General features: G+C 69.3%; 54 protein-coding genes (1 of these 54 only partly in view). 32 read left to right on the top strand and 22 right to left on the bottom strand.

Translation table 11 applies throughout. From position 1 onward, the window contains the following. The 9 genes in view from OO71_RS41285 to OO71_RS41245 are tightly spaced (at most 20 nt apart) and all read left to right on the top strand, a layout consistent with a single transcriptional unit that may run on beyond the window. A protein-coding gene (locus OO71_RS41285; protein WP_033295509.1) for an Lrp/AsnC family transcriptional regulator crosses the window boundary here: on the top strand, positions 1-1005 show its 3' portion. 9 nt of this gene lie to the left of the window's left edge; the window shows 1005 of its 1014 coding nt (coding positions 10-1014); its start codon lies beyond the left edge, outside the window; the stop codon is at positions 1003-1005. Between the two features lie 20 nt (positions 1006-1025). Then, positions 1026-2666 (top strand): ABC transporter substrate-binding protein, encoded by a 1641-nt coding sequence (locus OO71_RS41280; RefSeq protein ID WP_033295508.1) that lies wholly within the window; start codon positions 1026-1028, stop codon positions 2664-2666. Between the two features lie 4 nt (positions 2667-2670). Beyond that, entirely contained in the window at positions 2671-3621 is a 951-nt protein-coding gene (locus OO71_RS41275) for an ABC transporter permease (protein ID WP_033295507.1), read from the top strand. Beyond that, positions 3618-4433 carry an ABC transporter permease gene (locus OO71_RS41270; RefSeq protein WP_033295506.1) on the top strand — a complete coding sequence of 272 codons (816 nt, stop codon included), beginning with the start codon at positions 3618-3620 and terminating at the stop codon, positions 4431-4433. The genes OO71_RS41275 and OO71_RS41270 overlap by 4 nt, the downstream gene beginning before the upstream one ends. Continuing rightward, on the top strand, positions 4430-6238 hold the full coding sequence (locus OO71_RS41265; protein WP_033295505.1) for a dipeptide ABC transporter ATP-binding protein: 1809 nt from the start codon (positions 4430-4432) through the stop codon (positions 6236-6238). The genes OO71_RS41270 and OO71_RS41265 overlap by 4 nt, the downstream gene beginning before the upstream one ends. Next, on the top strand, positions 6235-7893 hold the full coding sequence (locus OO71_RS41260) for a gamma-glutamyltransferase (RefSeq protein ID WP_245633949.1): 1659 nt from the start codon (positions 6235-6237) through the stop codon (positions 7891-7893). The genes OO71_RS41265 and OO71_RS41260 overlap by 4 nt, the downstream gene beginning before the upstream one ends. A 20-nt stretch (positions 7894-7913) precedes the next feature. Beyond that, the gene (locus OO71_RS41255) at positions 7914-9623 is read left to right on the top strand and encodes a M28 family peptidase (protein WP_033295504.1); all 1710 of its coding nucleotides are present in this window, start codon (positions 7914-7916) and stop codon (positions 9621-9623) included. Beyond that, on the top strand, positions 9620-10357 hold the full coding sequence (locus OO71_RS41250; RefSeq protein WP_051792949.1) for an SDR family NAD(P)-dependent oxidoreductase: 738 nt from the start codon (positions 9620-9622) through the stop codon (positions 10355-10357). The genes OO71_RS41255 and OO71_RS41250 overlap by 4 nt, the downstream gene beginning before the upstream one ends. Then, positions 10354-11364 (top strand): ketopantoate reductase family protein, encoded by a 1011-nt coding sequence (locus tag OO71_RS41245; RefSeq protein WP_033295503.1) that lies wholly within the window; start codon positions 10354-10356, stop codon positions 11362-11364. Before OO71_RS41250 ends, OO71_RS41245 begins: the two co-directional genes overlap by 4 nt. Before the next feature lie 9 nt (positions 11365-11373). On the opposite strand, the gene OO71_RS41240 is transcribed toward OO71_RS41245, so the two are convergent. Further along, the gene (locus tag OO71_RS41240) at positions 11374-12258 is read right to left on the bottom strand and encodes a LysR family transcriptional regulator (protein ID WP_051792948.1); all 885 of its coding nucleotides are present in this window, start codon (positions 12256-12258) and stop codon (positions 11374-11376) included. A 100-nt stretch (positions 12259-12358) separates the two neighbouring features. Between OO71_RS41240 and OO71_RS41235 the strand changes: the two genes are divergently transcribed. The 3 genes from OO71_RS41235 (at position 12359) to OO71_RS41225 (ending at position 15608) form a co-directional block, all read left to right on the top strand. After that, positions 12359-13267: an alpha/beta fold hydrolase gene (locus OO71_RS41235; RefSeq protein ID WP_051792946.1), complete on the top strand. Its 909-nt coding sequence runs from the start codon at positions 12359-12361 to the stop codon at positions 13265-13267. A gap of 6 nt (positions 13268-13273) precedes the next feature. Continuing rightward, positions 13274-14395 (top strand): threonine synthase, encoded by a 1122-nt coding sequence (locus OO71_RS41230; protein ID WP_033295502.1) that lies wholly within the window; start codon positions 13274-13276, stop codon positions 14393-14395. A 109-nt stretch (positions 14396-14504) separates the two neighbouring features. Next, positions 14505-15608, top strand: a complete 1104-nt coding sequence (locus tag OO71_RS41225; RefSeq protein ID WP_033295501.1) for a M20/M25/M40 family metallo-hydrolase — start codon at positions 14505-14507, stop codon at positions 15606-15608. Here OO71_RS41225 and OO71_RS41220 read toward each other — a convergent pair. Then, positions 15543-16313 carry a TetR/AcrR family transcriptional regulator gene (locus tag OO71_RS41220; RefSeq protein ID WP_051792944.1) on the bottom strand — a complete coding sequence of 257 codons (771 nt, stop codon included), beginning with the start codon at positions 16311-16313 and terminating at the stop codon, positions 15543-15545. The genes OO71_RS41225 and OO71_RS41220 overlap by 66 nt on opposite strands. A 234-nt stretch (positions 16314-16547) precedes the next feature. On the opposite strand from OO71_RS41220, the gene OO71_RS41215 reads away from it, so the two are divergent. From OO71_RS41215 to OO71_RS41180, 8 genes are all read left to right on the top strand, one after another. Next, positions 16548-18257 (top strand): ABC transporter substrate-binding protein, encoded by a 1710-nt coding sequence (locus OO71_RS41215; protein ID WP_156096815.1) that lies wholly within the window; start codon positions 16548-16550, stop codon positions 18255-18257. A 19-nt stretch (positions 18258-18276) separates the two neighbouring features. Continuing rightward, a complete protein-coding gene (locus OO71_RS41210; RefSeq protein ID WP_033295500.1) occupies positions 18277-19242 on the top strand; it encodes an ABC transporter permease in 966 nt (321 codons plus the stop codon). Beyond that, positions 19239-20108 (top strand): ABC transporter permease, encoded by an 870-nt coding sequence (locus OO71_RS41205; protein WP_033295499.1) that lies wholly within the window; start codon positions 19239-19241, stop codon positions 20106-20108. Before OO71_RS41210 ends, OO71_RS41205 begins: the two co-directional genes overlap by 4 nt. After that, the gene (locus OO71_RS51400) at positions 20105-21091 is read left to right on the top strand and encodes an ABC transporter ATP-binding protein (protein WP_033295498.1); all 987 of its coding nucleotides are present in this window, start codon (positions 20105-20107) and stop codon (positions 21089-21091) included. The genes OO71_RS41205 and OO71_RS51400 overlap by 4 nt, the downstream gene beginning before the upstream one ends. Continuing rightward, positions 21088-22068, top strand: a complete 981-nt coding sequence (locus tag OO71_RS51395; protein WP_033295497.1) for an ABC transporter ATP-binding protein — start codon at positions 21088-21090, stop codon at positions 22066-22068. Before OO71_RS51400 ends, OO71_RS51395 begins: the two co-directional genes overlap by 4 nt. Then, entirely contained in the window at positions 22058-23899 is a 1842-nt protein-coding gene (locus OO71_RS41190; protein ID WP_033295496.1) for a S9 family peptidase, read from the top strand. Before OO71_RS51395 ends, OO71_RS41190 begins: the two co-directional genes overlap by 11 nt. A 50-nt stretch (positions 23900-23949) precedes the next feature. Continuing rightward, the gene (locus OO71_RS41185) at positions 23950-24537 is read left to right on the top strand and encodes a TetR/AcrR family transcriptional regulator (RefSeq protein ID WP_033295495.1); all 588 of its coding nucleotides are present in this window, start codon (positions 23950-23952) and stop codon (positions 24535-24537) included. A gap of 65 nt (positions 24538-24602) precedes the next feature. Beyond that, on the top strand, positions 24603-25289 hold the full coding sequence (locus tag OO71_RS41180) for a type 1 glutamine amidotransferase domain-containing protein (protein WP_033295494.1): 687 nt from the start codon (positions 24603-24605) through the stop codon (positions 25287-25289). A 189-nt stretch (positions 25290-25478) separates the two neighbouring features. Here the strand turns inward: OO71_RS41180 and OO71_RS41175 are convergent, their stop codons facing one another. After that, entirely contained in the window at positions 25479-26126 is a 648-nt protein-coding gene (locus tag OO71_RS41175) for a GNAT family N-acetyltransferase (RefSeq protein WP_033295493.1), read from the bottom strand. 678 nt (positions 26127-26804) lie between these two features. On the opposite strand from OO71_RS41175, the gene OO71_RS41170 reads away from it, so the two are divergent. Next, positions 26805-28871, top strand: a complete 2067-nt coding sequence (locus OO71_RS41170) for a phosphocholine-specific phospholipase C (protein WP_033295492.1) — start codon at positions 26805-26807, stop codon at positions 28869-28871. A gap of 1 nt (position 28872) precedes the next feature. Here the strand turns inward: OO71_RS41170 and OO71_RS46810 are convergent, their stop codons facing one another. From OO71_RS46810 to OO71_RS41115, 12 genes are read right to left on the bottom strand one after another with little or no spacing between them, the layout of a single operon-like run. After that, the gene (locus OO71_RS46810) at positions 28873-30549 is read right to left on the bottom strand and encodes a M20/M25/M40 family metallo-hydrolase (protein WP_034263646.1); all 1677 of its coding nucleotides are present in this window, start codon (positions 30547-30549) and stop codon (positions 28873-28875) included. After that, positions 30546-32171: a DUF885 domain-containing protein gene (locus tag OO71_RS41160; RefSeq protein ID WP_051792942.1), complete on the bottom strand. Its 1626-nt coding sequence runs from the start codon at positions 32169-32171 to the stop codon at positions 30546-30548. The genes OO71_RS46810 and OO71_RS41160 overlap by 4 nt, the downstream gene beginning before the upstream one ends. Then, positions 32168-32968, bottom strand: coding sequence for a creatininase family protein (locus tag OO71_RS41155; RefSeq protein WP_033295491.1), 801 nt, complete (start codon positions 32966-32968; stop codon positions 32168-32170). Before OO71_RS41155 ends, OO71_RS41160 begins: the two co-directional genes overlap by 4 nt. Before the next feature lie 15 nt (positions 32969-32983). Beyond that, positions 32984-34624 (bottom strand): DUF885 domain-containing protein, encoded by a 1641-nt coding sequence (locus OO71_RS46805; protein ID WP_033295490.1) that lies wholly within the window; start codon positions 34622-34624, stop codon positions 32984-32986. A 26-nt stretch (positions 34625-34650) separates the two neighbouring features. Next, positions 34651-34794 (bottom strand): hypothetical protein, encoded by a 144-nt coding sequence (locus OO71_RS50680; RefSeq protein WP_156096814.1) that lies wholly within the window; start codon positions 34792-34794, stop codon positions 34651-34653. After that, positions 34791-35546 (bottom strand): ABC transporter permease, encoded by a 756-nt coding sequence (locus OO71_RS46800; protein WP_051792940.1) that lies wholly within the window; start codon positions 35544-35546, stop codon positions 34791-34793. Before OO71_RS46800 ends, OO71_RS50680 begins: the two co-directional genes overlap by 4 nt. 12 nt (positions 35547-35558) lie before the next feature. Further along, positions 35559-36479 carry an ABC transporter permease gene (locus tag OO71_RS41140; protein ID WP_051792938.1) on the bottom strand — a complete coding sequence of 307 codons (921 nt, stop codon included), beginning with the start codon at positions 36477-36479 and terminating at the stop codon, positions 35559-35561. Next, a complete protein-coding gene (locus OO71_RS41135; protein WP_033295489.1) occupies positions 36476-37456 on the bottom strand; it encodes an ABC transporter ATP-binding protein in 981 nt (326 codons plus the stop codon). Before OO71_RS41135 ends, OO71_RS41140 begins: the two co-directional genes overlap by 4 nt. Then, positions 37453-38469, bottom strand: a complete 1017-nt coding sequence (locus OO71_RS41130) for an ABC transporter ATP-binding protein (RefSeq protein ID WP_211260820.1) — start codon at positions 38467-38469, stop codon at positions 37453-37455. The genes OO71_RS41135 and OO71_RS41130 overlap by 4 nt, the downstream gene beginning before the upstream one ends. Beyond that, a complete protein-coding gene (locus tag OO71_RS41125) occupies positions 38466-39242 on the bottom strand; it encodes an HpcH/HpaI aldolase family protein (protein WP_033295488.1) in 777 nt (258 codons plus the stop codon). Before OO71_RS41125 ends, OO71_RS41130 begins: the two co-directional genes overlap by 4 nt. Positions 39243-39253: 11 nt before the next feature. Next, the gene (locus OO71_RS41120; protein ID WP_051792936.1) at positions 39254-39946 is read right to left on the bottom strand and encodes an RraA family protein; all 693 of its coding nucleotides are present in this window, start codon (positions 39944-39946) and stop codon (positions 39254-39256) included. 29 nt (positions 39947-39975) lie between these two features. Then, on the bottom strand, positions 39976-41517 hold the full coding sequence (locus tag OO71_RS41115) for an ABC transporter substrate-binding protein (RefSeq protein WP_156096812.1): 1542 nt from the start codon (positions 41515-41517) through the stop codon (positions 39976-39978). A gap of 210 nt (positions 41518-41727) precedes the next feature. On the opposite strand from OO71_RS41115, the gene OO71_RS41110 reads away from it, so the two are divergent. Further along, positions 41728-42504 carry an IclR family transcriptional regulator gene (locus tag OO71_RS41110; RefSeq protein WP_033295486.1) on the top strand — a complete coding sequence of 259 codons (777 nt, stop codon included), beginning with the start codon at positions 41728-41730 and terminating at the stop codon, positions 42502-42504. Positions 42505-42547: 43 nt separating this feature from the next. On the opposite strand, the gene OO71_RS41105 is transcribed toward OO71_RS41110, so the two are convergent. The 4 genes from OO71_RS41105 to OO71_RS41090 all read right to left on the bottom strand — a co-directional run bounded on the left by OO71_RS41105 (position 42548) and on the right by OO71_RS41090 (position 45705). Further along, positions 42548-43381, bottom strand: coding sequence for an IclR family transcriptional regulator (locus tag OO71_RS41105; protein WP_245633948.1), 834 nt, complete (start codon positions 43379-43381; stop codon positions 42548-42550). A 61-nt stretch (positions 43382-43442) separates the two neighbouring features. After that, complete coding sequence (locus tag OO71_RS41100; RefSeq protein WP_051792935.1) at positions 43443-44573, bottom strand: MFS transporter; 1131 nt, start codon at positions 44571-44573, stop codon at positions 43443-43445. Then, positions 44573-45100 (bottom strand): Chromate resistance protein ChrB, encoded by a 528-nt coding sequence (locus OO71_RS41095; RefSeq protein ID WP_033295484.1) that lies wholly within the window; start codon positions 45098-45100, stop codon positions 44573-44575. The genes OO71_RS41100 and OO71_RS41095 overlap by 1 nt, the downstream gene beginning before the upstream one ends. Before the next feature lie 20 nt (positions 45101-45120). Further along, a complete protein-coding gene (locus OO71_RS41090; protein ID WP_033295483.1) occupies positions 45121-45705 on the bottom strand; it encodes a TetR/AcrR family transcriptional regulator in 585 nt (194 codons plus the stop codon). 107 nt (positions 45706-45812) lie between these two features. Between OO71_RS41090 and OO71_RS41085 the strand changes: the two genes are divergently transcribed. From OO71_RS41085 to OO71_RS41075, 3 genes are read left to right on the top strand one after another with little or no spacing between them, the layout of a single operon-like run. Further along, positions 45813-46601 carry an alpha/beta fold hydrolase gene (locus OO71_RS41085; RefSeq protein WP_033295524.1) on the top strand — a complete coding sequence of 263 codons (789 nt, stop codon included), beginning with the start codon at positions 45813-45815 and terminating at the stop codon, positions 46599-46601. A 3-nt stretch (positions 46602-46604) separates the two neighbouring features. After that, a complete protein-coding gene (locus OO71_RS41080) occupies positions 46605-47669 on the top strand; it encodes an FAD-dependent monooxygenase (RefSeq protein WP_051792934.1) in 1065 nt (354 codons plus the stop codon). A gap of 13 nt (positions 47670-47682) precedes the next feature. After that, a complete protein-coding gene (locus OO71_RS41075; protein WP_051792933.1) occupies positions 47683-48786 on the top strand; it encodes a DUF3500 domain-containing protein in 1104 nt (367 codons plus the stop codon). Here OO71_RS41075 and OO71_RS41070 read toward each other — a convergent pair whose 3' ends face one another. Then, positions 48787-49398, bottom strand: a complete 612-nt coding sequence (locus OO71_RS41070) for a class I SAM-dependent methyltransferase (protein WP_033295481.1) — start codon at positions 49396-49398, stop codon at positions 48787-48789. It abuts the gene before it with no gap. Positions 49399-49432: 34 nt separating this feature from the next. Here OO71_RS41070 and OO71_RS41065 point away from each other — a divergent pair, with 34 nt between their 5' ends. The 4 genes from OO71_RS41065 (at position 49433) to OO71_RS41050 (ending at position 52436) form a co-directional block, all read left to right on the top strand. Next, positions 49433-50176, top strand: a complete 744-nt coding sequence (locus OO71_RS41065) for a class I SAM-dependent methyltransferase (protein WP_033295480.1) — start codon at positions 49433-49435, stop codon at positions 50174-50176. A 56-nt stretch (positions 50177-50232) separates the two neighbouring features. Further along, positions 50233-51123, top strand: coding sequence for an RNA polymerase sigma-70 factor (locus OO71_RS41060; RefSeq protein WP_033295479.1), 891 nt, complete (start codon positions 50233-50235; stop codon positions 51121-51123). 42 nt (positions 51124-51165) lie between these two features. Then, entirely contained in the window at positions 51166-51732 is a 567-nt protein-coding gene (locus tag OO71_RS41055) for an LppU/SCO3897 family protein (protein WP_033295478.1), read from the top strand. Between the two features lie 437 nt (positions 51733-52169). Further along, the gene (locus OO71_RS41050) at positions 52170-52436 is read left to right on the top strand and encodes a GlsB/YeaQ/YmgE family stress response membrane protein (RefSeq protein ID WP_033295477.1); all 267 of its coding nucleotides are present in this window, start codon (positions 52170-52172) and stop codon (positions 52434-52436) included. 122 nt (positions 52437-52558) lie between these two features. On the opposite strand, the gene OO71_RS41045 is transcribed toward OO71_RS41050, so the two are convergent. After that, entirely contained in the window at positions 52559-53704 is a 1146-nt protein-coding gene (locus tag OO71_RS41045; protein ID WP_033295476.1) for an ROK family transcriptional regulator, read from the bottom strand. Between the two features lie 142 nt (positions 53705-53846). Between OO71_RS41045 and OO71_RS41040 the strand changes: the two genes are divergently transcribed. The 3 genes from OO71_RS41040 to OO71_RS41030 are packed head-to-tail and all read left to right on the top strand — an operon-like array spanning position 53847 to position 56941. Further along, positions 53847-54668 (top strand): glycoside hydrolase family 16 protein, encoded by an 822-nt coding sequence (locus OO71_RS41040; RefSeq protein ID WP_033295475.1) that lies wholly within the window; start codon positions 53847-53849, stop codon positions 54666-54668. 40 nt (positions 54669-54708) lie between these two features. Then, positions 54709-55998, top strand: coding sequence for a histidine-type phosphatase (locus OO71_RS41035; protein WP_033295522.1), 1290 nt, complete (start codon positions 54709-54711; stop codon positions 55996-55998). A 16-nt stretch (positions 55999-56014) separates the two neighbouring features. Next, positions 56015-56941, top strand: a complete 927-nt coding sequence (locus OO71_RS41030; protein WP_033295474.1) for a glycoside hydrolase family 16 protein — start codon at positions 56015-56017, stop codon at positions 56939-56941. Here OO71_RS41030 and OO71_RS41025 read toward each other — a convergent pair. Further along, positions 56922-57105: histidinol dehydrogenase (locus OO71_RS41025; protein ID WP_033295473.1), on the bottom strand; the 184-nt coding region annotated here is incomplete at its 5' end. The two genes, OO71_RS41030 and OO71_RS41025, sit on opposite strands and share 20 nt — an antisense overlap.

Genomic DNA, 57105 nt, shown 5'->3' with positions numbered 1-57105 from the left:
GCAGACGGGCTGATTCCGGCCGGGTGGTGGGAGCACGCCTCCCTCGACGCCCGGCTGGCCGCAGCCCTCCAGGCCAACCCGCGCGTGAGCTGGCGGGATCTGGCCAAAGCCGTGGGGAGCTCCGAGAGCACCGTGGCGCGCCGGGTGCGAGCATTGACTACGTCCGGCGCGCTACGGACCACGGTGGTCGTCGACTCGATCCGCACCGGCCGCGGCTTCCCGGTCACGGTGTACTTCGCGGTCACGAACAAGTCCCTGCGCACGCTCGCCGAGCACCTCGTCGCCCGTGACGACGTGCGCATGGTCGCCGTCCTCACCGGCCGCTACACGCTGCTCGCGGAGTTCATCACCGCGTCCACCGAGGACCTCGCTACGATCCTGCTCGACGCGCTCGCCGGCGTGGACGCCACATTCGAGTCGATGTCCGAACCGGTTCTCCGCGAGTTCAAGTCCACTGTGGACTGGAGTCACTCGCTCGTCGCGGACATCCCGGACGTCCGGCTCCCGCTGGTCGACCTCGTCCCCGAGGAGGAACCGGCCCCGCTCGACCCGGTCGAGGAGGCCATCGCCGAACTGCTGCGGGTGGACGGCCGGATGAGCTTCGCCGACCTCGCGCAGGCCACCGACCTCAGCGAATCCGCCGTCCGACGCCGCACCGACGCGCTCATCGCGGCCGGGCGCGTGCATCCGGTGACACTGGTGGACGCGCGGCTGCTCGGCTTCCACATCCAGTCGTTCGTGTGGGTCGACCTCGATCCGGCGACCCTCGACGACGCGGTCCGCACGCTGGCCGCCCGGCAGGAGGTCCGGTACGTGGCGGCGACAGCGGGCGACAGCGACCTGCTCGTGGAACTGATCGTGCCCACCCAGGGGGACCTGTTCCGCTTCCGCACCGAGGTGCTCGGCACCCTCCCCGGCGTGCGCGGCACCCGGCTGTCCATCAACCTCCGGACGCTCAAGCGCGCCTTCCTCCCCCTCGAAGACCCCGGCCAAGCCGGCGAGTAATGCTGCATCAAGGAGAAACAATGACGATTCTCACCAGCCGCGGACGGAAATGGGCCGTGGCGGCCGCGGCCGCCGGGTTGCTCACCACGACGGCATGCGGGGGCGGTGGTGGTGGCGGTGGCAACGACGCCGGCACCAAGACCGTCGCCGGCGTGGACAAGGACTTCGACAGCTTCGTCTGGGCGCTGCAGCAGCTCCCGGCGTCGCTCGACCTGGCCAAGGACGCGACCGTGAACACCCAGCAGGTGATCAGCCTGGTCACCGAACCGCTGGAGCGGGTGTCGAACAACGGCGCCTTCCACCCGGGCCTGGCCGCGAAGGTCAGCCAGCCCGATCCGCAGTCCATTGTGTACGAACTGAAGCCGGGTACCCAGTTCTCCGACGGCACTCCGCTCACCGCCGACGACGCGGCGTGGAGCCTGCAGCATGTCACCGACGCCAAGGGCGGCGCGCAGACCGCGGGCCGGGTGAAGAGCATCGAGAGCGTCACCGCGACCAACCCGACCACGGTCACCGTCAAGCTCAAGTTCCCGGACCCGACCGCGCGGGACAACCTCGCGGTGATCTCGTACGTGCAGTCGAAGAAGGCCGCCGAAGCCGCGGGCGCCAAGCTCGGCACCCCGGCCGGGCTGCCGGTCGGCAGCGGGCCGTACGTGTTCAAGTCCAGCGGGCCGGACAAGATCCAGCTCGAAGGCAACACGAAGTACACCGGCACGAAGCCGAAGGCCAAGCAGGTGTCGTTCGTCCCGATCAAGGACGACAACACCGGCCAGCTGGCCATGCGGTCCGGGTCGATCGGCGGCGCGCAGGTCACCAACGTCAAGCAGATCGCGCAGTGGAACAACGTCTCCGGCGCGCAGACCGTGCAGCTGCCCGCGAACGTCACGAGCTACCTCACGCTCGACACGTCGAAGGCGCCGTTCAACGACATCCACGCCCGCCGCGCGGTCGCGTATTCCATTGACCGCAAGGGTGTTTCCAAGGCGGTGTACGGCGCGAACGGCGTGGTGCTGCAGGGTCTCGTCCCGCAGACGCTGCTCGAAGGCGTCGCCGGTTCGGCCGAGGCGGCGAAGAGCTTCCTCGGCACGCTGCCGCAGTACGACCTCGACAAGGCCAAGGCGAAGGCGGAGCTCGCGCAGTCCGCGACGCCGGGCGGGTTCAGCGTCACCATCCCGTACACCACCAGCTCGCCGTGGGCGGAGCCGACGATCCTGAACCTGCAGGAGAACATGAAGGAACTCGGTGTCACGATCACACCGAAGCCGGAGTCGCCCGAGGTGTGGGCCAAGCGGATCTTCGCGCACGACACCCCTGGCATCCAGTCGATGCAGCTGATCGCCACCATCCCGGACCCCAACGCGGTGCTGCCGCGCGTGGTCGGGCAGGCGGGCATCGCCGCACCGGGGCTGAACCTGGCCAACTGGACCACGCCGCAGATCGAGAACGACGTGAAGACGCTCACCGGTTCGGTCGACAAGAGCGCCCGGTGGACGGCAACCCAGTCGGTGCTGACGCAGATTTCCCAGGAGCTGCCCTACGTTCCGCTGTACGCGCCGAACTTCGTGGTCGCGCTCGGCAAGGGCTTCACCTTCTCGGAACCGGTGTCCCAGGGCGACATCCTCGACGGTACCTGGATCCTCCGGGTGCGGGCGACGGCGTGACCCGATGATCAAGTTCCTGGCCCGCCGCCTCGCCGCGATGGTCGCGATGCTCCTGCTGGTGTCGTTCCTGGTGTTCAGCCTGCTCGCGCTGGCGCCCGGATCGCTGCTGGCCACGCTCATGGGCACCGCACCGTCCACTCCGGAGCTCATTGCGGCAACCACCGCCAAGTACCACCTGGACGATCCGTTCCTGGTGCAGTACGGCCGGTGGCTGGCCGGCGCGGTCCGGCTCGACTTCGGCACCTCGGTGCGGTCCGGCGAGGACGTGCTGTCCGCGCTGGGCCACGCCCTGCCGATGTCGTTCCAGCTGGCGCTCTTCGCGCTGCTGCTGGTGGTCGTGGTCGGCATCCCGCTCGGCGCCGTCGCCGGGCTGCGGCGGGGTGCCACCACCGACCGCGTGGTGTCCACAGTGGCTGCTTTCGGGATGAGTGCCCCGCCGTTCGCGGTCGGCCTGCTGCTGGTCTACGTGTTCGGCGTGGTACTCGACTGGTTCCCGGTTTTCGGGGCCGGCGAAGGGTTCGCGGACAGCCTCTGGCACCTCGTCCTGCCCGCAGTGTCACTGGCGGTCGCGCTGATGGCGATCGTGCTGCGGCAGACACGGGCCGCGATGCTCGACGTGATGGACCAGGATTACGTCACCTTCGCCCGGGCCCGCGGGGTCGCGTCGCCCCGGGTGCTGGTGACCTACGCAATGCGCAATGCGGCGGTACCGATCGTCACGTCGTCCGGCGTGGTGCTCATTGCCGCGCTGTCCGGTGCGGTGCTGGTGGAGACGGTGTTCTCGCTGCCCGGCGTCGGCTCGCTGCTCGTGGTTTCGGTCAACACCAAGGACATTCCGGTGGTACAAGGCATTGCAATGGTCGCGGCGGCGTTCGTGATCCTGGTGAACCTGGCGGTCGACGTGCTCACCGGCCTCCTCGACCCGCGCATCCGGGCCCGGCAGGTGGCGGCATGAAGCGCCTCGGCTGGCCCGCGATCGTGGCGGCGGTGCCGCTCGCGGTGATCCTGGTCTTCGTGATCGCCGGGGACGCGCTCACGCCGTACCCGCCCAACGCGCAGCAGCTCGAACTCAGCTCCAGCGGCCCCACCGGGCAGCACTGGCTCGGCACCGACGACCTCGGCCGTGACGTGCTGTCCCGGGTGATCTCCGGTGCCCGGGTCGCGGTGATCGGACCGCTGCTCGTGGCCTTGGTCGCGGTGGTGGTCGGCATTTCGCTCGGCCTGGCTGCGGCGTACTACCGCGGCCGGGTGGACAGTGTGATCAGCCGCCTGGTCGACGTCCTCTACGCGCTTCCGGCGCTGCTGGTCGCGATCGTGGTGGTCGGGATTTCCTCCGGCGGCTACGTGGTCACCGTGCTGGTGCTGGCGCTGCTGTCGATGCCGACGGCGATCCGGATGATCCGCAGTGCCGCGACAGTCCAAAGTGGACTGCCCTATGTGGAGGCCGCGCAAAGCCTGCGGCTGCCCGCGCGCACGGTGATGTTCCGGCACCTCCTGCCCAACATCGTGCCCACCGTGGTGGCCACGTTCCTGCTCGACTTCGTCGTCGCGCTGATCGCGTTTTCCGCACTGGCCTTCCTGGGCATCGGCGGACAGCCGGGCAGCGCGGAATGGGGCGTCATGATCGCCGAAGGGCGTGAACAGATCCTGTCCGAACCGTGGCTTTCGCTCGCCCCGGCGGTGATGATCATCCTCACCGCGGTGTGCGCGACGGTGCTCGGAGACAGCTTCTACGACCGGCTCACGGCACAGCGGGAGGCGCGATGAGTCTGCTCACTGTGGACGGGGTGGACATCGCCCACCAGGGCCGTCCGCTCGTGCGGGACGTGCGGTTCGCGGTCGAGGCCGGGACGTCGGTGGGGATCGTCGGCGAATCCGGCAGCGGGAAGTCGCTCACCGTGCGCTCGCTGGTCGGGCTGCTCCCCCGCGGGGTCACCGCGACCGGGTCGGTCACCTTCGACGGCCGCGAGCTGCTCGGACAGTCCGAAAAGGACCTCCGGGAGGTCCGCGGCACCCGGATCAGCCTGCTGATGCAGGACCCGTTCTCGATGCTCAACCCGGTGCAGACGTCCTTCGCGCACATCGCCGAGGTGCTGCCCGCGCCGATCCGGCGTAACAAGGCAAAGCTACGCGCGGAGGTGTACCGGCGGCTGGAGGAGGTCGGCCTCGACCCGGCCCGCGCCGCGCACCGGTACCCGTTCCAGCTGTCCGGCGGAATGCGGCAGCGGGTCGCGATGGCGGCGGCGCTGGCCGGTGACCCGGATCTGCTGATCGCCGACGAGCCCACTACCGCGCTCGACGCGACCACGCAGGCACAGGTGCTGGAAATGCTCGACCAGCTCCGGCGCAGCCGCGGAATGGCGCTGATCCTGGTCACGCACGACCTCGGCGTCGCGTTTTCCGTGTGCGACCGGATCATGGTCATGTACGCGGGCGGGCTCGTCGAGCAGGCCCCGTCGGCCGAGCTGCGCCGGAATCCGCAGCATCCGTACACCGCGGGGTTGCTGGGTTCGCATCTGCCGCTGGACCGCCGGGTCGAGAAGATGCAGTCCATCCCCGGCCGGGTGCCTCCGGCGGATTCCGTGGGCGGGCAATGCGGATTCGCGTCCCGCTGCAATTGGGCCACCGACGCCTGCCGCGCCGAACGGCCGACCTTGCAGGCCACGAGCCCGGACCACACCACCGCCTGCCTCCGGATCGACGAGATCGCCGCGGAACTGCTCGACACCGCACCGGAAACCACCGCGAGTGCCACGTCGGCCGAACCTGAATCGTCCGGCGCCTTGCTGACCGTGCGGGACCTGCAGAAGTCCTTCCGGGACCTCGCGGGCGGCAAAACCCGTACACAGGCGGTAAAAGGGGTGTCGTTCGCCGTCGACGAGTTCGAATCCGTCGGTCTCGTCGGCGAATCCGGTTCCGGCAAGACCACCATCGCCCGCTCGCTGCTCGGGCTCGTGCGGCCGGATTCCGGCAGCATCGGCCTCGGCGGCCTCGACCTGGCCGACTACTCGCGGCTCAGCCGGGCCGAAAACCGCAGCGTCGCCCAGCTGGTGCAGGTGGTCTTCCAGGACCCGTACTCGTCGCTCAACCCGGCCCGTACCATCGGCGCCACCCTGCGGGAGGCCATCACCACCCGCGACCGGAATGCCGACCACCGGGCCGAAACCGCCGAACTGCTCACCCAGGTCGGCCTCACCGAGGAACACGCGCAGCGCCGTCCCGCTCAGCTGTCCGGCGGCGAACGGCAGCGGATCGCCATCGCTCGGGCTGTCGCGCTGCGGCCCCGGCTGCTGATCTGCGACGAACCCGTTGCCGCACTGGACGTTTCGGTGCGCGCGGAAATCCTCACCCTGCTGCGGAAGCTGCACCGGCAGTACCGCATGAGCATGCTTTTCATCACCCACGAGCTGTCCGTCGTCCGGCAGATGACCGATCGCGTTCTCGTGCTCTACCACGGCGAGATCGTCGAAGAAGGCCGCACGGCCGACGTGCTCGACCATCCCGCGCACAGCTACACCGCCCGTCTCGTGGGCTCCGTGCTCGGGCTCGACCAGGAAGGAGTCACCCAGTGACCAACGAGGGGCGGGTCGGACCGAAGACCCCGGTGACCGGCGACAACGCAGTGTGCTCCAGCCAGCACCCGATCGTCACCGACACCATGCGCGACGTGCTGGCCGGCGGCGGCAACGCGGTGGACGCGGTGATCGCGGGTTCGCTCGTGCAGGCCGTGGTGCAGCAGGACCTCACCAACCACGCGGGCATGTTCACGATGCTGTTCTGGGAAGCCGAAACCGGCACCGTGCACGAGCTGAACAGCCACGGCACGATCGCACCGGACCTGCCGCCGTTCCACCGGGTCCCGCCGCCGCGCAGCCAGTACTCGGCCACCGGCGCCGGGCCGTACGCGGTGATCCCGGGCTTCATGCCGGGGATGAAGGCTCTGTACGAACGCTTCGCCACACGGCCGTGGGCCGAACTGTGCGCGCCCGCGGTGCACTGGGCCGAGGTCGGGCACGTCGTGGACTCGTTCGAGCACCTGGTGATGGCGCAGTCGTACGACTTCTTCCTCTACACCCCGTCCGGCCGCGAGCACTTCGCGCCCGGCGGGCATCTCCCCCAGGTCGGCGACCGCTGGCCGAAACCGGCGCTGCACCGCACCATGGTCCGGCTCGCCGAGGAAGGCCCGGACTATTTCCTCACCGGGGACTGGGCGCAGGAGTTCCTCCGCCGCGCGAACGAACTGGGCTGGCCGATCACCAAGGAACACATGGCCGCGTCGCAGGCCGAATGGGGTTCCGGGCTGCGGTACGAACACCGTGGACACGAGATCGTGCAGCTGTCCCCGCCGGAGCGCCAGGCCGTGTTCTGCTCGATGGTGCTGGGCATCCTCGACGAGCTGGACATCACCTCGTACGGGCACTACACCGAATCGGCCGACGCGCTGTACTACCTCACGCATGCCTTGCGCCGCGCCGACAAGGAAGCCAACCTGATCAACGACCCGCGGATCTTCGAGGACCCGGCCGAACTGCTGATGTCACGGGACTTCCACCGGATGGTGGCCGACCTGATCCGGCGAAGCAAGCCCACGATCGACCTCACCAAGCACGTCGAGATCACCGGCGGTGCGGCGCAGCTCGCCGCGATCGGGCACCTGCCCTCGCCGACACCCGCGCAGTCCGCGGGCAGCTGCGAGCTGTCCATTGTGGACAAGTACGGCAACTGGGTGCAGTCGATGAACACGCTGCAGGGCTCGGGCATCCCGGGCGAGGTGATCGGCGGCGTGCCGATGATCGGCAGCAACGGCATCAACCGGATGGACATGTGGATCGGCGGCTGGTTCACCGGCGGCGGCCGGATGCGCTGCGCGATCGGCAACACGCTGGTGTTCAAGGACGGCAAACCGGTGCTGGGCCTCGGTTCGCCGGGGAGCGTGTACTGCACGGTGCCGCAGGTGCTGTCCAACATCCTCGACTACGGCATGGATCCCTACGCCGCCGAAGACGCGCCGCGGCTCTACCCACTGCGCGAGGACTACCAGTTCTCCATGGAAGCGCGGGTGCCCGAAGAGGTCACGCGCGGGCTGATGGCGCGCGGGCTGCTGATGTCGCCGCTGCCCGCCTACGACTGGCACCTCGGCTCGTACCAGATGAGCTGGCGCGGCGACGACGGCAAGCTGCACGGCAGCGCGGGACCCCGCCGCGCCGGCAGCGCCGCCGCCCTGTGATCCGGAAAGGACTGTCCACAGTGAACAACGTTGCCGGCGTCACCGGCGAGGTCTCGGCCGAGCGCCTGATGGCCGTGCTTTCGCCGATGGCGCAATGGACCAAGCACGCGGGCACCCCCGGCGAGCTGGAGAGTCTCGGGTACCTGCGCGGTCTCCTCGACGATCTCGGCTACACCACCCAGCTGCTGAGCCACGACGCCTACATCAGCCTGCCGGTGTCCGCGCGAGTGGAGGCCGACGGCGTCACCCACAACGCGCTCGCCGTGTCGTTCTCCCGCTCCACTCCCCCGGACGGACTCACCGGACGGCTGGTTCCGGTCGGCCGCGGTACCGCCGAGGAGTACGCCGGCCTGGACGTCACCGGCTGCATCGTGCTGATCGACGGCGTACCCGGGCCCGGTCAGACGATCGAGGCCGGTAACCGGGGCGCCATCGCCCAGGTGCACGTCAGCCCGCACGACAAACTGCACGAGATGTGCGTGTCGCCGGTGTGGGGCAGCCCGGGTGACGACGCCGTCGACGACCTGCCCGCCACCGCCGTCTGCTCGGTGAGCGCGACGGACGGCACCCGGCTCCGGGAGCTGGCGGGTCAGGAAATCACCGTGCACACCGAGATCGACACCGGCTGGCGGCCGACCCCGATCCTCCTCGCCGACCTGCCGAGCACCCGCGGCGGCGAGGACGAGCCGTTCGTGTTCTTCACCGGCCACCACGACACGTGGCACTACGGCCTGATGGACAACGGCACCGCGAACGCGACCATGATCGAGGTCGCCCGGATTGCCGCCGAACGGCGCGACCAGTGGCAGCGTGGCCTGCGGCTGGCGTTCTGGTCGGGGCATTCGCAGGGCCGCTACTCCAGTTCCGCCTGGTACGCCGACCACCACTGGGAGGAGCTCGAAGCCCGCGCCGCGGTACACGTCAACATCGATTCGACCGGCGGCAACGGCAACACCGTGGTGGCGGACGCGACATCGGCGGCCGAGCTGGGCGAGCTGGCGCAGGAAGCGCTGAGCACGCAAGCCGGTCAGGACTGGGCCGGACGGCGCATGCACCGCGCGGGCGACCAGTCGTTCTGGGGTATCGGCGTCCCGGCGATCTTCGCGAACATGAGCGAGCAGCCGATCGACCCGGCGCTGCTCAACGCGCAGGCCGCGGTGTTCGGCGGCGGGCCGCGCAAGGGCAACGGCACCGGCTGGTGGTGGCACACGCCCGAGGACACGCTCGACAAGATCGACCCCGAGCTGCTCGTCCGCGACACCCGGATCTACCTGCACGCGGTGTGGCGGCTGCTCACCGACCCGACGCTGCCGATGGACTTCACCCCGGCTTGCGAGGCACTCGTCGAACGGTTGCGGGAACTGCAGATCAGCTCGGCCGGGCGGCTGGACCTGTCCGTCCCGATCGAGCGCGGGCTGCGCGCCCGGGAGCTGGCCGCGGCGCTGTGGGCCAAGCGGGAGTCGGTGGATCCGGACTGGTTCAACGCGACCGTGCACCGGTTGTCTCGCCTGTTCGTGCCGCTCGACTACACCCAGGGCGACCGGTTCACGCACGACCCGGCGCTGTTCGTCGGCGGCGTCCCCGGGCTCGCCGACACACCGCGGCTGTCCGGGCTGGAGCCGGACAGCGACGGCTTCCGGTTCCTGCACTCCCGCCTGGTCCGCGAGCGCAACCGGGTCGCGGTGAGCCTGCGGGAAGCCGTGGCCTTCCTGGAGGGGGCACTGGAATGAGCGAGCTGAGCGGACGCCGGTACCTGGTCACCGGCGCGGGCGGGCGGATCGGCCGGTCGACCGCGTTCCTGCTGGCCGAACAGGGCGCGGACGTGGTCACCCAGGACCGGTCGTCCACTGTGGACATCCAGGCCGACCTGGCCGGCCCCGATCTGTCGTCCATTGTGGACGAAGCGGAGGCGGAAGGACCGCTCGACGGCGTCGTGTTCGCGCACGGCGTGTACCCGAACCTGCCGATCAGCGAGATGACCGCGATGGAGTGGGACACCGTGTTCGCGGTGAACGTCCGGTCGGTCATGCTCGTCACCGGAGAGCTGTTCCGGCGGTGGATTTCCCGTGGTACGCCGGGTTCGATCGTGGTCGTGTCCTCGGGTGCGGCGCGGTCCGCCCGCGCCGGGGGCGGGCATTACTGCTCGTCCAAGGCCGCGGTGGAGATGTTCACCCACGTCAGCGCCATCGAGGGCGGGCCGCACCGCATCCGGGTCAACGCGGTCGCGCCGGGCCTGGTACTCGACAACGTCATCCGCCCGGACACCGAGGGCGTGCCGGACTACTTCGCGCAAACCCTGGCCGCCACCCCGCTGCGCCGCACCGGCGACCCCGCGGACATCGCCGAGGCGTGCGCCTTCCTGTTGTCCGACCGGTCGTCCTGGACCACCGGGGCGATCATCGACGTCAGCGGCGGCTCGCACACCGGCCGTCCGCACCTGCCGTTCACGAGGGAGCTGAAATGACCATCCACATCGTGGGCGCGGGCGCCATCGGCGGCCTGGTCGGCGCCTACCTGCACGAGGCCGGGCACGAGGTCGTGCTCGTCGACGCCAACGCCGAGCACGTCGCCGCGATCAACGCCCGCGGCCTGCAGATCTCCGGCGAGGCCGACTTCACCGCGTACCCACGCGCAGTCCGCCCGGAGCACCTCACCGGACCACTGGACACCGTCCTGCTGGCGGTGAAGTCCCGGCACACCCAGGACGCGCTCAAGACGATCGCGCCGCTGCTCAGCGACGACGGATTCGTGGTGTCGCTGCAGAACGGACTGGAGGAGTACCCGATCGCGGACGCCGTCGGTCCACAACGGACAGTCGGTGCGCTGGTCACGTTCGGCGGCTTCTACGACAAGCCCGGCCACCTGATCTACGGCGGCGCCGGGACCTTCCGGATCGGCGAGGTCGACGGTACCGAGAGCAACCGCGTGCACGAGCTGGCCGCACTGCTCAGCGAGTTCCACCCCACCGAGGTCACGAGCAATATTTTCGGCTACCTGTGGTCGAAAGCGGCCATCGCGGCGGTGTACTTCGCGACCGCGGTGGCGAACGAGGACGTACCCGTGCTGCTCGCGAAAAACCAGCACCGGTCGCTGTTCGGGCGGCTCGTCGGCGAGGTCGAGCGGGTCGCGCAGGCGGCAGGCGTGCGCTGCGAAACCGTCGACGGCTTCGACCCGACACTGTTCACCGTGGACGCCGAGGCGGACCCGGCGCAGGTCGAATCCGCGTGGCAGGCACAGATCGCGTACTGGGTCGCGCACCAGCAGACCCGCACCGGCGTGTGGCGGGACCTCGCGATCCACCGTCGTCCGACCGAGGTGGACCACATCCTCGGGCCGGTGCTGGACCTGGCCGCGAAGCACGGCGTCGAGGTCCCGCACGTCCGCGCTGTGACCGATGCGGTGCACCGGGCCGAGAAGGACCCGGACACGATGGGCGAGCACGTACTGGCCGAACTCGCGGAGGTACGCTGACCGGCCGGCTCAGCCCTGCGCGGCCGGCGGCGTGCCCCATTGGTGCCGCCAGAACGCTTCCCCGGCGCTGGACAGGTAGCGGTCACGCACCGTGAAGAGGGCGATCTTGCGGAACCGCGGCGGCCGCAGGCTCTTGACCGCTACCCGGCCGCCCGCGGCCTCCGCGGCCATCCGCGGCATGAGCGCGACGCCGAGGCCGTGCGCGACGAGTTGTTCCGGGCTGCTGCTTTCGTAGGCGATGTGCGGTTCGTGCCCCTCCGACCGCAGCAGCGCGACGAGCGTTTCCCGCACCCCGGACCCGGGCTGGTAGCTGACGAAGTGCGCACCGGGCAGATCGCCGGGAGCCACGTCACCGTTCCCGGCGAACCGGTGCCCGGGAGGTGCGGCGACGACCAGCTCCTCGGTGAACAGCGGACGCCGGGCCAGCGCCACCGAGCCGTCGCCGAGCCGGTCGTCGCCGATCGCCAGCTCGAGGTCACCCTCGCGCAGCCGGCGCAGCATCTGCCCGGTCGTCTGCTCGCGGATCGCGACATCCACCTGCGGAAACCTGCGGTGAAAAACCGGTAGCTCCGCGGGAAGAAACGTGGTCACCAGCGAACTCAGCGCACCTACGACAGTGGTCCCGCCCGGGTCCTCCGGCACCTCGCGGACCTGCGCACGGGCCCGCTCCACCTCGGTGAGGATGACCTCGGTCTGCGCCAGCAGGCGTTCCCCGGCCGCGGTGAGCAGTACCCGCCGTCCCCGCCGCTCGAACAGCGTGACTTCGAGTTCCCGTTCGAGAGCGCGGATCTGCTGGGAGAGCGCCGGTTGCGCGACGTTGAGCCGCTCGGCGGCCCGGGTGAAGTGCGACAGGCGGGCGGCCTCGGCGAAGTAGCGCAGCTGGCGGAGCTCCATCCGCTGATCGTGTCACCTTATGAGGCAGATCGGAAACCGGTATTTTTCTTATCGATTGCTGCTGGCGCAGGCTTGTCCGGTACCCGAGACAAGGAGCGGCATGAGCGTCGACCCCATCGCGGAAATCCCGGTCAAGCACGAGTACGCCGAGGTCAACGGCATCCGGATGCACTACGTGCACGGCGGGTCCGGGAACGGCCGTCCGCTGGTCCTCGTCCACGGGCTGTTCGAGACGTGGCGGATGTGGCGGAAGGTGCTGCCCCGCCTGCTCGAGTCGTACTACGTCGTCGCGCCCGACGTGCGCGGGTACGGCGAGACCGGCAAGCCCGGCGTCGAGCACATGGACAAGCGCACGCAAGCACAGGACCTCCGCGAGCTGGCCGACCGGCTCGGCCTGGACGAGTTCGTGCTCATCGGCCACGACCGCGGGGCCCGCGTGTGCCGCCGGTTCGCGCTCGATCATGCCGAGCGGCTGCGGGGGCTCGTGCTGATGGACATCCTGCCGACCGAGTACATCTACACCGGGCTCACCGCCCGGACCGCCGCGTCGCACCACTGGGACCAGCTGTTCCACCTCGCCAAGCGCGGGCTCGCCGAGACGTTGCTGCGCGGGCACGAGGAGGAATACGTGCGCTACTTCTACGAGCGCACCCCCGGTTTCAGCGACGTCCTGCGCAGCGACGGCACCTACGACCACTACGTCGAAACGATCAAGAGCCCGGGAGCGGTTTCCGGTTTTCTCAACGACTACCGCGCGGCGTTCGACGTCGACGTCCCCCGCTACCTCGAAGAGCTGCGGGCCGGGACGAAGATCGAAGTTCCGACGCAAATCCTCTGGGGGGAGCTCGGAAACCTGCACGGCCAGCCCGCGATGGACATCTGGGCGGCTCGCTGCGAGCAGCTGGTCGGCGCCGAGATCACCGGCAGCGGCCACTATCTCCCCGAAGAGCGCCCCGCGGAGGTGCTGGCCGAACTCGAGCCGTTCGTCGACCGGTGTTTCGGGGACTGACCGGCGATGGCAGCCGGCCCCTTCCTGCGCTGCACCCGTTGCGGCAGCGAGCATTCCGACCGCGAACCGATCTGGCACTGCCTCCGCTGCGGCGGCCCGCTGGAGGTCTCCGGGCTCCTGCCCGGTCCCGCCGACGACCGGCGCAGCGGCGTCTGGCAATACCCTTCGATGACCGGTCTGCACGACGCGCGCACCATCGTGTCCTTGGGCGAACAGTCCGCGCCGATCGTGCCCGACCCGGTGCTGGAGGGGGTCTCCTATCACCTGCAGCAGCTGTCCCCGACCGGTTCGTACAAGGATCGTGGCGTCTCGGTGCTGGTGTCGAAGGCCAAGGAATGGGGCGTCCGCAGCCTGGTCGAGGACAGCTCGGGAAACGCGGGTGCGTCGGTCGCGGCGTACTGCGCGGCGGCGGGAATCAAGGCCACCATCGTCGTACCTGCCGCCACCTCGGCGGGCAAACGCGCGCAGATCTCGGCTTTCGGCGCCGAAATCGTCCTGAGCCGCGACCGGGGCACGGCGGCGACCGTCGCCGCGGAACTCGATGCCACCTACCTCGGCCACAACTGGAGTCCGTACTTTCTGGCCGGGCTCACGACCACGGCGCCGGAGATCGTCGCGCGGTCCGGCGGACGGGCTCCCCAGTGGATCGTCCTGCCGGTCGGCGCCGGCACGCTGCTGCTCGGCGTGCATCGCGGGATGAAGATGCTGGCGGAGGCCGGGCATCTGGCCGAACTGCCCCGATTGCTGGCCGTGCAAGCGGAAAGCTGCGCCCCGATCGCCGACGCGTGGCGGACGGGTGCACCGGACGTGCCGGCAGTACCGGTGAGCCGGCCGGTCTCCGTCGCGGAGGGAATCGCCGTGCCCGCACCGGTCCGCGGCGCCGAAGTGCTCGCGGCGATCCGCGAGAGCAACGGCGCGTGCGTGACGGTCGGCGACGCCGGGATCACCGCGGCCACCCGCCGCCTTGCCCTTCAGGGAATCTTTGCGGAGCCGACCTCCGGCGCCGCGCTGGCGGGCCTGCAGAAGGCCCGTACCCGAGGTACCGCAACGGGATCGGCGCTGGTCGTGATCACCGGCACCGGCTTGAAGACCCTCGGCGGGGCCACCCCGGCCGGGTGCGGACGATGATCGCTTCGCCGCACCGGCCGAACTCTAGTCAACGAGATGGCCCTTGCCATAGTCAATGGCATTGCTTAGCGTACCGGGTACCCGTTCGTGCCGACCGAGGAGGACTCGTATGCGCCGCATCGACCAGGACCGGACCCGGGCCCGCCTCGGCGAGCTGGTGTCGATCGAAACGCCGTCCGGCCATGCGGAAGGGCTCCGGCGCGCGCACGAGCTGCTGCGCTCGTGGGGTGCCCCGGTGTTCGGCAGGCCGGGCGAAATCGTGACCGTCGACGGCACTTCGCACCTGCTGTGGCGGCCCGAGCGCGAACCCGCGGTGCTGCTGCTCGGGCACGTGGACACCGTGTGGCCGCTCGGCACCCTGGCCGGCTGGCCGTTCGAGGTGAACGGGAACCGCGCGACCGGGCCGGGGGTGTTCGACATGAAAGCCGGTCTGGTCGAAGCGTTCGACGCGGTCGAGCTCGCGCGCGATCCGAGCCGGGTCGGACTGCTGATCACCGGCGACGAAGAGATCGGCTCGCCGACGTCGCGGGCGCTGATCGAGAAGACCGCCGCCGGCGCGGCCGCCGTCCTCGTGTTCGAGGCCAGCTTCGACGGCGCCGTCAAAACCGCCCGCAAGGGAGGCGCTTTCTACACGGTGGACGTCGCCGGCCGCGCCGCGCACGCCGGGATGGCCCCGGCAGAGGGGATCAACGCGATGATCGAACTCGCCCACCAGGCCCTGGTTCTCGACCGGCTCGGCGATTCCGCGAAGGGCACCACGGTCACCCCCACGAAAGCCACCGCGGGTACCACCACCAACACCGTCCCGGCCGCGGCATCCCTGCGCGTCGACGTGCGGGCGTGGGAAAAGGCGGAGCTGGAACGGGTTCACCGGCAGCTCGGCGAGCTGACCGCGCACCTCGACGGCGCGTCGGTCCGCGTGTCCGGCGAAATCAACCGGCTGCCGCTGGAACCGGCGTCCTCGCGTGACCTGCTGGCTCTTGCTCGCCGCGTCGCCGAGGCGGAAGGCCTCAGCGCCGTCGAGGAGGCCGCCGTCGGCGGCGGGTCCGACGCGAACTTCACTGCCGCACTGGGGGTTCCGACGCTCGACGGGCTCGGGCCGGACGGCGGCGGACCGCACGCCCGGCACGAATGGACCGACCTCGATTCACTCGCCGCCCGCGGGATCCTCGTCGCCGGCATGCTCGACGCCCTCACCACGGCGCGCTCGTGACTTCGCCGCGCGCAGCTCGATCGCGTCGAGCATCATCTCCAGCCCGGTGTCGAACGCGACCGGGGAACCCAGGCTCAGCAACAGGTCCGAGCACCGGGCGATCGCCGGGTACTGCTCGGGGTCCAGCTGCCGGTACTCGACCTGCCAGGCGAGCTCGTCGCGTTTGCGGACCTCCGGCTCGAGCGTCAGGAACGCGGCCTCGAGACTCGCCACCGATCGGATGAAGTTGCCCAGCGCCCGCAGGACGACGACGGCTTCCGCGTCCTCGAGACCCGCGCGGCGCAAGGCATCCAGGTTGAACTCGACGTTCGAGAACTCGACCGGGCGGCGGGTGGTGCGCATGACCATGTCCTGCGCCAAGGGCGCGTACCGCACGTAGTGCTCGCGCACCAGCTGCGCGAACTTGCGGACGTCCTCGCGCCAGTCGTCGGTGGCGGTCAGCGTGCCGCCGTAGGACCTCGCCCGCAGGCTGTCGACCAGTTCGAGCAGGAGGTCGTCCTTGTCCCGGAAATGCCGGTACATCGACGTGGGATGGGCACCGAGCTCGTCGCCGATCGCCTGGAACGTGAGCCCGGCGAGCCCGTCGCGGAGCACGATCTTCTCCGCGGCCCCGACGATCGCCTCCCGGCTGAGGCTGTCCCGGGGACGGCGTGCCCGCGGTGCCCCGGCCTTCGGCCGCGGCTTGTGCTGCCCTGCGCCAGCCATCCGGCTCCTTCCCTGCGTGAACCTGCCCGAAACCGTGTTTGAAACCGTGCCCGAAACCACTGCCCGAAGTGTCCGGACCGGTCGCCACGCATTGTCGCACCTGCCACCGGACCGGTCACCACGACGCCAGTCAGCGTAACTGACTATAAACCTGCCCATACCCCTTGCGCGGGCTCTGACCCGGTCTTACAGTTCGTCCCATCTCCGCAGGGGGCCGACCAAGGAAGGTCACCGATGACCATTCGGATCACCCGGATCGCCCGGCGCCGCACCGGGTTCGCCCTCGCCACCGCAGTGGCCACCGCCGCCGCCCTGCTGTCCGCCTGCACGAGCGGCGGCACCCGGAACAGCGCGGCGACGAGCTCCGCCGCGGTGCCGGTCCGGCAAGGCGGTGCGATCGTCGTCGGGGCCGAGCAGGAACCCGATTGCGCGGACTGGATCGCCACGTGTTCCGGGGCCGTCTGGGGCACCTACCTGATGGATGTGCCGACCCTGCCGAGAGTGTTCGTCCCGCGGAAGTCGGGCGATGCCTGGGCTCCGGTCCCGTCGGAGGTGATGGCGGGCGAACCCACGGTCAGCATGGACGGCGGCAAGCAGAAGGTCACGTACCAGATCAGCCCGGCCGCGGTGTGGTCGGACAAGGTGCCGATCTCCTCGGCCGACCTGAAGTACACCGCGCTGCAGATCCGCGACGGCAAGGACGTGCTCGTCAAGGCCGGTTACGACCGCATCGAATCGGTCGACACCCCCGGCCCCAAGACCGCGGTGATCACCTTCTCGAAGCCGTACGCGAACTGGAAGGCGCTGTTCAGCGACACGTCCGGGTTCCTGCCCAGCCACCTGCTGGAGGGCAAGGACCGCAACGCGGAGATGAAGGACGGCTACAGCTTCAGCGGCGGCCCGTGGAAGATCGAGTCCTGGAAGCGCGGCGCGTCGGTCACGCTCGTGCCGAACCCGAACTACTGGGGCGAGAAACCCAAGCTGGACAAGGTCACCTTCCAGTTCACCGCCGACACCGCCGCCGCGTACCAGGCGTTCAAGAGCGGCCAGCTCGACGCCCTGTACCCGACCCCGCAGCTCGATTCGGCCGACCAGATCCGCAACGGCCTGCAGAACGCCGGGTCGCAGATCGACCCGACGTCGGGCAACCTCGAAGCGCTCTGGATGAACAACGGCAAGTTCCCGTTCGACTCCGCGCCGTTCCGGCAGGCGGTGTCGTACGCCGTCGACCGCAAGGCGATCGTCACGCGGCTCTACGGGTCGCTCGGCGTCACCGAGCCGGCACAGAGCTTCATCACCCCGATGATGCGCCAGTACAGCGGAAACGACTTCAGCCGCTACACGCTCGACCTCGGCAAGGTCACCAGCCTGATGCAGGGCGCGGGCTGGGCCAAGGGCCCGGACGGCATCTGGGTCAAGGACGGCAAGCGCGCCTCGTTCAGCGTCGCGTCGGTCGCGGGCAACAAGCGCCGGGAGCTCACCGAGCAGATCCTGCAGCAGCAGCTCAAAACCGCCGGGTTCGAGCTGACCATCGCGAACACCACCGCGGCCGAGCTGTTCGGCAAGGTCACCTCGCAGGGCACGTTCCAGCTGGGCCTGTGGGCACTGGTGGACACGTTCCCGCAGCCGCGGCTCGACACGTCGTTCGGCACCCCGGCCATCCCGTCGGCGGCCAACGGGAACTCGGGACTGAACTTCGCCCGGATCGGGTTCCCCGACCTCGACTCGGCGCTGGCCGACTTCGGCACCAACCTGGACGAGAAGGCGCGCATCGAGCTGGCTAAGAAGGTCGACAGCCTGCTCGCGCGGGAGGCCTCCTCGCTGCCGCTCGACGCGGTCCCGAACATCCTGCTGTGGAACCGCAAGATCGGCGGGCCGCTGGCCATCAACCCGAGCAGCGGGCCGTGGTGGAACCTCGCGCAGTGGGGCCTCGCGGCCGCCTGACCCGGACCGGGGAGATCAGATGCTCACGTATGTGCTGCGGCGCTTCGGGTATTCGGTGCCGGTCGTGCTGGTCGCGTCGTTCCTGCTCTTCTGGGGCGTGCGGACCGCGTTCGACCCGCTCGCGAAGCTGCGGTTCGTCCCGGACCCGACGGTGCTCGCGCGGGAGACCGCGCGGCTCGGGCTCGACCGGCCGGTCCCGGTGCAGTACTGGTTGTGGCTCAAGGAGTTCGTCACCGGTGACTGGGGAACCAGCTCCCGGACCGGCGGCCCGGTGCGGGACCTGATCTTCCCGGCGCTGGGCACCACGCTGCAGCTGCTCTTCTGGGGTGCGCTGTTCGCGTCGCTGGTGGCGCTGGCGGTGGGCGTCTACTCCGCGGTGCGGCAGTACTCGGTGGGCGATTTCGCGCTCACCGGGCTGTCGTACGTCGGGATCGCGATGCCGCCGTTCTGGCTGGGCCTGATCCTGATCCAGGTGCTGGCGGCATGGCCGCAGCAGCAGTTCGGCACGGCGGACCCGCCGCTGTACTTCGTGGGCCTGCATTCGGCGTCCGGTGGCGGGTTCGGCGACTACGTGCGCCACCTCGTGCTGCCGGTGCTCACGCTCACCGTCGGGCTGGTCGCGAGCTGGAGCCGGTACACCCGGGCGACCATGCTGGAAACCCTGGCCAGCGACTACGTCCGCACCGCACGGGCGAAGGGCGTGCCGCGGTGGCAGGTGATCACCCGGCACGCACTGCGGACCGCACTCGGGCCGTTCGTCTCGATCGCCGCGGTCGACGCGGGCATCCTCTTCGGCGGGCTCGTGGTCACCGAGCAGATCTTCGCGATCCGGGGCATGGGCAGGCTGTTCCTCGACTCGCTGGTGTCGGGTGACGTCTTCGTGCTCATTCCGTGGATGCTCGTCGTCGCCGCGGCAGTGATCGTGTTCAACCTCCTTGCCGACGTGTCCTACGCACTGCTCGATCCCCGGGTGAGGCTCCGATGACCACCACCGCCCCGGCCCCGCGCACCCAGTTCCAGCTCGCGCGGCGGCGCTTCTTCCGGCACCAGCTCGCCGTAGCCGGGCTCGCTGTCCTCGCGGTACTGCTGGTGTGCTGCTTCGGCGCGGACTGGATCGCGCCGTACGCCCGCAACGCGCAGGACCTCGCGCTCGGCCCGACCCCGCCGTCGGGTGCGCATTTGCTCGGCACGGACGAGCTCGGCCGCGATTACCTCAGCGAAGTCCTTTACGCCGGAAGGATTTCACTGGCGATCGGGCTTTCCGTCGCGGTGCTGGCCACCGTGCTCGGAGCGACGCTCGGCGCGATCGCGGGCTACTTCGGCGGCGCGGCCGACGAGATCGTCATGCGGGTCACGGACCTGTTCCTGGTGGTCCCGGCGATCGTCGTGCTGGCGCTGGCGTTGCAGGGCTTCGGGAAGTCGCCGGTCACCATCGTGCTCGTGCTGGCCGGGCTCTTCTGGACGTTCGTCGCCCGGGTGGTACGCGGGCAGGTGCTTTCCTTGCGGGAGAAGGAATACGTCGCCGCGGCCAAGGTGCTCGGCGCGCGCCGGCGGCGGATCGTGGTGCGGCACATCCTGCCCAACCTCACCGGCGTGATCGCCGTGAACGCTTCGCTCAGCGCGGCGAATGCGGTGATCGTCGAGTCGACGCTCAGCTTCCTCGGCTACGGCGTGCAGCCGCCCGAGACGAGCTGGGGCAACATGCTGAGCCAGGCGTCCGGCCTGATCGGCACCGACAAGTCGTACCTGCTGTACTTCCCCGGTTTGTTCATCCTGCTCACCGCGATCGCCATCAACTTCGTGGGCGACGGCCTGCGAGACGCGCTCGACCCCCGAGGAGCCCGGCCGTGACCCTGCTCGAAGTCGACGACCTCACCGTGCAGTTCCCCACCGACGACGGCCTCGTCACGTCGGTGTCCGGCCTTTCCTTCGGCGTCGAACCCGGCGAAACCCTGGGTATCGTCGGCGAATCCGGCTCCGGCAAGAGCATCACGTCGATGGCGGTGCTCGGCATCCTGCCCCGCAAGGCCCGGGTGACCGGGTCGATCCGGTTCCACGGCGACGAGCTGCTCGGCCTGCCCGAAGCACAGCTGCGGCCGTTGCGCGGCAACCGGATCGCGATGATCTTCCAGGACGCGCTCACGTCGCTCAACCCGGTGCACACCGTCGGCGACCAGATCGCCGAGGCCATCCGGGTGCACGAACGCAGTCCCGGCCGCGCCCGGCTGCGCGAACGGGCGGTGGAGCTGCTCGACATCGTCGGCATCCCGTCGCCCGCGGTCCGCGCGGGCCAGTACCCGCACGAGCTGTCCGGCGGGATGCGCCAGCGCGTGATGATCGCGATGAGCATCGCGAACGAACCGGAGCTGCTGATCGCGGACGAGCCGACGACCGCGCTCGACGTCACCGTGCAGGCGCAGATCATGGACGTCATCGAGCGGATCCAGGACCGCACCCGGGCGGCGATCCTGCTGATCACGCACGACCTCGGGGTGGTCGCGGGCGTGGCCGACCGGGTGCTGGTGATGTACGCGGGATCGAAGGTCGAGGAGGCCCCGGTCGAGCCGCTGTTCTACGAGACCGCGCATCCGTACACGCACGGTCTGCTCGCTTCGCTCCCCCGGCTCGACCGGCGGCAAAGCGGTGAGCTGTACCGGATTCCGGGTCAGCCGCCGAGCCCGCTGCACCGGCCGTCCGGCTGCGCGTTCCACCCGCGGTGCAGTCATGCGCAGGCCGGGCGGTGCGACGTCTCGGTGCCGCAGCCCGCGCCGGTCGGCACCGCGCACACCGCGGCCTGCCTGCGGCTCGGCGAGCTGGAAGGGGCGCCCGCATGACCGCACTCGACGTCCGGGACCTGGAGAAGGACTACCCGGTCCGCACCGGATTGCTGCGCCGCCGCACCGGTTCGGTGCACGCGGTGTCCGGGGTCGGGTTCACCGTCGACCGCGGCCGCACGCTCGGCCTGGTCGGCGAAACCGGTTGCGGCAAAAGCACTTTGGCGAGCTGCCTGGTCCGGCTGATCGAACCGACCGCGGGCACGGTGCTGCTGGACGGCGAGGATTTCACCGCGCTCGCCCCGGAAGCCCTGCGCACCGCGCGCCGCCGCATCCAGATGGTGTTCCAGGACCCGTACGCCTCGCTCAACCCGCGCATGACGATCCGCGCGATCATCAGCGAAGCCCTCGAAATCCACCGGCTGCACCGGGGAAACCGCGAGCGGCGCGTGTCCGAGCTGCTGGAGCTGGTGGGTCTCGACCCGGCCGACGCGAACCGGTTCCCCACCGAGTTCTCCGGCGGCCAGCGCCAGCGGGTCGGCATCGCGCGGGCACTCGCCGCGGAACCGGACGTGCTGGTGCTCGACGAACCGGTGAGCGCGCTCGACGTGAGCATCCAGGCCGGAATCCTCAACCTGCTCGAACGCCTGCAGGACCAGCTGGGCCTCACGTACCTGCTCATCGCGCACGACCTCGCGGTGGTACGGCACGTCAGCGACGAGGTCGCCGTGATGTACCTGGGCCGGATCGTCGAGCAGGCGGCCGCGGACGAGCTGTACGAACGTCCGCAGCACCCGTACACGCAGGCGTTGCTGTCGGCCGTCCCGGTGCCGGACCCGCGCGCCGAACGCGCCCGGACGCGGATCGTGCTGTCCGGTGACCTGCCGAGCCCGGCCGCGCCGCCGTCCGGCTGCCGGTTCCGCACCCGCTGCTGGAAGGCCACCCAGGTGTGCGCCGACCAGCTCCCCGAGCTCGTCCCCGACGAAAGCGGCCACCAGGCCGCCTGTCACCACAAGGAGCTGCGCAATGTCCTCTGACCGTCGATCCGGCTGGCACTCCCGATTCGACGTCCCCATCCGGACCGCGAGCATGCGGGCCCCCGGCGGGACGGGGGTGGAACTCCTGCTGGCGGTGGCGAAAGACGGCCGCGAGATCTCGATGTGGGACCCGTCGACCGGCACGATCACCCCGGTGCCCGGACTGCCGCCGCTGGTGGAGGACCCGGTACCCGGCCCGGACGGACGGTCGGTGCTGATGCTGAGCGACGACACCGGCGCCGAGCTCGGGCACCTCTGGTCCTTCCCGGCCGATGGCAGTCCCGCGCGCGACCTCACGCCCGATCTGCCGTCGTACACGCTGCGCGGCATCGACGTCGCGCAGGACGGCTCGGCCATCGCGATCGCGGCCGTCACCGACGAGGGATTCGAACTGTGGCTGCTGCCCGCGGACGGCACGCCGCGCCCGTTGTACCAGTCGGTGAACGAAGCCTGGTGCAGCCGGGTGTCGGCCGATGGCGCGTACGCGAGCATCGACACCACCGACCACAATCCGGGTATCCGCCGGTTCGCGGTCACCGTCACCACCAGTTCGGGGCACGTCGTCGCGGTGCTTTCGGACGGGCCGTGCGCGCCGGTGCGCGCCGTGCGGTTCTCCCCCATCCCCGGTGACCCGCGGCTCCTGGTGAGCACCGAACGGTCCGGTTACGCGCGACCGGCGATCTGGAATCCGGTGACCGGAGACCGTGTCGACGTCGAAGCCGTTGCGCTGCACGGAGATCTGGTGTCGCTCGACTGGTCCGACGACGCTTCGCTGGTTCTTCTGTCGCATGTGGACGAAGGGCTCCACCGGCTGTACGAATATCACGTCGACACCGGCGAACTGTCCAGGGTGGACCATCCGGACGGCGGCTACTTCAGCCCCGATGTCGCGTCCGCGATCACCTTCAGCTGGGCGTCGCACTACGGCCCCGGCAACGAGATCCGGCTGGTCCGCCAGCAGTTCCACCGGCCACTGGAAGTCCTGGCCGTGGACTCGTCCCGGCGCGGCCCGCGCACGATCCTCCCGGCGGAGCCGGTCGCGGCGGGCACCCCGCTGCGGTCGGAACGGATCACCTCCCGCGACGGCACGAAACTGCAGCTGTGGGTGGCCGCGCCGCCGTCGGCGACCGGTCCGGCGCCGCTCGTGCTGTCCATCCACGGCGGACCGAACCTGGTCACCGTTGACGGCTACCACCCGGCGGCGCAGGCCTGGCTGGACGAAGGGATCGGGTACGCGTCGCTCAACTACCGCGGATCGGTCACCTTCGGCCGCGAGTTCCGCGAAGGGTTCTGGGGCTCGATCGGCGACCGGGAGCTCGAAGACGTCACCGCCGCCCGGAACTGGCTGGTGGACCAGGGAATCGCCAGCGACGTCTTCATCTCCGGAGCCTCGTACGGCGGGTTCATGACGCTGCTCAGCCTCGGCCGCGCACCGGACCTCTTCGCCGGTGGACTCGCGACGGTGGCGATGGCGGACTGGCGGATCGCGTACGACGACATGTCCCCGGCCCTGCAGGCGGCCTGGCGGGGATTCATCGGCGGCACCCCGGAATCCGTGCCGGAGAAGTTCACCCGCAGCTCACCACTGACCTATGTGGACAATGTCCGCGCACCGGTGCTGCTGAGCCAGGGCCGGGCGGATTCGCGAACCCCGGCCCGCCAGGCACAGGCGTACGTCGACCGGCTGCGCGCCCGCGGCGGCGACGCACTGCTCGACTGGTTCGAGGGCGGCCACGGAACCACCAGCACGTCGGCGATGCGGCACCAGCAGGAACGCGAGCTCGACCTCGTCCGGCGAGCACTGCGCGGGGAACGATGGGACACGGCGTGACCCCCACCACTTCCTAGACGACCGGTCTAATCGTCTGTTACTGTCGTGCCGTGCCCACCAAGCAGGCCGACACCCGGCGCAGCATCCTCGACACCGCACAGCGGATCATGGCCCGAAAGGGCTTCGCCGCCGTGGGGATCAACGAGGTGCTCGCCGAGGCCGGGGTGCCGAAGGGCTCGTTCTACCACTATTTCGGCTCGAAGGACGCCTTCGGCGAGGCAATGCTGCAGGCGTACTTCACCGGATACCTCGCCGACATGGACCGCACCTTCGCCACGCCGGGCCAGACCGCAGCGCAGCGGCTGGCGACGTACTGGCAGCAGTGGCGCGAAACCCAGAGCGTCGAGCACTGCCAGGGCAAATGCCTTGCCGTGAAGCTGGGCGCGGAGGTGGCCGACCTGTCGGAGCCGATGCGGCTGGCCCTCAAGGAAGGCACCACGGCCATCGTGGACCGCCTCACCGGCACCATCACCGCCGGCGTCGAGGACGGGTCGCTCTCCTTGAACGGTGAAGCCCGCGAGACCGCCCAGGTGCTGTACGAACTGTGGCTGGGCGCCAGCGTACTGGCGAAGATCCACCGCACCCCCGCGCCGCTGGATGGCGCCGCCGCAATGACGCGGCAGATCCTGCACTACTGAATTTGTTTGTCGCTTGAATTTCTTGCGCCGTCTAATAGACGACTGGTCTACTACTAGGAGATGTTGTGAAGGTCCTGATCGTCCTCACCTCGCACGACGAACTCGGCAACACCGGCCGCAAGACCGGCTTCTGGCTCGAGGAACTCGCCGCACCATATTACCGCCTGAAGGACGCAGGCGCGGAAATCGTCCTGGGTTCCCCGAAGGGCGGACAGCCGCCGCTCGACCCGAAGAGCGCCGAACCGAGCTTCCAGACCGACGAAACCCGCCGCTTCGAAGCCGACCCGGACGCCGTCGCAACGCTCGCGGCCACGGTGCCCCTGAACACGGTGTCGGCGGACGACTTCGACGCCGTCTTCTACGCCGGCGGCCACGGCCCCCTGTGGGACCTGGCCGAGGACGCAGACTCGGTGCGCCTGATCGAAGCCACCACGCGCGCAGGCAAGCCACTCGCGCTGGTATGCCACGCCCCCGGCGTCCTGCGGCACGCCACCACCGAGGATGGCACTCCCCTGGTCCGCGGCCGGAAGGTCACCGGATTCACGAACTCGGAGGAAGCCGCTGTCGAGCTCACCGAGGTAGTCCCGTTCCTGGTCGAGGACGAACTCACGAAACTCGGCGCGGTGTATACGAAATCCGGCGATTGGGAACCGTATGTAGTGCAGGACGGGCTGCTGATCACCGGCCAGAACCCAGCGTCGTCCGGTCCTGCGGCCGACGCGCTGATCAAGCTGGGTACCGTCAGCCGGTGACCCGGCGGCCGGCTGGGCTGGCGTTCGGCTGGGCTGGTTGAACTGGCGGTTCTACCCTTGGCACGGCCGCCGATTCAGCTGGCGGTTCGACCGACAGTTCAGCTGGCGGTTCCACCGCTGGTTCCGCCGTCGGCTCGACCGCCGGTCCAGCCCACCTCAACCGACCGCTCAGCCCAGCTCGGCAGCGGTTCAGCCAGTGCCCCGGCTGCCAAGACCGCGGAGCCGATCCGCCGCCTCCCCCAGCCCGCCCGCGAACAAACCGTCCTCGAGCCGGAACGCCGGACCAGCGCTCGCCAGGTCAGCGCCGATCCGGGCGAGTGCCCCGTCGGCAAGGCGGAAGACGTCCGCGGTGGCGAAACCGGCCTCGTCCCGGCGGAGGTAGCCGGGTGCCTCGTCCGGGCCGAGGCGGATCACCTGGCCGGTCTTGCCGAAGCCGAGACGTTCCAGCAGCCCCCGTACCTCGGTGTTGGCCTGATGGACGTACCCCATCACCGGTTTGGGCTCGACGTACACCACAGCAGCAATCACGATGGCGCACAGTGCCACCCCGATCCCCCGCCCACGCAGTTCTGGCGCGAGATGCAGCCCACCCAGCTCCCAGCGGGCGACGTCGTCGAGCTCCTTGCCGTCCGGCTTGGCGTAACAAAGCCCGACGATCTTCCCCCCATCGAGCACGGCGAACAGCTGCCGAGCCTCGACCATCTGCCGAACCGCCGCCGACGTGAGGGGCAGCACGAACTCGCCGATGTTGGCCAGGTGAAACGCGAAGGCGGCTTCCCAGGTCGCGTCGGTGACTTCGGCGACGACGGGAAGTGCGCCGGCAACGGACGAGGGCACGGGCGTGGTTTCCTTTCGGCAGAAAGCGGCGATGATCGCAGGCTACCGCGCACTGGAATCGGTTTCCGCCGGAACGGAGCAGCCCCGGTCCGTCATTGCCCGATCGACCCCCTGCGCCGGGTCCTCCGGGCCACCCGGAAGGAATCCGCCCCCGGCATGGCAGGCACCGATTTCGGCGCACGACCGGCCCGTCACACCCGGCGCATTTCGCGATGCCCACTGCCTGCTCGGAACGGCGCCGCTCCGACGACGCATACCGCCGGTCCGCCGCGGCGGCAATTCGACGACGCACGCGACCGATCCACAGCGCCGCCATTGCCACGACCCAAGCGCCCGTTCGCAGCGGCACCCACCCGACGAGACACACTGCCCGTCCGCAGCGGCACCCACCCGACGACGCACATTGGCCGTCCGCAGCGGCACGCTCGCGACGACGCACGCGGCCGATCCAGAGCGGCGCCGTGCGACGATCCCCGTTCAGATCGCCGAGGGTGGCCGGGGCAGGTAGGACGAGCCGCCGAAACTGTCTGGTCTGTACCACCTTTGTCCACGCCCAGCGGTTGACAGCGCGCGGACCGGACGCCGATGATTCCCTCGGCTTCGCGCCGTGGGAAAATCCCGCACGCAGCCGCGATTTCGCCGTGCCGGAACCGTCCCGACCCGCGTGAGGAGACCTCAATGTCGTCGGTCAGCCGCCGGAGATTCATGCAACTCGCCGCGGCCACCGCGGCCGGCACCGCGCTTCCCGCGAGCATCGCGAGGGCGGCGTCGGTGCCTGCCGCGGTCCGCACCGGTACCCTCGCCGACGTCGAGCACATCGTGGTGCTGATGCAGGAAAATCGTTCCTTCGACCACTACTTCGGCACTCTCGGCGGAGTCCGCGGCTTCGGTGACCCGCGGCCGGTTTCCCTGCCCAGCGGCAAATCGGTGTGGTACCAGTCCGGCAGCGGCACCGAAACCCTGCCGTTCCGCCCGGACGAGGACAATCTCGGCCTCACCTTCATCGAGGACCTCAACCACGACTGGAACGGCACGCACCAGGCGTGGAACCACGGCCGGTGGGACCAGTGGATCCCGGCGAAAAGCCGCACCACGATGGCGTATCTGACCCGCAAGGACATCCCGTTCCACTACGCACTCGCCGACGCCTTCACCATTTGCGACGGCTACCACTGTTCGATGCATTCCTCCACCGACCCGAACCGCTATTACATGTACACCGGGTACAGCGGGAATGACGGCGCCGGAAACGGACCCGTGCTGGGCAACGAAGAATCCGGGTACGGCTGGAAAACATTCCCGGAAATCCTGGAGAATGCCGGGATCTCGTGGAAGCTGTACCAGGATGTCGGCGAAGGTCTCGACGGCGCGCACAAATGGGGCTGGACCGACGACCCGTACATCGGCAATTACGGCGACAACTCACTGCTCTACTTCAACCAGTACCGCAATGCGCAGCCGGGCAATCCGTTGTACGACAAGGCGCGCACCGGCACCAACGCCAAGGCGGGTGAAGGTTTCTTCGACCAGCTGGCGGCCGACGTCCGCGCCGGACGCCTCCCGCAGGTGTCGTGGATTGCCGCGCCGGAGGCGTACTCCGAACATCCGGCCTGGCCGGCCAACTACGGTGCCTGGTACGTCTCGGAAGTGCTCGACGCGCTCACCGCGAATCCGGACGTATGGAGCAAAACCGTCCTCCTGATCACCTACGACGAGAATGATGGTTTCTTCGACCACATCGTGCCGCCGTACCCACCGCGCGACGCGGGCTGGGGTCTGTCGACGGTGAGCGTCGCCGGGGAGTTCTACGAAAGCGGCGCGTCGTCGGGGTACCAGAAAGGGGTGCCGTACGGGCTCGGCCCGCGGGTGCCGCTGCTGGCGATCTCGCCGTGGAGCACCGGTGGCTGGGTGTGCTCGCAGACGTTCGACCACACGTCGCTGATCCAGTTCGTGGAGAAACGATTCGGCGTGTACAACCCGAACGTCTCCCCGTGGCGTCGCGCGGTGTGCGGCGACCTCACCACGGCATTCGACTTCACCGGCGCCAACAGCGGCGTCCCGTCCCTGCCCGGCACCGGCGACTACCAGCCGCCCGCCGACCACAGCAGGCCGCCGGACTATCACCCTGTCCCGCCGTCGGCAGGCCAGGTGCCGAAGCAGGAGCCGGGTTCGCGCAAGGCCCGCCCGCTCCCGTACAACCTCGCCGCCGACACCGAAGCGAAGAGCGGCCGGATGTACTTCACGTTCACCAACCTGGGCGACGCAGGCGCCGCCTTCCACGTGACGTCGCGCATGCGCTCCGACGGCCCGTGGCCGTACACCGTCGAGGGCCACAAATCGGTCACCGACAGCTGGCACCTACCCAGCGGCGCGAGCGACTGGTACCAGTACTCGGTTTTCGGCCCGAACGGCTGGCTCCGTGAACAAGCAGGCACCATCGGCGGCCTGGGCCCGGAGGTGACCGCCCGCCACGACCCGGCAACCGGGTACGTCACGGTGACGTTCAAGAACCCGAGCAACCGAAAGGTCACCTTCACCGCAACGGACGCGTACGCGCCTTCGGACCACTGGACGTACACGTTGGACCCCGGCGCTTCCCGAGAGGTCCCGAAGTGGGGAGTCGCGAACGGCTGGTACGACATCAACGTGACCGCCGATCACGACAAGTCGTATGTACGCCGTTTCGCGGGCCACGTGGAGACGGGCAAGGCTTCGACGAGCGATCCCGCCATCGCGACTGCCTGAGCTAGGGCCGGAGGGCCGCCGCGAGTTTGGGCCACAGCCGGATCAACGCCTCCGGCCCACGGCGGAAGTGGTCGATCGGGAGCCATTCGTTCGGGGCGTGCTTGTTCTCGTCCGGGACGCCGAAGCCCAGGAGGAGCGTCGGGAGGCCGAAGTCCAGCTGGAGGACGGCCACGGCCGGGATCGTGCCACCGTCGCGGATTACCGAGGGCTTGGTCTGCCACGTTTCCGCCAGCGCTTCGAGGGCGGCTTCCGTCGCTGCGGTATCCACGGGAGTCTCGACCGGGCGCGACGACACTCCGTACTCCGCGCGGAGTTCCACGGACGGCGGGGCCGCGCTGTGCAACGCAGCGACCACCGCGGCACCGGCGGCGTCCGGATCCTGGCTGCCGACCAGGCGCATCGACAACTTCGCCGTGGCCCCGGCGGGCACGATCGTCTTCGGGCCCGGGCCGGTATGCCCCGCGACCAGGCCGTTGACCTCCAAGGTCGGCCGCGTCCAGGTGCGTTCCAGCATCGGGTACCCGGCCTCGCCGCAGGTCCAGCGGGCACCGGTGGGGACCTCGCCACAGCCGCAGCAGGCGCCGGTGGGAGCCGACGCGCCGACCTCACCACAACCACAACGGGCACCAGTCGGAGCCGACGCGCCGACCTCACCACAACCACAACGGGCACCGGTGGGAGCCAGCCAGGTGGTCTGGTCGATCGGGAGCGCGGCCAGTTCCGCCCGGTCCGCGGCGGTCAGGTCGTCGACCCCGTCGTAGAACCCGGGCACGGTGACACGGCCCTCGTCGTCGTGCAGGCCCGCGACCAAGTGCGCCAGCACGGCCGCGGAGTTCGGGACCGCGCCGCCGAACTGTCCGGAGTGGACGTCTCCGGCCAGCGCGGTGACGGTGACCTCGACGTACGTGAGCCCACGCAGCGAACGCCCGATCGCCGGTTGGTTGACACCGAGCATTGGGGAATCGCTCACCAGCGCGACCGCCACCTTGCCCGGACCCGGCTCGGCCAGTCCCGGCTCGCCCCGCCCCGGCTCGCCCCGCCCCGGCTCGGCCAGTCCCGACTTGGCCAGCCGCGATACGCCCGTCTCCGGTTCAGCCTGTCCCGGCTCGCCCAGCCCCTGCCCGGCCAGACCAGCGTCACCCAGGTCAGCCTCGGGTGACAACACCTCCGCCAACACCGTCGCCAGGCTTGGCGACCCCACCTCCTCTTCCGCGTCCACTACCACCAGTACCGTCACCGGCAGTTGCCCACCGCTTGCCTGTACTGCCTCGATCGCCCGCAGGTACATCAGCAGCTGGCCTTTGTCATCCGTCACTCCGCGGCCGTACAGCGCGCCGTCTCGTTCGGTCACTTCGAACGGTGGCGACGTCCAAGGGGCGAGTGGTTCAGCGGGCTGCACGTCGACATGGCCGTACACCAGCACCGTGGGTGCATCGGGAATCGGGGACACGAGTTTCGCCGTGAGGGCAGGTTTGGTCGGCGTCTGATGAATACGTACTTCAGTGAAATGCAGCCGCCGCAACTCGTCTGCCGTCCACTCTACCGCACACTCGATCGCCTCCGCAGCCCCCGGATCGGATGACACCGACTCGATCGCGACCAGTTCCGCCAGCCGTCGTCGGTCGTCGGTTTCCTGTGTTGCCAACCGTTTCAACGCTGCGGTCAGGTCGAAGGTCATGCTGTTCCCATCCATTCCTCGATTGCCGTGCGCACCAGCGGCAACGGCGGCGAACCGTGGGCCAGCAACCGATCATGGAACTCCCGCCGGTCGAACCGGGCGCCCATTCGCGACTCCGCTTCCTGCCGCAACCGGCGCAGCTCCAGCACTCCGGTCGTATAAGCCAAGGCCTGACCGGGGTTTCCGATGTATCGGTCGACCTCGCCCTCCGCATTCGCGGGTGACGTCGCCGTGTGAGTCAGCAGATATTCCACGGCCTGCGCCCGCGTCCAGCCCATGGCGTGCAAACCCGTGTCCACTACCAGCCGCGCCGCTCGCCATGACTGCGACGACCACTTGCCCAGCCGCGACAGGTCGCTCGTGAACAGGCCCAGCTCGTCAGCTTCCTGTTCACAGTAGAGCGCCCAGCCTTCGATGAACGCGGTGGTCGGCACGAGGCTGCGATACCGGCAGTGCGGCACCTCACGCGCCATCGACCACTGTACGTGGTGTCCGGGCACGGATTCGTGCGCCACCAACGTTTCCAGTTCGTACCGAGTCGCGCCGCGGGAGATGTTCGTGTTGACCCAGAAAATGCCCGGACGGTCCACAGTGGAGTCGCCGGGCCGGTAGTACGCCTGCATCATCCGGGCGGCTTCGAGGTCCGGCATCGGTTTCACCTCGCACCGCGTCACCGGAAGTGTCCCGATGAAACTGTCCACAACCGACTGTCCACGGTGGAATGACTCGACCGCCGCGGCGAGCAGTTCGGCCGGGGAATCGAAGCGCAGTGCCGGGTCGTCGCGAAGGCGGGTGACGACCTCCGCGAGATCCTCCGTGCCGAATACCGCCTGCGCAAGAGGCCGGGCTTCCGAGGCGAGCGCAGCGACCGTTTCCCGTCCCAGTTCGTGCACTTCAGCCGGGGTCAGCGAGGTCGTCGTATGCTCCGCGACCGACGCCTGATACGCCTCCTCCCCGCCGGGAATCCAGCACAGGCCGGGCCGGTCGTCGGGGCGCGCCAGCGGAGCCAGTTCGGTGGCCAGGAACTCCCGGAACTCGCCGAGCGCGGGCCGGACCGACGAAGCCAGCACCTCCCTGGTTTCGGCAGTCCCGTTACCCTCCAACGTCTTTTCCGGGCCACCCGCGGCGAACAGGTCGTCCAGCAACGCCGTGACGCCCTCGACCAGCCGCCGGACCGGAGTACGCCCGCGTGCCGCACCCCGCCGCAACGCATCCTGCGCCTGTCCGAGCGCACCAGCAAGACTTGCGCACCGCGAGTGGAACGCGTCCGGATCAGACAAAGCTTTCGGCATCACACTCGTGATCGCGGTCGGCAAGGACCACGCTTTGTACGGCGATACCGTGAACTCCTCCCGGCGGGAGTCCACAATAGACGTCCACAATCGAGATTGCCACGTCGCCATCTGCCAAGTGAGCCGGTCCTCGGAGCTCAGTGAAGCCGGGTCGATCCGCTGCAGTTCCCGGGAAGCCGAGGCGAATCCGTCCCGCAGCCGCGCCTGGCCGTCGTCCGAGAGATCCGGCACCAGCCCGGCCGCATCCGGGATTCCGACCGCACTGCACAGGAACGGATCCCATTCCACGGTCAACCCGAGCAGATCGTCCGCGATGTCCGCCAGTGTCACCGCTGCACCTCCGGCGGCACCGCCCGCGTATCGAGTTTCCGATAGGTACCGAGGAAATCGACCAGGTAGTCAGTCATCCGTCCGAAGAGGACTGCGCCCTTCTCCGCCGAAGCACGCGATGGATCAGACCAGCCCGCCGTCGGCGAAACCTCCTCCAGCTCAAGGAAAACATTGACCTGGCTGTCGCCGAAGCGGACGTCGGTGGGAGTCAACACCTCCAAACCCTGGAAGGCACTCTTCTCCCGCCGGGACGCGAGATCGGTACGCACCGCGGACGGATGCAAATGCATCAGCAGCGACGTCCCCGGCTCGGCACCGTGCCCGATCGACGGAGCCGGACCGGCGAAGAGGTCACCCGCCAGGTCGGTCGCGAGCCGGGCCGGATTGACCGATGCGACGAGCACCCCGGTATCACGCCGGATGCGGCGGCACGCGTACTCGACCGGGAACTGGTTGGGCCCGTGGTTGGTGATCAGCAGGACGTGGCCGAAACCGCCCTTGACGAGCGAGCGCACCACCGCCTCGACCTGCTCCCCCAGCTTGTCCGGCGGCATCGCGATCGTGCCCGGAAATCCGGACAGTGCCTCGGAAACTCCATACGCCAGCGGCGGCAGCCAGACATCACCGGTGCGGTCGGCGGCCTGCTCGGCCAGCGCCGCGGACACCAGGTAGTCGAAGCCCATCGGGATCTGCGGCCCGTTCGCGTCGACGGTCCCGATCGGCAGCAGCGCGACCCGTCCGGCGGCTGCCGCTTCGGCCGCTTCGACCCAGGTCAGCAGCGGGTAGAACGTTTTCATGACACTCCTGTCGGTTCAGCGGGACGCCCAGTCGTCGATCACCGAGCGCATGGTTTCCAAGGGCAGGGCGCCGTTTTCGAGCAGCCGGTCGTGGAATTCGCGGATGTCGAAACGGTCGCCCATCCGGTCTTCGGCAGCGGCGCGCGCGTCGGCGATCCGCCTTCCGCCCACCGAGAAAATCGGTCCTTCACCGGGCATCGCGATGATCCGTTCGAGCTCCACCGAAGCGTCCCGTTCGGACAGTGCGGTGCCCTCCAGCAGGAACCGCAACGCCTGATCCCGGTGCCAGCCAAGCGCATGCACCCCGGTGTCGACCACCAGCCGGGCCGCGTTCACCGCCTGCCGCACGGCGTACCCGAGCCGCGAGAGATCGTCCTCGAACCGGCCCATCTCGTGCGCCAGTCCCAACGCGTACGCGGCCCAGCCCTTGACGAAGGCCGGAACAAACGCCACCCGCCGGAACCGCGGAACATCGGCGCGGAATGCGTACGACCAGAAAATGTGGCTACCCGGAACTGCTCCCCCGGCAATCATTCCGGTCGTCTCGTATCGCCGCCGGGTCCCGGTGGTATTGACATAGAATACGCCGGAACGGGTTCCGTCGACCGAGCCCGGCATATATTGCCCGGCGCCGTAGTGCCCGGCGGTTGCGGCGGGCATCGGTTCCACGGGACACGCGGGCAGATCGGGCAGTCCGAACCAGCGGGGCAGCCCGTCTTCCATGGCCTGCATCGCCGCACGTGTTCCGGACAGCGCTTCGGCACCGTCGCGATAGGACAGTTCCGGTCCATTTCGGAGCCGATCGAGAACCTCGGCGAGGTCGGCAGTACCGAACACCGACTTACCCAGCGCACGAATCTCTTCCACCGCAAGTGAGTGCAGATCGAGACCTTCGTCGTGCAGCACAGCGGGGTCAAGGTCCACAGTGGTCTCTTCGCGCAGGAGTGCCTGGTACGCCGAGGCTCCGTCGGGCAGCCAGCACACCCCGGCCCGGCCGTCCGGACGAGCCGCGTCGAGCACATCGAAACGCACACCTGACACGAATCGCTCGATCGCAGGCCGGACCACCCCGGTGACGATCCGCTCACCCGCCTCCCGCCATGGACCACTCAGCGCAGCCAGCAATGGGTCAGCGTCGAGGCTGGTGGCGAGATAAGCGTCCAATTCGGACAGCGCTACGAGCAGCGGCCGGGACAGCGGCGCCCGCCCGGAACCCACCCCGCGGCGGAGCAACGCCAGATCGTTGTCCGCGTACTCCGGCAACGCCCTGAGCCGCGCCAGATACGCCGTCGCCGCATCGAGGTCGACGACCTTTACCTTGGTCATCCCCCGCAGCACCGACGCGGTACTGAACTCCCGAGCGAGACTCACGGTGAAGCATTCGGTTTCCAACGCCAGCACATCCCGCGCTGCCGCAGCCTGTTCGATCAGGACTGCGCGGGTCAGCCGGTCCTGTTCGGACAGTCCTTCGGGCGCGAGATCCGCGGCCTGGCGCGCCACATCGTCGTACGCGCGGCGCCGCCGTTCCCGGGACGCATCGTTCATTGTGGGCAGCAGGCGTGCCGCGGCGGGGTGGCCGAACGGAGCGGCGCGGAACGGGTCGCGTTCCTGCCACAATTCGAGCATGGTGGCGGACAGCAGGTCGAGAGTCGTCACTGCAGGTGCACTCCTTTGTCCAGAAATCAGCGGCTGTGCGGGTCGAGCCGATCGCGCAGCCAGTCGCCGAGCAGGTTGACGCACAGGATGAACGCGGCGATCGCGACGCCGGGCACGACGACCGGCCACCACACCCCGGTGGTCAGTCCACCTTGACCGGCCGCGATCATCGCACCGAGGGTCGGGGTGGGCGGCGGGACGCCGAGCCCAGGTAGCCGAGCGACGCCTCGGCGATGATCAGGCTGGCCACCTCGAAGGTCGCGATGACCACGAGCGGCGCGGTGATGTTGGGCAGCACGTGCCGTACCAGGATCCGCAGGTCGGACGCGCCGAGCCCGCGGATGGCGAGCACCACTTCCTGTTCGCGCAGCGAAAGCACCTGCGCCCGCGCGACCCGGGCGAACAGCACCCAGGCGGAAAGCGCCAGCACCAGCACAATCGTCACGAAACTCGGCCGCAGTACGGTCACCACGGTCAGCACCAGCAGAATACCGGGTACCGACAGCTGGATGTCGGCAATGCGCATCACGACCTCGTCGAACCAGCCACGCCAATACCCGGCGAGCGTGCCGAGCGCGATTCCCGCCACCCCGGCAATGGCCGTGGCGAGCACCGAAACGAACAGCGAGGTCCGAATGCCGTTCACCACGCGGGAAAGCTCGTCGGACCCGAATTGGTCGGTGCCGAGCACATGCTGTGCGGTTCCGCCGGAGACCCATGCCGGCGGCCGGAGTGCGTCCGGCAGCGATTGAATGTCCGGCGCCGGTAACAACATCGGCCCGATCAGCCCGGCCACCACCAGCAACGCGAGCACCGCCATCGACACGTAAGCGGAGATATCGCGGAACCGCTTGTGCCGGATGGTGAACCGGGGTGTGCCGACCAGAACCGGAGTGGCCGCCGGAGGAATCGTCGAATCCATCGTCTTCTCCTCTCAGCGGAGCCGGATGCGCGGGTCGATCAGCGAATACCCGAGGTCGGTCACCAGGTTGATCAGCACGACCCCGGCCGCGGTCACCACGACGATCGTCTGCGCCAGCGGGAAATCGCTGTTGATCAGCGCGTCCCTGGCGAAACTGCCGATGCCGGGCCAGCCGAACACCGCCTCGACCACCACCGCACCGCCGAGCATTTGCGTGATTTGCACCGCAATGACAGTGAGCACCGGCAACAAAGCATTACGGAACACATGCCGGAGCACGACTGCGCGTTCCCGCAACCCTTTCGCCCGCGCGGTACTCACGTGTTCGGCCGTTCCGGCTTCGAGCATCCCGGACCGCAACAGCCGGACCACGCGGGACAACGGAAAGAGCGCGAGCGTGATCGCCGGAAGGACCAAAGAACCCGCCGAACCCGCACCCGACACCGGGAACCACGGCAATGCCACCGCGAACACGAGGATCAGAATCGGCCCGGTCACGAACGGCGGCACCGACTGTCCCAATGCAGCAAGGAAACCGGCGATCCGGTCCGCGACGCCACCGCGCCGCCGTCCGGCGAGAATCCCGAGCGGCAACGCAACCAACGCGGTGACCAGCAATGCGGCACCGGCAAGCAGCAGGGTGTACGGCAATCGTTGCAGCACCAAGCCCATACTGTCCTGCCCGTATTGCAGCGATGCCCCGAAATTGCCTCGGACAATTCCGCCGAGGTAGTCGACGTATTGCACCGGCAGGGGCCGGTCGTAACCCAGTTCGTGCTTGATCCGGGCCACATCCGCATCGGACGCACCGGAACCCTGCAGGGCCACACCGATCGGGTCACCCGAGGCATGGAGCACGAAGAACGTCAACGTCACCACCGCGAAAAGGACCAGCACCGCCAATCCGGCGCGGCGCAAGAGAAATCGGGTCATGCCGCCCTCCGCTCCCAGAAGTGACAGGCGACGCGGTGCCCGGACGCGACCTCGTCCAGTTGCGGCGCCTCGACCCGGCAGCGATCCTGCACTGCCGGGCATCGAGTCTGGAATGGACAGCCGTCCGGCGTCGCGCCCGGGTCGGGCAGGTCGCCGGAGAGGATGATCCGTTCCCGCGTCCGCTCCACGCGCGGGTCCGAGCGCGGTACCGCAGACAGCAAAGCCTGCGCGTACGGATGCAGTGGCCGCGCGGCAACGTCTTCGCGGTCACCGATCTCGACGATCCGGCCGAGGTACATCACCGCGATCCGCCGGGACAGATGCCGGACCGCGGCCAGGTCGTGCGCGACGAACAAATAGGTCAGGCCGAATCGTTCCTGCAGATCTTCCAGCAGGTTCAGCACCTGTGCCTGCACCGAAACGTCCAATGCGGACACCGGCTCGTCGCACAGCAGCAGCTTCGGCCGGGCGGCGAGCGCGCGGGCAATGGCGATCCGCTGGCGTTGCCCACCGGAGAACTCGTGCGGATACCGTTCACCGGAATCCGCCGGAAGGCCCACCGCATCAAGCAATTCGCCGACCTGGTCCGCCGCCTCCCGGCCGGTCGCGAGCCGGTGGATCCGCAGTGGCTCGGCAATGGCGGCGGCGACTTTCATCCGTGGGTCCAGGCTCGCGTACGGGTCCTGGAACACCATCTGCGCATGCCGCCGTACCCGGCGCAGCTCCCGGGGCCCCAACGTGGTCAGGTCCCGTCCCTCGAACTTCACGGCACCCGACGTGACCGGCACCAGCCGCAGCAACGCCCGGCTGGTCGTACTCTTCCCGCACCCGGATTCCCCGACCAGGCCGAGGGTTTCGCCCGCGTCGAGGTGAAACGATACGCCGTCGACAGCCTTGAGCACGGCCCGTCGCCGCAGCCGCGAGCGGAGTCCAAAGTGGACCCTCAGGTCCGACACTTCCAGCAGCGGCGTGGTCATGCCGCACCTCCGGCAGCTCCGGCGAGCGCCCGCGCCCGCACCGGACATGCCGCGCGGTGTCCGGGCCGGACAGTCTCCAGCACCGGATTCCCTTGACGGCAAGCAGGTTCCGCATACGCGCACCGCGGCCGGAACGGACACTCCAGCGCCGGTCCGGCCAATGCCGGGGCGCTACCCGGAATTGCCCGCAACCGGTCCGGCCGAGGTCCGTCGATCTCCGCGCGCGACCCGATCAGCGCCGCGGTGTACGGATGCACCGGCGCGGTCAGCACGTCCTCGGCAGTGCCCTCCTCCACGACATACCCGCCGTAAAGCACCACGACCCGGTCGGCCAGCCCGGCGACCACCCCGAGATCGTGGCTCACCAGCACGACCGCCATCCCGAGCCCGTCCGACAGCCGGCGCAGCAGGTCGAGTACCTGCGCCTGCACCGTCACGTCGAGCGCGGTGGTCGGCTCGTCGGCGACGAGCACGGCCGGTTCGCAGCTGATCGCCATCGCGATCCCGACCCGCTGCCGCATCCCGCCGGACAGCTGGTGCGGGTACGCGCGCAGCCGGTCCCGCGGGGCCGGGATGCCGACCAGCGCGAGCAGCTCGGCGGCCCGGTCGTCGGCCTTCCGGCCCCGCAAATCCGTATGCACGCCAAGGGCTTCCCGCAATTGCGCGCCGACCGTCATCACCGGGTTGAGCGCGGACATCGGGTCCTGGAACACCATGGCCAGCTTCGCGCCGCGCAGTTCCCGGCGCCGCGACGGTGGAGCGGCCGTGACGTCCTCGCCGTCGACCTCGATCGAGCCCGCCACGACCTGGCCGGGCTCCGGCACGAGCCCGAGCAGTGCGCGCCCGATCGTCGACTTCCCGCAGCCGGATTCGCCGACCAGGCCGAGGGTTTCGCCGCGCGCGAGGTCGAACGACACGCCGTTGACCGCATGCAGCACGCGCCGCGACCCCGGGAACACGACCTCAAGGCCGCGTACGCGCAGCAGCGGGTCCACCGTCGCGGCCGAGGTCATGCCGGGACCGGTTCGCGGGCCTGTGCCAGGAACTCCCGCCCCGCCTTGCCGAGCAGGCCGGTGTTGCTCACCGCGATGAGCCGCGCGCCCATCGCGGCCGAGGCCCGCGCGGCCGCACCGTCGCCCACCGACGTGCTGATCACCTTGCCTGCCGCGGAAATCCGGGCCGCCGCGTCGGTCACCCGCCGGACCACCTCGGGGTGGTCGAACTGGCCGGGCACGCCGAGCGAACCGGACAGGTCCCCGGCACCGAGGCAGCAGACCTCCAGGCCGGGAACGGCCAGGATCTCGTCGAGGTCGTCGTATGCGGAGACGTCCTCCAGGAGCGCCGCGGGCATCGTGTGCGTGTCGGTCGCGGCGAAATACTCGGCGGGTGTCTGGGTCAGACCGTAGTTCGCCGCACGCGACCCGGCACCGAGGCCGCGGCGGCCCACCGGCGGATAGGCCAGCGCGGCGACCAGGTCCTCGGCCGCCTGCCGGTCGGTGACGTGCGGGGCGATGATGCAGTTCGCGCCGGTTTCGGCGAAGCCGAGCAGCACCTCGGGCCGGTTCGCCGAGGCCCGCACGACCGTGCCGAGCCCGACCGCGTCCGCGGCGGACACCAGCTGGTACGCCTGGTCCACGGTGAGCCCGTCGTGCTCGGCGTCGAGCAGCACCCAGTCGAACCCGAGGTGCCCGACGAACTCCACCTGCCGCGGGGTTGCGAAGTTCATGAACGCGCCGAACAGCGGGCGGTCCTCGGCGAGCAATGCACGTAACCGGTTGGTGCGCATGGGAAAGCTCCTCACTTCGCGTCGGTGGTCGGGAACTTGAGGCCGTCGGCGAGCGCGCGGGCGCGGCTGTCGGCGAGCCCGAAGATCTCGCCGCGGGCGACCTCCTCGTCCCAGCCGCGGTGCACGGCGACGAGGTCCGCCGCCTTGGCCAGCACTCCGGGGACGGCAGCGGGCGGGATCGCGACGATGCCGCCCTCGTCGGCGACGATCACGTCACCCGGGTTCACCACCACTCCCCCGCACGCGACCGGCACGTTCACCTCGCCGGGCGCGGTACGGGCGGCGCCGTTGGTGGTGACGCCGCGGGCGAACACAGCCAGCCCGTGTTTGCGCATTTCATGGGCATCGCGCACCGCGCCGTCGACGACGACCCCGGCAACGCCGCGGTTCACCAGCGCCAGGCTCATGTACCCACCCAGCATCGCGGTGGTGACGGCACCGCGGGCGTTGATCACCAGCACGTCACCCCGCTGGCAGGTGTCGAGCGCGACCCGCAGCATGTCGATGTTGGCCACCGTGACGCTGAGCGTGACGGCAGGCCCGGCGATCCGGTCGATCGGCTGGTACACGCCGCGGATGCCGAACATCGTGCCGGCGTGCCGCATCGTGTCCGCCAGGTCGGCGACGTCGTACTCGCGCAGCTGGTCGACGAGGTCGGCGGAAAGCCGTTCGGCGGCGGGTTCCACCCGGTATCCGAGTTCCATTGTGCACAGTCCTTTGTGGTCGGTCGGGGTCAGCGGAACTTGGCTGTCTCGAAGTAGAACCGGCTGTCCGCGGGCGGGTTCCAGTCGAGGTCGGCACGCAGTGCGTAGCCCTGCTTCAGCACGAGGATCGGCGCCCACATCGCTTCCTGGGCAATCGCGCGGTCCTGGGCTTGGGCGTACAGCTGCTGGCGCACGGCCGGATCGGTCTTCGCGACGGCTTGGTCGGCCAGGCCGGTCAGCTCCTTGTCCGTGCCCCACACGCCGTAGACCGACTCCGGGTGGAAGTACGCGCGGTTGAGCAGGAAGCTCGAATCGCCGTACACCGGGCTGAACGTCATGGCATAGATGCCGGACGATTTGGCCGGGTCCCGCCACTTCGGCTGCAGCGTGGCGAACGGGCCGCCCTTCATGTTCACCTTGAACCCGACGGCCTGCAGCTGGCCCTGCAGTGCTTCGGCGACTTCCTTGTCCAGTACCGACGTGCCGATCGTGTAGTTCAGGTCGATCGCGATCCCGGTCTTGCCTGCCTCGGCCAGCAGCGCCTTGGCTTTCGCCGGGTCATAGCTGTAACCGGCGAAATTCGGGTCGAATCCGCTTTCGCCTTCCACGAACAGCCCGGTGAGCGGGTCGGCGTACCCCTTGAAGAGGGTGGTGATGATGGCCTTGCGGTCGATGGCGTAGTTGATCGCCTGCCGGACGCGGAGGTCGTCGGTGGGCGGCTGGTTCGTCTTCAGCACCAGGAAGGCCCGCGAATCGCTCTTCGCGAACTCCAGCTTGACGTCCTTGATGCCCTGGACCCGCGGCGCGAGCTCCGGGGTGACGTCGGCGACGACGTCGGCCGCACCGGTTTCGATCATCCCGACGCGCGTCGCCGCGTCCGGCACGGACTTGATCGTGATGCGCTTGACCACCGGCTTCTGGCCCCAGTAGTCGGGGTTCGCCTCCAGGTCGATGGCGACGCCCTTCTGCCACGTGGCCAGCTTGTACGGGCCGGTGCCGATGGGGGCGTTGCCGAACTGCGCGTCGGTCATGCCGCCGCGGTAGGCAGGCGGGAACACGAGCATCCAGGTGAGCTGGGCGGGCAGCGAGCCGAGGTCGGGCGTCGAGGTGTGCACTTCGAACGTCATCTGGTCGACGGCCTTGATCGACAGGTTCGCGAGCACGATCGTGACCTTGCCCGCCGGGTCCTGCCGGTAGTAGTCGAGCGATTTCGCGAACGCCTCGGCGGTGAGCGGCTCGCCGTTCGAGAACTTCACGCCGGGCCGGACCTTGAACCGCCAGGTCTTCGCGTCGACCTGCTGCCACGATTCGGCGAGGCCGGGTTCGAGCACCGGGGTGGCGCCGCGGTAGGTGATGCGCACGGCGGCTTCCATGATCTCGCCGGTGATCCGCGAGGAGGACCGCTGCGACGCGATGTTGTTGTTGAGGCTCTGCACCGCGGCCTGCTGGACCACGACGAGGGAGTCCTTCGACCGCCCCGACGCGGCCGGGCCGCCGCCGCACGCGACGGCCGCGGCGGCCAGTACTGCGGTGATCGCCAGGACGGCGATGCGCTTCAAAGGTGGGACCACGATGTCTCCTTCGATCGGATTTTGGAAATCCGAATCCACATAGCGGGGAGACTAGGCATCGAATGTGAGCTACGTCAACCGGATGCGGCGTGGTTCTGCGTGGTTTTCGGCCGCGAACCGGCCTCGGCGCTGGGTTTTCGGCTGTTTTGGAAATCTGTTCCCGGAACCGGGTACACTCCGGCGCGACCGGAACGGTAGTGGAGGCGGGCGATGGCACGGGTACGAGCGGAAGCCGAGCACGATGGCGACCGGGTCCAGTCGGTCCTCACGGCGTTCCAGCTGCTCGAGCACATGACGGCGGCCGGTGGGGAGCTGGGGTTGTCGCAGCTGGCCACGGAGTCCGGCGTACCGACGGCGACGATCCACCGGATGCTGCAGACGCTGGCGCAGTTCGGGTACGTCCGGCAGGAGCCGGCGACCCGGCAGTACACGCTGGGCCCGGAGCTGATCCACCTGGGCGGCTCCGCCGGACGGCTGCTCGGCTCGTGGGCGCGTCCGGCGCTGGACCGGCTGGTCCGCGAGACCGGCGAGACGGCGAGCCTGGCAGTCCTCGACGGGGCGGAAATCGTCTACCTGGCGCAGGTCCCGTCGCCGCACACGCTGCGCATGCTGACCGAACTGGGCCGCCGGGTACCGGCCCACTGCACCGCGGCGGGCAAGGCGCTGCTGTCCCTGCTGTCCGATATGGAGGTGGCTTCGCTGTTCGACCGCCACCCCCCGGAGCCGATGACCGCCCGCACGCTCGCCGATCCGGCGGCGGTGCTGGCCCACCTGGCTTCGGTGCGCGCACAGGGTTTTGCGGTGGAGGACGGCGAACAGGAGATCGGGGTCCGGGCGTTCGCGGTGGCCGTGGACCTGGACCGTCCGATGGCGGTGACCGTGTCGGGCCCGGAGAGCCGGATGTCACTGGTGGACGTCACGCGGCACATCCCGTTGATGCGCTCGGTGGCGGCGGAGCTGGCTGCCGGGCCGGGGCGGGCTGGGTGACGCTGTTGGCGGCGTCAGGCCTGGCTCCCGTACGGCGGCGGACCTAGCCGGTGATGGCGGAAACCCGGCGGAGGCCGTTGTCGAGCCGTTCCTGCGCCAGCGACGCCGACAGTTCCGCCGCGACCTCGGTGAGCGCGGGCACGAACCCCACCGCGTCGACGAGGCTCATCCGGCTTTCCGGTGCCGACACGCCGATCGCCATGTTGCGTGGCGCGTCCGGGACAGGCACCGCGAGGCAGCGGATCCCGACCGCGTGCTCGCCGTCGTCGAGGGCGTACCCCTGGCGGCGGACCATCGCGAGGTGCTCGACGAACGCGTCCTCGCCGGTGATCGTGCGTTCGGTGAGCGCGGCCATTCCGGTGCGCCGCAACGATTCCCGCACCCGCTGGTCCGGCAGCTGGGCGAGCAGCGCCTTGCCGGTGGCGACGCAATGCGGCTCGACCCGCCTGCCGACCTCGCCGAACGTGCCGAGCCGGTGCCCCGACCGGACCTGCCCGAGGTAGACGACCTCGTCCGCGTCGAGCACGGCGACGCTCGCGGTTTCGCCGGTCCGCCGCACGAGCCGCTCGAGATGCGGCTTCGCCCACGCGCCGAGCAGCAGGCTCGCCGTGGCGCCGAGGTGGATGAGCCGGGGCCCGAGCACGACGCGCGCATCGGGCTCGACGCGCAGGTAGCCCTCCCCGGCGAGCGTCCGCACGAGCCGGTGCACTGCGGTGGACGAAATCCCGCACGCCACGGCCAGCTCGGCCGGATTCCGCCCGGCCGGCGCTTCGGTGAGCGCCTCCAGCAGCTGGAACGCGCGCTGAAGACTGAGCATCTGCCCGCCCCGCACCCCCGCCTGCCCGGCCCCGGCGGTGCTCTTGACTTGATGATCCACTAGGCCAGCTTAGCAAGAAATGGAAACGAACATCCATCTTCGCCCCGGACCTGCCCCTGGCTCACGCAGCCCGCGAGCGGAAAACCGCCAAACCGACGACCACCAGCACCACCGCAAGCCCGGCAAGCCCGGCACCCAACGTGGCCGCTGTGGCCAGCGCACCCACCAGCAGCGGACCCCCCGCATCGCCCAGTTCGCGGCCTACCTCGGCGGCTCCCATGGTCTGTCCGAGCCGTTCCGGTGGCGTCCAGCCGGCCAGATGCGCGAACCCCAGCGGCGTCGCGAGACCGACTCCGGCTCCGATGGTCACTGCTGCGGCAAGGATTCCGGCGAGGCCGGGGATGAACGCGCCCAGTGCCAGGCCTGCCGCAGCCAGCGTCAGACCGGCGGCCATGCCGGGGCCGTCGGAGAGGCGACCGGCGTCCCGGAGCCTTCCGGCGTACGGCTGGACCAGCGCCGAGCTCAAGGCGAGCACCGACACCGCCGCGCCGGTTGCGATGGGACCCAGTCCGTTTGCCGCGCCGGTCACCGGCAGGAAGCCGACGCCGACGGCCAGTGCCGCGGTCGTCGCGGCCAGTACCGCGGTCGGGCGCAGGAAACCGGGCTCGGACAGGCGGCGGACCAGGCCGAGGACGGTCTGGCGGGACCGCGGCAGCGGCGCCGGCGCGGGTACGGCCAGCGCAGCCCACCCGGCGACCAGAATGGCCAGCACCGCAAGGGTCCCGAACAGCAGCGGGAACCCACCCAGCGCGATCAGGACACCGCCGAGCAGCGGGCCCAACGTGTAGCCGACGCTCTTCCACGCGCCGTACCCGCCGAAAGCGCGCCCCTGCCGCTTGGTCGGCGAGAGCCGCGCGACGAGGGCACCTGCCGCCGGGGAGAACGCTGCCGCAGCTGCACCCTGTCCGAATCGCGCCAAGCCGACTGCCGTGGGGTCACCGGCGACGACGAAAGCGCCCGATGCCACGGCGAACGCCACCAGCCCGCCCAGCAGGACCGGTCGCGGGCCGATCCGGTCGGCCAGTGAGCCGAAGACCGGTTCGAGGACTACCTCGGCGCCGTCGTACAAGGCCAGCAGCAAGCCGAGAGTGAGCAGCGAAGCGTGGCTGTACCCGCCGAGGCTGGCGGCGATGCTGTGCGCACCGAATGCGGTGACGAAACCGGCGGCGTACAGCGGCCGCAGCTCACTCATCACATCTGGTGCAGTGCATCGAAAACCTGCTCGGTGAACCCCGCGAGCCGGTCGGTGCAGTGCTGCAGCTGCCGGTCTGCCTCGGGTGCCGAGGGGGCGCCAAAAACGTCCCGCGCCTTCAGATCCCGGTGCCAGCGCCGGAGGCGTTCGAGGCTTTGCTCTTCCTCCTCCAGCTCGGCCATGGTGAACTTGCGGTGGCGGACTTCCTTGTCGATCTCCGCGTCGAATTTCCCGCAGTCGGCAAGGAATTCCGTCCATTCTTCCTCGCGGTCGGCGGTGAACCACTCCACCAGCCGGGTGCCGTCGCGTTCGGCTGCGTCGAGCACGACCACCTCGCCACCTCCTCGCTCGGCCAGTGAAACGGCCTTTGCGACGCCCGCGGCAAACCCAGGTACGTCGGGCACTGCCCACGCGCCCTGGCCCAGCGACAATGCCCCGGCGCGGCGCAGCTCCCGCCACACCGCGACCCGGTGCCGCGACGGCTCTGCCGGTACCCGCACCACGAGCACCAGCCATCGTTCGGTCACAGGGGTGAATGTAGCACGTGTTACACCGCTCGCAGCCCGGCCAGCACGACGTCCACCAGCTCTTCGGCTTGCGCCCGGGTCAGCGGGCCGCGGTTCCAGTTGACCTGGAAGTGGGTCGGGCCGCCGATGAGCCGGAACAGCAGGTCGATGTCGACGGGCGGGATCTCGCCCTTGGCGACGGCCCGGTCGACGCGCTCGCGGAAGTGGTCCCGGCGCAGGTCGAGGTACAGGTCGAGGAAACGGCCGAGCTCGGAGTCCCGTCCGGCCTGACGGGCGGCCTGCAGGCTCGCGTACCCGGCGGGGCTGGTGAGGCTCTCCGAATGCGCGACCATGAAGTCGGCGAGGTCGCGGCGCAGGTCGCCGGTGTCGGCCAGTGGCAGCGTCTGCTCGACGTGGCTCCGCAGTGCCTCGTGCACCAGCTCCTCGCGATCCGGCCAGTTCCGGTACACGCTCGTCTTGTTCACGCCGGCCTGCTCGGCGATGTCCTCGTACCGCAGGCCGCTCAGGCCGTCGCGCGCGACGAGGTCCACCGTCGCGGCCAGGATCCGGGCGCGGACGAGCGCGTTGCGCCCGCCGGGGCGGCGGGTGGTCGCGGAGTCGGTCATGAGTCGTCCTCGGGTCACTCGATGGGCTCCACATCGTAGAGGCGGTTGCCTGACCGGCCGTCGCGGAGCTAGTCTAAAGCAACTAAAAGTTGCTATTGGAGGTCCGGATGGAGCGGATGCCCGCGAACGGCGTCGAGATCGCGTACGTGGCTTCGGGTTCGGGCGAGCCGGTCGTCCTCATCCACGGCGGCGAAAGCAGTCACGCGCAGTACGACACCGTCCGCCCCCTGCTCGGCGCCGGAATCCGCGCGATCGCTTACGACCAGCGCGACACCGGCGAGTCCCGTAACGCCGCGGCGGCGTACGACCTGGCTGACCTCGCGCGCGACTGCGCCGCCCTCATCACCGGGCTGGGCTACGAAAAGGCCCATGTTTTCGGCGCGTCTTACGGCGGCGCGATTGCGCTCCAGCTCGCCGTCACCGTGCCCGAGGTCGTCCGGACGCTGACCGTCGGGGCGACTTTTCCACACGCCGCATCCACGCCGGGTAATGACGCTCGCCGGGTACTGGCGCTGCCTCCTGAAGAACGGACGCGGCAGATGCTCGGGCTTCTCTTGTCGGAAAAGGGACAGGAATCTGCAGAATTGGTGGCCGAAGCCCGGGCAGTCTTGTTCCATCGTGCGGCCGAAGCGGATGCGCGCCGGACCGCTGCCATCCGCACCTATGATGTTGCCGATCAGCTGTCCGCCATCACTGCCCCGACCATGCTCATTTACGGCGAAGACGACCAGCTTGCCGCACCGTCCATGGGCCGCGAGATCGCATCCGGTATTCCGGGAGCACAACTCGTCGTACTCCCGGAACTGCGGCACGGCATCACCCTGGAAGGCAAGAATTCCGTCGCCACCCTGCTGCGGGAATTCGTCCTCGCCCACCCGATCGAAAAGGAAGACTGAGCCATGCACATTCTCGTCTCGGGCGCCGGAGTGGCCGGATTGTCCGCCGCCATCAACCTCGGCCGCCGGGGGAACCAGGTCACCTTGATCGAACTCGCCCCGGAAATCCGGACCAGCGGCACGCCGATCGACATCCGCGGGGAAGCACTCGTGATCGCCGGGGAAATGGGGCTCCGCGGGCGGATGGAGGAGAAGCGAGCGCACGTCACCGACCGGATCAAATACGTCGACGAAAACGGCGGCTTCCTCGCCGACGTTCCCTTCACCGACGCCAACGACTCCCCCGACGACCTCGAAATCACCCGGGAGGACCTCTCGGAGATCCTCACCTCGGCGCTGGCCGAAACCGGTACGGAAATCCGCTTCGGCGAATCCGTCGAAGCACTCACCGACGACGGCGACGGGGTCGACGTGCAATTCACTTCCGGCCGCACGGAACGCTTCGACCTCGTCCTCGGCGCCGACGGGCTCCATTCGAAAGTCCGCGCAGTCGTCTTCGGGCCCGAACGCGATTACCTGCGGCATCTCGGCGCTTACATCGGCGGAGTCGAGCTGCCGCCGAGCTGTCATCCGGGTGAGTACAATCTGATGTACAGTTTCCCCGGCCATTCCGCCGGAATCATGGCCTATGACGGCAAAGTCCGCGGCGGATTCATCTTCGGCGGTGCGCCGATCGACTACGACCACCACGACGTCGAGGCGCAGAAAAAGATCGTCGCCGACGCGTTCGCCGGGGTCACTGCATGGCGCGTACCGGAATTGCTGCAAGCGGTCCGCGAGGACAACGGCACGTTCTATTTCGATTCGGTGAGCCAGATCCACCTGTCCGGCTGGCATCGCGGACGCGTCGCGCTGGTCGGGGACGCTGCGCATTGCTCGGCCCTGTTGTCCGGCCGCGGTACTTCCCTCGCGCTCACCGGAACCTATTACCTCGCCGAAGAACTCGAACGAGCCAAGGGAGACCACCGCATCGCCTTCGCCCGGTACGAATCGCGGCAGCGGCCATCCGTCGATTTCGCCCAGCAAAGCGTCACCCAGGGCGAAGCACTGTTTCTGTCCGGCCAGTAGCAGGATGGACGCCATGGCCCGGGTGGCGGCCGAGTTCCTCGATTCCCTGCCGCCCGAGCTGCACGTCCGGGCCCGGCTCGCGCCGCTCGGCGATCCGGCGGTCGATGCCGAGCGCCGCCGATGGTTCTACACCCCCACCGACCACGGCGGCGTGCCACTGCGCGAGCTTTCGCCCCGGCAGCAAAGTCTCGCGATGCAACTGCTGGCCACCGGGCTGACGCGGCCCGCCTACGTCACCGCGAGCATCGTGCTCGGCCTGGAAAACGTCCTCGACGAACTGGAGGGATGGCAGGTCACCTGGGGCCGCGAACGGGGCCGCGACCCGGGTCTGTACTGGATCCGGGTGTTCGGCGACCCGGGCGCGCCCGACTGGGGATGGCGGGTCGGCGGGCATCACCTGTCGATCAACGTCCTGGTGCGGGGCGGGCGGATCGCCGCGACCACGCCGTCGTTCCTGGGGGCGGACCCGGCGGCGTCACCTCTGCTCGCCGGAACGTTGCGGCCGCTCGGCGGGATCGAGGACGTCGCACGGGACCTGATGCGCTCGCTGCCGCCGTCCGCGCAGGCCCAGGCGCTGCTGCACGACCGCGCGGCGCCGGACATCGTTTCCGGGAACCGGTCGCAGATCCACCCCGGAGATCGGGTGATACCCCTGGCCGACCTCTTCCGCGGTCCGCTGCCGACCGCGGAACTGCGGGCGCGCATCGACCGGATGGACGCCGCCGGGCGCGCGAAGTTCACCGAACGGGACCACGCGGTCATGGCGATCACCGCTGAGCCACCAGGGATTTCCGCCCGCGACCTGACTGCCGAACAACGCGCGTTCCTGCGGATCCTCCTCGCCGGATACACCGACCGCGCCCCGCAGCCGATCGCCGACCACCATCGTCGCCATTACCTCGACGACCGCCATCTCGACGCGGTCCACTTCGCCTGGGCAGGCAGTACCGCCAAGGGCGAGCCGCATTATTACCGGCTGACCGGCCCCGACCTGTTCGCCGAATACGACAACACCCAGCGCGACGCCAACCACGCGCATTCCGTGTGGCGCAACCCGAATGGTGACTTCGGGCCGGACCCGTTGAACGCCCACCGCACCGCGGCCCACGGTGGATGATCACGGCTTACGGGCCACCACCCGTTCCACGACCCCGGCCTTGCTCCGTTCCGATCGCTCCACTTCGAGCCCCGCGGCGGCGAGCAACGGCAGCGGACGGCGGGTCAGGTAGTCGCCCAGCTGCGCAACGGTCAGCTTCTCCAGCAGCCGCTGTCCGAAGTGGATCGGCCGCCGATGGCTGACGACGTGGTCCAGCAGCAGAAGCCGCCCGCCCGGGCGCAGGACGCGGTGCATTTCCGCAATGGCCACGCGCTCGTCCGGGACCCCGCACAAGCCGAGCGTGCACACCACGGTGTCGAATTCCGCGTCCGGAAACGGAAGTGCCTGCGCGTCGGCCTCGGTGAGGGTGATTTCGCGAGGCAGCTCGGCGGCCCGGCGGCGGGCGAGGGCGAGCATTTCCGGGCTGAGGTCGATGCCGGTGAGCCGCGCGTCCGACGGGTACCACGGCAGGTTGCGGCCCGTTCCGACGGCGACCTCCAGCACGTCGCCCCGCGCCTGCTTGCACAGCCACTCGCGGCCGTCGGCCAGGAGCAAGCGCTCGAACCAGGCGATCATCCGGTCGTAGCGCGGCGCGGCCTCGTCCCACTTGCGGCGCAGCCAGTCCTCGTCCATCGGTACCCCTTCCGTCCCGGTTACTCTGACATCCATGGGGGTTTTCGACTACGACGCCGAGCTGCGCCGGTACGACCTGTGCCTGCGCGAAGCCGCCGACGTGCAGCCCGGCGACCACGTCCTCGACATCGGCTGCGGCACCGGCCAGACCACCCGCGCCGCCGCCGAGGTCGCCGTGCGCGCGCTGGGAGTCGACATCTCCGCCGCGATGATCACGCAGGCCCGGGAAGTCACCGACCTGCCCAACGTGCGTTTCGAGCAGGCGGACGCGCAGACGTACCCCTTTCCACCGGCGGAATTCACCCTCGCGCTCAGCCGGTTCGGCACCATGTTCTTCGCGGACCCGGTCCGCGCGTTCACCGGGATCGGCCGCGCGCTGCGGCCCGGAGCGCGGCTGGTGCAGCTGGTGTGGCAGGACCGCCGCCGCCAGGAATGGGCGACCGCGATCCACCAGGCGCTCGCCGAAGCCGACCCGCCGGAGACCCGGGACGGCGCGTTCTCGCTGGCCGATCCTGACCTTGTGCGGACCGTCCTCACCGAGAGCGGGTTCACCGGCGTCGAGCTCGCTGACCTGCAGGAACCGGTCTGGTACGGCGCCGATCCCGCCGCCGCGCTGGACGCGGTGCTGGTGCTGCACGAGGTCAAAGACCTCGTCGCGCGCCTGGACGATCCTGCGCAAGCGCTCGGGCGGCTCCGGGCTGCGATGGCCGAGCGCCGGCAGAGTGACGGCGTATGGTTCGGCTCCCGGGCGTGGCTCGTCACCGCGCGCCGGGCGTGATGTCACAAAACCGCGCCGGGCGGTGTCCCATGGGTGATCGGCGAGAGGAGCCACCCATGACCGCGCCCGGACCGGATACTGCCACCGAGACGTTTCTCGCCCACCGGAACCTGCTGTTCACCGTGGCGTACGAAATGCTCGGCTCGGCCGCGGACGCGGAGGACGTGCTGCAGGAGACCTGGCTGCGCTGGGCCCGCGTCGACCTCGGCGAGGTCCGCGACCAGCGGGCGTACCTGGTGCAGATCACCACCCGGCAGGCGCTCGGCCGGTTGCGCACGCTCGGCCGGCGGAAGGAGTCGTACGTCGGGACCTGGCTGCCCGAGCCGCTGCTCACCGCACCCGATGTTGCCGACGACGTCGAACTCGCCGACAGCGTGTCGATGGCGATGCTGCTGGTGCTGGAAACCCTGCGGCCGACCGAGCGGGCGGTTTTCGTGCTGCGCGAGGTGTTCGACCTGCCGTATGACGAGATTGCCGAAGCCGTCGGCAAAACCCCGGCCGCGGTACGCCAGATCGGGCACCGCGCGCGGTCGCACGTTTCGGCGCGGCGGCCGCGTGGAGCTGTCTCCCCGGCCGAGACGCGCGACGCGCTCGAAGCCTTCCGGGGCGCGGTCGAAACCGGGGATCTGCAAGGACTTCTCGACCTTCTCGCGCCGGACGTCGTCTTCCTCGGCGACGGCGGCGGCGTGAAGCAGGCGGTGCCGCGACCCGTCGTCGGCGCCGACCGGGTGGCCCGGCTGCTGGCGAACGGGTACGGGAAAATCCCGCCGCAGTCGCTGCGGTCGGTGCAGGTCAACGGGCATCCGGCGCTGGTGCTAAGGCTCGACGGGGAGGTCGACACGGTGGTCGCCCTGCGCATCGACGACGGCCGGATCACCGGGCTGTACGCGGTGCGGAATCCGGCGAAACTGTCGCACATGGAGACGGAAACCGCGCTGCGGCGCTGAGTCCGGGAGGGGTCCCCTGGTACCGGGGTTAGCGTCCGGTCCGTGTTCCAGTTCCGGAAGGCCGCTCTCGCCGGTTTGGTGGTGCTGGCCGGGGTGGTGTCCTGCTCGGTCCCGATGAACGGGCGGGCGAGCCCTGCCTCGGCTCCGCCGGCTGCCCCTCGCGCCACCCACGGGTCCAAAGTGGACACTCTGGCGGACGTGCAGGTGGGCGACTGCCTGGAGTTCCTCGACCGCGGACCGGCCGACGTCGAGGTCGGCACGATCGCGTGCACCCAGCCCGCGGCCGTGTACGAGGTCGCGGTGAAACTGCCGAGCCCGGGCGCGAAATGCCCGTCCGACCGGTACGACACCTACCAGCAAACCGGCCGCGACGAGTTCACCCTCTGTCTCATGCTGAACGCCAAACCGGGTGACTGCTTCGTCGGCCTGCTCGCCGGAGCGACGGGCCCGGAACGCACAGACTGCGCAAAGGCCGACGACGTGGTGACCACGGTGATCCCAGATCGCGCGGACGAGCACGCGTGCCGCCCGGGCACTGAACTGCCGCTGGCATACCCAGTCCCGGCCCCGGGACGGACGGTATGTGTCGGGAGGCAGCAGTCGGGGTAGCTCCGGGCGGAGATCAGGGCATGACGGGGCGGGACACACTCCGTACCGGCGGTCGGCGATCGGAGCAGGTCAGGGCGGGACACGCTTCCGTGCAGGCAGCAATCGGGGTAGCTCCGGTGGGCGGGACACGCTTCCGTGCAGGCAGCAATCGGGGTAGCTCCGGTGGGCAGTGAACGGAGCAGAACCCGCTCCGGGCAGGCTGGAACCGGAGGTAGCTCCGGTGAGCGGCGACCAGGGTAGCCCGACGCAGAACCCGCTCCGCCCAGGCAGGAGCCGGAGGTAGCCCCGGCGGGCAGCGATCGGGGCAGGTCGGAGCAGGACACGCTCCGTATCGGTGGTCGGCGATCGGGGTAGGCGGCGCCACCCGGATGGAGCATGCCATCCTGGTCCCTCCAGGGCGGCCCGCGGGCTGCCGCCGCAGGGACGAGAGGACCGTCGTGGGTGTTGTCGGCTGGATTGTGCTGGGCCTGATCGCCGGACTGATCGCGAAAGCCCTCATGCCGGGCAAGGATCCCGGGGGCTGCATCATCACCGTCCTGCTCGGGATCGCGGGGGCGTTCGTGGGCGGCTGGATCGGGAAGACCCTGTTCCACACCCAGCTCGGGACATTCTTCGACCTCCGCACGTGGGGCCTCGCGATCCTCGGCGCACTGGTGCTCCTCGCCGGATACCGCCTGGTGATCGGCAACCGCCGCGGACGATGACCGGCAACCGCCGCTGACGATGACCGGGCGGTGATCGGCAACTGCCCCGCACGGCGACCGGGCGGTGATCGGCAACCGCAGCGGGCGGTGATCAGCAACCACAGCGGGCAATGGTCGGCGACCTACCCAACCGGGGAGAACAGCTTCGCGCGTGCCCCGGCCACTGCTGATGCCACTGCGCCCGTCCGGACCACGTTGCCCGGTACCGAGCTGAGCGTCAGGCGGGGGCGGGCGATGGCCAGGTCGGCCAGTTCCGCGTCGATGCGGGCGAGCAGCCTGGGGCCGCCGGCGTGCGGGATTGCGCCGCTCAGGACGATCAGGGCTGGGTCGACCACGCAGATCACCGCGGCCAGGCCGGTGGCCAGCCGGGTCGCGAGTTCGTCCAGAAATCGTTCGCTGCCGCGGGAAACGACCTCCCCGACGGTCGCGCCCGGGATTCCGTGTTCGCGTGCCAGGGCCAGCACCGCACCGGCGCCGGCGGCCAGCTGGAAACCGCCGTGGCCGCCGTGGCCGACCTTGCGGCTCAGTGGTACCCCGGCTACCGGCAGGTAGCTGATCTCCCCGGCTCCCCCGGTCGCGCCGCGGTGGATCTTCCCGTCGACGACCAATGCCATGCCCAGGCCCTCGTCGGCCCACAGGAGGACGAAACTTGCGGTGTCGGCGGCCCGCATTTCCGCTACCGCGGCGAGGTTGACGTCGTTTTCCACCGCAACCTCCACCCCCAGTGCGGCCCCGAGGTCGCCGCGCAGGTCGGGCCGGTTCCATCCGGCCAGGTGCGGTGCGTAGCCGAGGCGTCCGGTCCGTGGGTCCAGCGCGCCCGGCATCCCGACGACCACCTGTGCCAGCTCGCCGACCCGCAATCCGACCTCGGCGGCGGCAGTCTCCAGGGCGGCGCGGAGCCGCGACGGGCCGTCGAAGGAGTGGCGCGGCGTCGCGCGTTCGTACTCGGCGACCACCGTGCCGGTGATGTCGGCGATCGCCACGGACAGCCCCTCGGAAGTGACATCCGCCCCGGCGACGTACGCCGCCCGCGCGTTGGCCGCGTAAAGCTTCGCGTTCGGTCCGCGGCCGCGCTCGTCGATCCCGGCCGGCACGACGAGACCGTCGCCCTCCAGCCGGTTCAGCAGCTGGGCGACCGTCGGATGCGTGAGCCCGGTGAGTGCGGACAGCCGGCTGCGCGACAGCGGGCCCTGTTCCAGCAGGAACTCGAACGCGGCCTTGTCGTTGATCGTCCGCAGCAGGCCCGGCCTGCCAGGTGACGCGCTCACCCTACCCCCATTCGCAGCTTTCCTTCATACCGTAAGCGACCCGCACACTCCCCGCGAATTGGCGGTTGACGTGGGGCATGGGTGATCGCTACCGTCGTCGCCAATATGAAGGTTTGTTTCATATTGAAGCGGAGGTTCGTCGATGAGGAACGTCGTCCGCTGGGGGGCGGCCGTACTGGCCGCGGCAGTTGCACTGGCAATACCCGGTCCGGCGGCCGCCGCCGGGCGCACGCTCGTCTGGTCCGATGAATTCGACGGTGCCGCCGGTTCGGCGCCGGATCCGGGCAAGTGGAACCACGACGTCGGCGGCGACGGGTGGGGCAACAAGGAGCTGGAGTACTACACCGACAGCACGCGCAACGCCGCGCTCGACGGCGAAGGGCACCTCAACATCACCGCGCGGTCCGAGAATCCCGAAGGTGCGTCGTGCTGGTACGGCGCTTGCCGATACAGCTCGGCGAGGCTGACCACGAAAGGGAAGTTCGAGCAGCAGAACGGTCGCTTCGAGGCACGAATGCGTCTTCCCCACGGAAAAGGGATGTGGCCCGCGTTCTGGATGCTCGGCGCCGATTTCCCGGATACCGAGTGGCCCGGCTGCGGCGAAATCGACATCATGGAGAACATCGGCAGTGAACCCACGACGGTGAACGGGACCCTGCACGGTCCCGGGTATTCCGACGACAACGGACCGGGCGGGAAGACCACCGCATCAGCGCCGCTGTCCGACGATTTCCACGTTTACGCCGTCGAGTGGTCCGGCGAACGCATCACCTGGTTCTTCGACGACCATGCTTATCTGACGCTCACCCGCGACAACATTCCTTCCGGCGCGCGCTGGGCGTTCGATCATCCGTTCTTCCTGCTGCTCAACCTCGCGGTCGGCGGCAGCTGGCCCGGTGATCCCGGCAGCGACACGGCATTCCCGCAGAACCTGACCGTCGATTACGTCCGCGTTTTCCGCTGAGGAAGGCAATTCCATGCGCCACCTTCCGAGAGTGCTCGCCGTGGCTGTGTGCAGCCTGCTGCTCGTGCCGAATCCGGCACAGGCCGAAACGGCGCAGTACTCCACCTCGAAAACGCCGTACTCACCGCAACAGGACATCCGCACTTATCAACCACCGCCACCGGGATTCACGGCAGTGTTCACCGAACTCGTTTCCCGGCACGGTTCCCGGACGCCCACGAAAATCGACGGCGCCGATCTGCTCCTCCAGCTGTGGGCGAAAGCCCGGGACGAAAGCGAACTGACCTCGGCCGGACAGGATTTCGGGCCGACAATGGAATCCTACCGCGCCGCGATCCAGAAGGTCGGCCTCGGACAGGAAACCGGCCGGGGCCGCCAGGAACTGCAAGGGATGGCCGACCGGATGCAGCGGCGGCTGCCGGAACTGTTCGAGAAAATCAAGAAGGACGCCACCCCGATTGCGGTCGTCCTCTCGCAGCAGACCGGCCGGATCGCCGACACCGCAAAGTTTTTCACCGCTCGACTCGGCGCCACCGATCCCGCGCTCGCGCCGCTCATCCAGCAGCCCGTCGTGGACCAAGACCTGCTGTATTTCCACAAAACCGAACGGGGTAAGGCCTATCGCGACTATCTCGAGAACGACCAGCGGTACCAGGAAACCGTGAAGCGGATCAAGAACCGGGACGGAACCCGCGAGGCGGCCACGGACATCCTCAAAACGATCTTCACTCCCGCTTTCGTCGAGCGCATGGAACCGAGCGCAGTGACCAAAGCCGCGCAAGCATTGTACGACCTGGATGCCATCGCCCCCGATTTGAGTGTGGAAGGAAACTGGCATCTTGACCGGTTCGTCCCCCGGCACGCTGCCGCCTGGTTTGCCTCGATCGACGATGCGAAATCGTTCTACAAAAAGGGACCGGGTTTCGAAGGCAGCGACATCACCTTCGCAATGGCTAGCATCCTGCTCGACGATTTCTTCAAACAGGCCGAAGCCGCCCGCGCCGGCAAGCTCGGCGCCGACCTGCGCTTCACGCACGCCGAGGAAATCATCCCGCTCGCCGCGTTGATGCAGTTGCCCGGCAGTGAAAAGCAAGCGGATCCCGACGAGGACTACACCTACGCGAACAATCCCTGGCGGGGCGCGTCAGTTTCCCCGATGGCCGCGAACCTCCAGTGGGACATCTACCGCAACGGGACCACGTACCTCGTCCGGATGCTTTACCAGGAAAAGGAAATCCCCTTCAAACCGGATTGCACCCCGTTCACCCCGGGAAGCCATTACTACCGGCTGGACGAACTGAGCCGCTGTTTCGGCCGTACTGCTCGATGACCCCCGAGGAGTCCCCATGTCCAGGTATCTCGCGACCGCCGCCGTACTGACCGCCATTTCGACATTCACCTTCGTACCCGGCGCTCGCGCGGCCGAGCAGTGCGGTGTGCTGTACGACGACTTCCATTACACCTCGTCCAGTGACTCCGCGTTCACCGGCAACGGCTGGGCTGCCCGCAGCGGCACCGGCAGCCCCGGCGTGCCCGGCGCGACCTGGCAGCCGGGCAATATCACGTTCCCGACGGTGGACGGGCAGCAGGTCGCGCAGCTCGTCGCATCCACCGACGGGACGGCGGGCGGCACCGCGCACGCCGAGATGTACCAAGCGCAGCAACGGTTCCGTGAAGGTACCTACGCCAGCCGGGTCCGGTTTTCCGACGCGCCGGACAGCGGCGCCGACGGGGACCACATCAACGAAACCTACTTCACGATCTCCCCGCTGCGCTACGACCGCGATCCGGACTACAGCGAGCTGGACTTCTCCGAGTACCTGCCGAACGGCGGCTGGGGCGGCAGCCAGGCGAACTACCAGACCTCCTGGCACACCTACTGGAACAGCCCGACCTGGGGCGGCCAGCGGATTTCGACCGCACAGCAACGCAGTTTCGACGGCTGGCACGACCTCGTGACACAGGTGGCCGGCGGGCACGTGAAGTACTACGTCGACGGTCAGCTCACCGCCGACCACACCGTGGACGCCGACGGCAACTCCGTGTATCCGCGGACGGCGATGTCGATCAACTACAACATGTGGTTCATCGACACCGCCGGGCACAGCGGTGGTCCGAGTGTCTACAAAGAACAGATCGCGTGGACGTACTACGCAGGCAACGAGGTGGTCTCCCCCGCCGACGCGACCGCCCGGGCCGACCAGTACCGGTCCTCAGGCACCCACCACGTCGACACGGTGCGCGGCTGCGCGCTCACTCGAAGCGGGCGGTGACGGCTTCCCCGTGGGCGGGCAGGTCTTCCGCGTCGGCGAGCGCGACCACCCGGGATGCGACCTCGCGCAGGGCGTCCTCGCTGTAGTCCACGACGTGGATCCCCTTCAGGAAACTCTGCACCGACAACCCCGACGAGTGCCGCGCAAACCCACCCGTGGGCAGC

Source organism: Amycolatopsis jejuensis (genome assembly GCF_000717335.1).
In the GTDB taxonomy this organism is placed as follows: domain Bacteria; phylum Actinomycetota; class Actinomycetes; order Mycobacteriales; family Pseudonocardiaceae; genus Amycolatopsis; species Amycolatopsis jejuensis.
Note: the sequence above shows the minus strand (reverse complement) of the source record. Positions and strands in the feature narration are given on the sequence as shown.

Bases quoted from the DNA above. Each gene is read 5' to 3' on its own strand.
- OO71_RS41280 (WP_033295508.1), top strand. From the start codon at position 1,026: ATGACGATTCTCACCAGCCGCGGACGGAAATGGGCCGTGGCGGCCGCG.
- OO71_RS41275 (WP_033295507.1), top strand. From the start codon at position 2,671: ATGATCAAGTTCCTGGCCCGCCGCCTCGCCGCGATGGTCGCGATGCTC.
- OO71_RS41270 (WP_033295506.1), top strand. From the start codon at position 3,618: ATGAAGCGCCTCGGCTGGCCCGCGATCGTGGCGGCGGTGCCGCTCGCG.
- OO71_RS41265 (WP_033295505.1), top strand. From the start codon at position 4,430: ATGAGTCTGCTCACTGTGGACGGGGTGGACATCGCCCACCAGGGCCGT.
- OO71_RS41250 (WP_051792949.1), top strand. From the start codon at position 9,620: ATGAGCGAGCTGAGCGGACGCCGGTACCTGGTCACCGGCGCGGGCGGG.
- OO71_RS41245 (WP_033295503.1), top strand. From the start codon at position 10,354: ATGACCATCCACATCGTGGGCGCGGGCGCCATCGGCGGCCTGGTCGGC.
- OO71_RS41240 (WP_051792948.1), bottom strand. From the start codon at position 12,258: ATGGAGCTCCGCCAGCTGCGCTACTTCGCCGAGGCCGCCCGCCTGTCG.
- OO71_RS41235 (WP_051792946.1), top strand. From the start codon at position 12,359: ATGAGCGTCGACCCCATCGCGGAAATCCCGGTCAAGCACGAGTACGCC.
- OO71_RS41230 (WP_033295502.1), top strand. From the start codon at position 13,274: ATGGCAGCCGGCCCCTTCCTGCGCTGCACCCGTTGCGGCAGCGAGCAT.
- OO71_RS41225 (WP_033295501.1), top strand. From the start codon at position 14,505: ATGCGCCGCATCGACCAGGACCGGACCCGGGCCCGCCTCGGCGAGCTG.
- OO71_RS41220 (WP_051792944.1), bottom strand. From the start codon at position 16,313: ATGGCTGGCGCAGGGCAGCACAAGCCGCGGCCGAAGGCCGGGGCACCG.
- OO71_RS41215 (WP_156096815.1), top strand. From the start codon at position 16,548: ATGACCATTCGGATCACCCGGATCGCCCGGCGCCGCACCGGGTTCGCC.
- OO71_RS41210 (WP_033295500.1), top strand. From the start codon at position 18,277: ATGCTCACGTATGTGCTGCGGCGCTTCGGGTATTCGGTGCCGGTCGTG.
- OO71_RS41205 (WP_033295499.1), top strand. From the start codon at position 19,239: ATGACCACCACCGCCCCGGCCCCGCGCACCCAGTTCCAGCTCGCGCGG.
- OO71_RS51395 (WP_033295497.1), top strand. From the start codon at position 21,088: ATGACCGCACTCGACGTCCGGGACCTGGAGAAGGACTACCCGGTCCGC.
- OO71_RS41190 (WP_033295496.1), top strand. From the start codon at position 22,058: ATGTCCTCTGACCGTCGATCCGGCTGGCACTCCCGATTCGACGTCCCC.
- OO71_RS41170 (WP_033295492.1), top strand. From the start codon at position 26,805: ATGTCGTCGGTCAGCCGCCGGAGATTCATGCAACTCGCCGCGGCCACC.
- OO71_RS46810 (WP_034263646.1), bottom strand. From the start codon at position 30,549: ATGACCTTCGACCTGACCGCAGCGTTGAAACGGTTGGCAACACAGGAA.
- OO71_RS41155 (WP_033295491.1), bottom strand. From the start codon at position 32,968: ATGAAAACGTTCTACCCGCTGCTGACCTGGGTCGAAGCGGCCGAAGCG.
- OO71_RS50680 (WP_156096814.1), bottom strand. From the start codon at position 34,794: ATGATCGCGGCCGGTCAAGGTGGACTGACCACCGGGGTGTGGTGGCCG.
- OO71_RS46800 (WP_051792940.1), bottom strand. From the start codon at position 35,546: ATGGATTCGACGATTCCTCCGGCGGCCACTCCGGTTCTGGTCGGCACA.
- OO71_RS41140 (WP_051792938.1), bottom strand. From the start codon at position 36,479: ATGACCCGATTTCTCTTGCGCCGCGCCGGATTGGCGGTGCTGGTCCTT.
- OO71_RS41135 (WP_033295489.1), bottom strand. From the start codon at position 37,456: ATGACCACGCCGCTGCTGGAAGTGTCGGACCTGAGGGTCCACTTTGGA.
- OO71_RS41130 (WP_211260820.1), bottom strand. From the start codon at position 38,469: ATGACCTCGGCCGCGACGGTGGACCCGCTGCTGCGCGTACGCGGCCTT.
- OO71_RS41125 (WP_033295488.1), bottom strand. From the start codon at position 39,242: ATGCGCACCAACCGGTTACGTGCATTGCTCGCCGAGGACCGCCCGCTG.
- OO71_RS41120 (WP_051792936.1), bottom strand. From the start codon at position 39,946: ATGGAACTCGGATACCGGGTGGAACCCGCCGCCGAACGGCTTTCCGCC.
- OO71_RS41110 (WP_033295486.1), top strand. From the start codon at position 41,728: ATGGCACGGGTACGAGCGGAAGCCGAGCACGATGGCGACCGGGTCCAG.
- OO71_RS41100 (WP_051792935.1), bottom strand. From the start codon at position 44,573: ATGAGTGAGCTGCGGCCGCTGTACGCCGCCGGTTTCGTCACCGCATTC.
- OO71_RS41090 (WP_033295483.1), bottom strand. From the start codon at position 45,705: ATGACCGACTCCGCGACCACCCGCCGCCCCGGCGGGCGCAACGCGCTC.
- OO71_RS41085 (WP_033295524.1), top strand. From the start codon at position 45,813: ATGGAGCGGATGCCCGCGAACGGCGTCGAGATCGCGTACGTGGCTTCG.
- OO71_RS41080 (WP_051792934.1), top strand. From the start codon at position 46,605: ATGCACATTCTCGTCTCGGGCGCCGGAGTGGCCGGATTGTCCGCCGCC.
- OO71_RS41075 (WP_051792933.1), top strand. From the start codon at position 47,683: ATGGCCCGGGTGGCGGCCGAGTTCCTCGATTCCCTGCCGCCCGAGCTG.
- OO71_RS41070 (WP_033295481.1), bottom strand. From the start codon at position 49,398: ATGGACGAGGACTGGCTGCGCCGCAAGTGGGACGAGGCCGCGCCGCGC.
- OO71_RS41065 (WP_033295480.1), top strand. From the start codon at position 49,433: ATGGGGGTTTTCGACTACGACGCCGAGCTGCGCCGGTACGACCTGTGC.
- OO71_RS41060 (WP_033295479.1), top strand. From the start codon at position 50,233: ATGACCGCGCCCGGACCGGATACTGCCACCGAGACGTTTCTCGCCCAC.
- OO71_RS41040 (WP_033295475.1), top strand. From the start codon at position 53,847: ATGAGGAACGTCGTCCGCTGGGGGGCGGCCGTACTGGCCGCGGCAGTT.
- OO71_RS41030 (WP_033295474.1), top strand. From the start codon at position 56,015: ATGTCCAGGTATCTCGCGACCGCCGCCGTACTGACCGCCATTTCGACA.